At 57.6% G+C, this 48,192-nt stretch carries 39 protein-coding genes; 13 read left to right on the plus strand and 26 right to left on the minus strand.

The annotated features are described in order from the left end of the window. On the minus strand, nt 1-219 hold a 219-nt coding region (locus VG146_19290; protein ID HEV2394500.1), incomplete at its 3' end, for a transposase. Nucleotides 220-1,352: 1,133 nt separating this feature from the next. Between VG146_19290 and tig the strand changes: the two genes are divergently transcribed. Beyond that, a complete protein-coding gene (gene tig / locus VG146_19295; protein ID HEV2394501.1) occupies nt 1,353-2,663 on the plus strand; it encodes a trigger factor in 1,311 nt (436 codons plus the stop codon). A gap of 197 nt (nt 2,664-2,860) precedes the next feature. On the opposite strand, the gene VG146_19300 is transcribed toward tig, so the two are convergent. The 4 genes from VG146_19300 to VG146_19315 form a co-directional block, all read right to left on the minus strand. After that, entirely contained in the window at nt 2,861-4,744 is a 1,884-nt protein-coding gene (locus VG146_19300; protein ID HEV2394502.1) for a glycosyltransferase family 39 protein, read from the minus strand. 7 nt (nt 4,745-4,751) lie between these two features. Next, entirely contained in the window at nt 4,752-6,116 is a 1,365-nt protein-coding gene (locus tag VG146_19305) for a sigma-54 dependent transcriptional regulator (protein HEV2394503.1), read from the minus strand. Nucleotides 6,117-6,264: 148 nt separating this feature from the next. Continuing rightward, nucleotides 6,265-7,518 carry an ATP-binding protein gene (locus tag VG146_19310; GenBank protein HEV2394504.1) on the minus strand — a complete coding sequence of 418 codons (1,254 nt, stop codon included), beginning with the start codon at nt 7,516-7,518 and terminating at the stop codon, nt 6,265-6,267. Further along, on the minus strand, nt 7,519-8,688 hold the full coding sequence (locus VG146_19315; GenBank protein ID HEV2394505.1) for a hypothetical protein: 1,170 nt from the start codon (nt 8,686-8,688) through the stop codon (nt 7,519-7,521). A gap of 134 nt (nt 8,689-8,822) precedes the next feature. Between VG146_19315 and VG146_19320 the strand changes: the two genes are divergently transcribed. Beyond that, nucleotides 8,823-9,857, plus strand: coding sequence for an aldo/keto reductase (locus VG146_19320; protein HEV2394506.1), 1,035 nt, complete (start codon nt 8,823-8,825; stop codon nt 9,855-9,857). Between the two features lie 114 nt (nt 9,858-9,971). Here VG146_19320 and VG146_19325 read toward each other — a convergent pair whose 3' ends face one another. Further along, a complete protein-coding gene (locus tag VG146_19325) occupies nt 9,972-10,358 on the minus strand; it encodes a hypothetical protein (GenBank protein HEV2394507.1) in 387 nt (128 codons plus the stop codon). 160 nt (nt 10,359-10,518) lie between these two features. Between VG146_19325 and VG146_19330 the strand changes: the two genes are divergently transcribed. Then, on the plus strand, nt 10,519-10,791 hold the full coding sequence (locus VG146_19330) for a CopG family transcriptional regulator (GenBank protein ID HEV2394508.1): 273 nt from the start codon (nt 10,519-10,521) through the stop codon (nt 10,789-10,791). Continuing rightward, a complete protein-coding gene (locus tag VG146_19335) occupies nt 10,763-11,212 on the plus strand; it encodes a PIN domain-containing protein (GenBank protein ID HEV2394509.1) in 450 nt (149 codons plus the stop codon). Before VG146_19330 ends, VG146_19335 begins: the two co-directional genes overlap by 29 nt. Before the next feature lie 45 nt (nt 11,213-11,257). On the opposite strand, the gene VG146_19340 is transcribed toward VG146_19335, so the two are convergent. Genes VG146_19340 through VG146_19365 form a run of 6 tightly spaced genes read right to left on the minus strand, consistent with a single transcriptional unit; the run spans nt 11,258 to nt 17,342 of the window. Then, entirely contained in the window at nt 11,258-13,132 is a 1,875-nt protein-coding gene (locus VG146_19340) for a sodium:solute symporter family protein (GenBank protein HEV2394510.1), read from the minus strand. 3 nt (nt 13,133-13,135) lie between these two features. Then, nucleotides 13,136-14,557 carry a glycoside hydrolase family 125 protein gene (locus VG146_19345; protein ID HEV2394511.1) on the minus strand — a complete coding sequence of 474 codons (1,422 nt, stop codon included), beginning with the start codon at nt 14,555-14,557 and terminating at the stop codon, nt 13,136-13,138. Then, the gene (gene fmt / locus VG146_19350; protein ID HEV2394512.1) at nt 14,554-15,513 is read right to left on the minus strand and encodes a methionyl-tRNA formyltransferase; all 960 of its coding nucleotides are present in this window, start codon (nt 15,511-15,513) and stop codon (nt 14,554-14,556) included. Before fmt ends, VG146_19345 begins: the two co-directional genes overlap by 4 nt. Before the next feature lie 16 nt (nt 15,514-15,529). Next, nucleotides 15,530-15,766, minus strand: coding sequence for a hypothetical protein (locus VG146_19355; protein ID HEV2394513.1), 237 nt, complete (start codon nt 15,764-15,766; stop codon nt 15,530-15,532). A 5-nt stretch (nt 15,767-15,771) separates the two neighbouring features. Further along, nucleotides 15,772-16,353, minus strand: a complete 582-nt coding sequence (locus VG146_19360) for a nucleoside monophosphate kinase (GenBank protein HEV2394514.1) — start codon at nt 16,351-16,353, stop codon at nt 15,772-15,774. Beyond that, entirely contained in the window at nt 16,350-17,342 is a 993-nt protein-coding gene (locus tag VG146_19365) for a hypothetical protein (protein HEV2394515.1), read from the minus strand. The genes VG146_19360 and VG146_19365 overlap by 4 nt, the downstream gene beginning before the upstream one ends. Before the next feature lie 268 nt (nt 17,343-17,610). Between VG146_19365 and VG146_19370 the strand changes: the two genes are divergently transcribed. The 3 genes from VG146_19370 to VG146_19380 all read left to right on the plus strand — a co-directional run bounded on the left by VG146_19370 (nt 17,611) and on the right by VG146_19380 (nt 22,981). Next, on the plus strand, nt 17,611-18,159 hold the full coding sequence (locus tag VG146_19370) for a sigma-70 family RNA polymerase sigma factor (GenBank protein HEV2394516.1): 549 nt from the start codon (nt 17,611-17,613) through the stop codon (nt 18,157-18,159). 61 nt (nt 18,160-18,220) lie between these two features. Further along, nucleotides 18,221-18,502, plus strand: coding sequence for a hypothetical protein (locus tag VG146_19375; protein ID HEV2394517.1), 282 nt, complete (start codon nt 18,221-18,223; stop codon nt 18,500-18,502). Between the two features lie 159 nt (nt 18,503-18,661). Beyond that, a complete protein-coding gene (locus VG146_19380; protein ID HEV2394518.1) occupies nt 18,662-22,981 on the plus strand; it encodes a tetratricopeptide repeat protein in 4,320 nt (1,439 codons plus the stop codon). A gap of 19 nt (nt 22,982-23,000) precedes the next feature. On the opposite strand, the gene VG146_19385 is transcribed toward VG146_19380, so the two are convergent. The 5 genes from VG146_19385 to VG146_19405 all read right to left on the minus strand — a co-directional run bounded on the left by VG146_19385 (nt 23,001) and on the right by VG146_19405 (nt 31,291). Continuing rightward, a complete protein-coding gene (locus VG146_19385; GenBank protein ID HEV2394519.1) occupies nt 23,001-23,567 on the minus strand; it encodes an ATP-dependent Clp protease proteolytic subunit in 567 nt (188 codons plus the stop codon). Nucleotides 23,568-23,826: 259 nt separating this feature from the next. Next, nucleotides 23,827-24,483 carry a hypothetical protein gene (locus tag VG146_19390; protein HEV2394520.1) on the minus strand — a complete coding sequence of 219 codons (657 nt, stop codon included), beginning with the start codon at nt 24,481-24,483 and terminating at the stop codon, nt 23,827-23,829. 274 nt (nt 24,484-24,757) lie between these two features. Next, nucleotides 24,758-27,850, minus strand: a complete 3,093-nt coding sequence (locus VG146_19395) for a vitamin B12-dependent ribonucleotide reductase (protein ID HEV2394521.1) — start codon at nt 27,848-27,850, stop codon at nt 24,758-24,760. A gap of 332 nt (nt 27,851-28,182) precedes the next feature. After that, the gene (gene der / locus VG146_19400; protein ID HEV2394522.1) at nt 28,183-29,739 is read right to left on the minus strand and encodes a ribosome biogenesis GTPase Der; all 1,557 of its coding nucleotides are present in this window, start codon (nt 29,737-29,739) and stop codon (nt 28,183-28,185) included. Nucleotides 29,740-30,031: 292 nt separating this feature from the next. Beyond that, nucleotides 30,032-31,291 (minus strand): glucuronate isomerase, encoded by a 1,260-nt coding sequence (locus VG146_19405; protein HEV2394523.1) that lies wholly within the window; start codon nt 31,289-31,291, stop codon nt 30,032-30,034. Between the two features lie 274 nt (nt 31,292-31,565). Here VG146_19405 and VG146_19410 point away from each other — a divergent pair, with 274 nt between their 5' ends. The 3 genes from VG146_19410 (at nt 31,566) to VG146_19420 (ending at nt 35,823) form a co-directional block, all read left to right on the plus strand. Continuing rightward, entirely contained in the window at nt 31,566-34,169 is a 2,604-nt protein-coding gene (locus tag VG146_19410; GenBank protein HEV2394524.1) for a protease pro-enzyme activation domain-containing protein, read from the plus strand. Nucleotides 34,170-34,287: 118 nt separating this feature from the next. Continuing rightward, on the plus strand, nt 34,288-34,995 hold the full coding sequence (locus VG146_19415) for an endonuclease III domain-containing protein (protein HEV2394525.1): 708 nt from the start codon (nt 34,288-34,290) through the stop codon (nt 34,993-34,995). Between the two features lie 60 nt (nt 34,996-35,055). After that, entirely contained in the window at nt 35,056-35,823 is a 768-nt protein-coding gene (locus VG146_19420) for a polyprenol monophosphomannose synthase (GenBank protein ID HEV2394526.1), read from the plus strand. Nucleotides 35,824-35,859: 36 nt separating this feature from the next. On the opposite strand, the gene VG146_19425 is transcribed toward VG146_19420, so the two are convergent. The 3 genes from VG146_19425 to VG146_19435 form a co-directional block, all read right to left on the minus strand. After that, nucleotides 35,860-36,636 (minus strand): hypothetical protein, encoded by a 777-nt coding sequence (locus VG146_19425; GenBank protein ID HEV2394527.1) that lies wholly within the window; start codon nt 36,634-36,636, stop codon nt 35,860-35,862. 93 nt (nt 36,637-36,729) lie between these two features. Next, entirely contained in the window at nt 36,730-37,575 is an 846-nt protein-coding gene (locus VG146_19430) for a prepilin-type N-terminal cleavage/methylation domain-containing protein (GenBank protein HEV2394528.1), read from the minus strand. Nucleotides 37,576-37,699: 124 nt separating this feature from the next. Continuing rightward, a complete protein-coding gene (locus tag VG146_19435; GenBank protein ID HEV2394529.1) occupies nt 37,700-39,604 on the minus strand; it encodes a tetratricopeptide repeat protein in 1,905 nt (634 codons plus the stop codon). 49 nt (nt 39,605-39,653) lie between these two features. Here VG146_19435 and gcvP point away from each other — a divergent pair, with 49 nt between their 5' ends. Further along, nucleotides 39,654-42,596 (plus strand): aminomethyl-transferring glycine dehydrogenase, encoded by a 2,943-nt coding sequence (gcvP, locus tag VG146_19440; protein ID HEV2394530.1) that lies wholly within the window; start codon nt 39,654-39,656, stop codon nt 42,594-42,596. Then, nucleotides 42,593-43,057, plus strand: a complete 465-nt coding sequence (locus VG146_19445) for a hemerythrin domain-containing protein (GenBank protein HEV2394531.1) — start codon at nt 42,593-42,595, stop codon at nt 43,055-43,057. The genes gcvP and VG146_19445 overlap by 4 nt, the downstream gene beginning before the upstream one ends. Before the next feature lie 287 nt (nt 43,058-43,344). On the opposite strand, the gene VG146_19450 is transcribed toward VG146_19445, so the two are convergent. Beyond that, a complete protein-coding gene (locus VG146_19450) occupies nt 43,345-43,551 on the minus strand; it encodes a hypothetical protein (protein HEV2394532.1) in 207 nt (68 codons plus the stop codon). A 132-nt stretch (nt 43,552-43,683) separates the two neighbouring features. Between VG146_19450 and VG146_19455 the strand changes: the two genes are divergently transcribed. Next, a complete protein-coding gene (locus VG146_19455; protein HEV2394533.1) occupies nt 43,684-44,265 on the plus strand; it encodes a Uma2 family endonuclease in 582 nt (193 codons plus the stop codon). A gap of 181 nt (nt 44,266-44,446) precedes the next feature. Here VG146_19455 and VG146_19460 read toward each other — a convergent pair whose 3' ends face one another. From VG146_19460 to VG146_19480, 5 genes are all read right to left on the minus strand, one after another. Then, nucleotides 44,447-45,298, minus strand: a complete 852-nt coding sequence (locus VG146_19460; protein ID HEV2394534.1) for a M14 family metallocarboxypeptidase — start codon at nt 45,296-45,298, stop codon at nt 44,447-44,449. Between the two features lie 16 nt (nt 45,299-45,314). Then, nucleotides 45,315-46,382, minus strand: coding sequence for a biotin synthase BioB (bioB, locus tag VG146_19465; GenBank protein HEV2394535.1), 1,068 nt, complete (start codon nt 46,380-46,382; stop codon nt 45,315-45,317). Nucleotides 46,383-46,461: 79 nt separating this feature from the next. Beyond that, nucleotides 46,462-46,821 carry a hypothetical protein gene (locus VG146_19470; GenBank protein HEV2394536.1) on the minus strand — a complete coding sequence of 120 codons (360 nt, stop codon included), beginning with the start codon at nt 46,819-46,821 and terminating at the stop codon, nt 46,462-46,464. A 13-nt stretch (nt 46,822-46,834) separates the two neighbouring features. Then, a complete protein-coding gene (lepB, locus tag VG146_19475; GenBank protein HEV2394537.1) occupies nt 46,835-47,395 on the minus strand; it encodes a signal peptidase I in 561 nt (186 codons plus the stop codon). A gap of 102 nt (nt 47,396-47,497) precedes the next feature. After that, a complete protein-coding gene (locus tag VG146_19480; GenBank protein HEV2394538.1) occupies nt 47,498-47,929 on the minus strand; it encodes a response regulator in 432 nt (143 codons plus the stop codon). Nucleotides 47,930-48,192: the final 263 nt, after the last annotated feature.

Here is a 48,192-nt window from a genome sequence, read left to right on the forward strand (position 1 = left end):
GCGCACCACTGATGCGGTGGCGACCCCGCGGTGGCGGATGCCGCGCATCTTATTGCTGTACCAGCCGTAGTAGCGGACCATTTGCACGCCTTTGTCGGGGATATGCTGCGTAATGGCCGCCAGGAAGTCGGTGGCGCTGAAAACCTCGAAGTTGCGGTTGATCTTGGCGTTGACCCGGGAGCAGTAGATAACGGTGTCTGTGGGGGATTCCAGTGTCATCTTCTCGCTGCGGCGCATCATCGAGATGATCCGGGAAGGCGCTCTCTGTTATACCTTGGGGGGGAAAGTTACACTTCAAAGTGTAACAGAAAATCCGCTGAATATAAGCGCCTTTATCGATAATGTTACATGTTACACTTCATTTTCACTTTCCCGCGCGCACAAGCTTTTTCCCCCTTTTCCTCGCCGGCCGCCCACCGCCCACCGTCCAGCGGCAATCGCAAATTAAAAATCTAAAATCAAAATTCCCAACCTTTCGACTGTTGAGCGTTGGATGTTCGCTCCCTGGATTCTTTTGTCTCCATCAAATCCTCATCGCGCTTTGATTGGGACGGTTGGGACGCTCTGGGACGGCAGTGGGACGGTTGCAATAGTGAGAATCACCCGTGTTTACCGGCCTTGGGACGGTGGGACGGCTGTACAGCCCCAAAGCACCCCCCTCTCCCCCTCCCCAGCCCCCAGCTCCGCGCCTCCCGATCCCTTCGATGTTTGAATAGTTCGACGTTGAGCGTTCGATGTTCAGCCCGTGGAGTTTCTCCCTCCCTCATGACTTGCACTTAATTGCACCTGGTTGCACCTAATTTCACCAAATTTCAGTTCACTCTTCTTCAGGCAGCCCCCCTTCGATGTTGAATGTTCGACAGACCTGAGCCTTTCTTTGCGTTCTCTGCGTTCCTTCGCGGCAACTTCCTCGGATAGCCTAGGATAACCTCGCCTCCGGCCCTTAGTAGCCTCGGATAAGCCTGGATAATCTCGTTTTTGACTCCTCACGCTCCGCGCCTATCCGAAGTCATCCGAGCCCATCCGATTCTATCCGGGCAAAAATGGCACTTACGTAATCGTCCACCCGACCCTGCGCACTCCCACTCCTAACCCCGCTCCAACAGGCCATCTGACCAAATCTGAGTAAATCCGAGTAATTCTTTCACTCATGAGGTTCGTACAACCGGCGTCGCTCAACTGGCCATTGGGACTGTGAAAAAGGTTAAAACCGCGCAATACGGGCCACCGCGCGCAACCCGAAAGCCAATCTTGACGCGTGATAGGGCTTTTCCTACCGTCATCGACCCGCTGGACGGTGGCGGCCCCTTGGCCACTGGACTTTTTCAGCGTTTAACGGAAAGGTTTTGCTTGTGAATGTCACGGTAGAGAATCTTGCCCCATGTAAGAAACTTGTGCGGGTGGAAATTGAGACCGAGAAGGTGGACCAAACCTTCGACTCGGTCACCAAAGAGTTTCAGCGCGAGGCGCGATTGCCTGGGTTTCGCCCCGGCAAAGCCCCGCGCGAGATGGTCCTGCGCAAATTCAGCAAAGACATCGAGGACGAGGCCAAGCGCAAATTGATTTCCGAGGCATATAAAAAGGCCGTCGATGACAAAAATCTCGATGTGCTTGGGCACCCGGACATCGAAGAAATCCAGTTCAGCCGGGGCCAGCCGCTGCAGTTTGCCGCCACGATTGAGACCGCGCCGGAATTCGAGCTGCCGGAATACAAAGGCATCCCGGTCCAGTTGGAAACCAAGGCCGTGAGCGAGGAGGACATCGCCCGGGCGATCGAGGCCCTGCGCCAGCCGCGCGCCGCATATAAGAATGTCGAGCGCCCTTCGCAGACGGGGGACATTGTCGTGGTCAATTACACCGGCACAACGGAGGGCAAACCGCTTACCGAAATTGCACCGACAGCCAAGGGCCTCACACACCAGCAGAGTTTCTGGGTTGAGATTGGCGGCAGCTCGTTCATTCCCGGTTTTGCCGAGCAGTTGCTGGGCGCAAAAGCGGGTGAAAAGCGCACACTCAACATTGAGTTCCCTGCGGATTTCGTCACGCCACAATTGGCGGGCAAAAAGGCCGTCTATGAGGTCGATGTCAACGAAGTCAAAGAGAAAGGGTTGCCGGAGATTGATGATGCCTTTGCCAAAGCCTATGGGGCGGAAAATGTCGAGAAACTTCGGGAAGGGGTGCGGCGTGATCTGGAAAACGAGTTGAGTTACAAGAAGACCCGCAGCACCCGCAACCAGCTCGTCCGTTCGCTGCTCAACCGGGTGAATTTTGAACTGCCCGAAAGCGCCGTGGCAAACGAAACCCGCAACGTGGTCTATGACATCGTGCAGGAAAACACCAAGCGCGGCGTCTCGCGCGAGGCCATCGAGCAGCAGAAAGAGCAGATTTATTCAGCCGCAGCCCAGGGCGCAAAAGAGCGGGTGAAGGTGGCGTTTCTGCTGCGAAAGGTAGCCGAAAAGGAAGACATCAAGGTTTCGCAGGAGGAGATCGCCCAACGCATTAGCCATTTGGCGGCCATGTATCAGATTCCAGCCGATAAATTCCTCAAAGACCTTCAGAAACGCAATGGGCTCATCGAGATTTATGATCAGCTTATGAATGAGAAGGTGATCGATTTCCTGCAGCAACATGCGCAGATGCAGGAGATGGCCCCTGGCGCGTAGCCGGCAAAGGCCCGATAAGAGCCTGTTTGAAAAATAGAATCGCCGGCATCTGCCACGTCCTGGTCCGTAGCAGCCGACGCCAGGAGGCTCTGATCTCAGCCCTGAGTTTCACCGGGCCAAGCCAGCGGCCTGACCAACAGAAGAAGGATCAGGGCCTCCTGGCGTCGCCTGCTACCGATTGGACGAGGAGGAGAGGATCAATCCTGTTGCGGGTAATGCGGGCGGGCAGTCAGGAGCAATATGTCAGGAAATCCATACTGCCAGTATGGAAGAGGCAATGTCGTCATGGTCCCGTCGGCCAGGCGAATCGGGAAGGCGACCTTCTTGGGCCATGTCTTCCAACCCTGCTCGCGCGCGAGGGCCGGCATTTCCGCGAGGATTTCGAAGGGTAGGCTGTCCCAGGGCTGCTCACCGGTGATTCTCATCTGGTAGAGGGCCTCGGGCTGGAACTGGACTTTGGCCAGAAAGAGTTCCTGAACGGGTTTTTGATAATCATTGATGGCAAAGAAATCGGCGCGTGGATTGAGCGTGAGCCAAACGCATTGAGATTGGCCGTACCAGGCCATGGCCCAGGGCACGTCACTCATGCTCAACTCATCTTCTTTGGTGTAGCCGGCGGCGGTTTGAATGGCCGGAGGGTAATAAGGGGGATAAGCGATGGGACTGGCCTTGGGCGGCAGGAATATCAGCAACAACGGCAGACATGCGACGATGGTGAATAGGCCAATGACCAGGTATCGCAGTTCGCGGTAACGCAGCGACATCTGCTCGAACAGCAGGTAGAACAGGCTCACCCCATACACGATGAGCCAAGGCACCACCAGAATCAGAAGATTCTCCGAATTGATTTCAGGCGAGTCCTCCGAAAGCTGGGTGCGGCCCAGGGCTTGAACCACCAGCAGCACCGCCAGGCAGCCCAGCAAAAAATAGCGCACGCGCCGAACTGCCGGACTGCGGAAGCCGATCAGGATGCTGACCAGGAAGAAGGCCGAAAGCCACGTGCCGCCCAGGCGGGGGATGTCGTTCTGGACGAGCTGCCGCAGGTTGGGTATGAGTTTATACCAGAAGGCAACGACGGGCACCCCGGTGAGCGCCGGCTGCAGAGATCGCTCCAATTGATACGATGGAAAGGCAAAGGTGGTTTCAATCGGGGCGTAGGTCGCGGTTCCAAAAGGCGCGCCGCTCAGGACCACATTGCGCGCCACCCAAGGTGTCAGGACAATCAGAAACGCCACAACCGTTGCGACCCCAGCCTGCACCCGGTCTTTGCCCGAGCACAAAAGGACAAAGCCCAGGACCGGCAGAATCAACCAGGCAAACGAATAGCGAGTTAGGCCGCCCAAGCCGGTCAGCAGACCCGCAAAGACCGCGAGCAACAAAAGCCAGTTGCGCCCGCGCTTGGGTTCGCGGGCCTCCTGCTCGAGCAGCACCAGGCACCAGACCAACCCGGTGAAAACCAGCAGCAACAGCATCGTGGATAGCCCCGAAACACTGAAGCGCCACAGCACCTCCGTTCCCAGGAGAATCACCGCCGCCAGGCGCGCGACTCGCAAATCGAATAGGCGGCGGGCCAGCAAAAAGACGAGCGTAACCATCGCCAGAAGCAGTAACTGGTTGAACAAGGCGATGAGGAAATCCGGCTCATATCTATAGAATCTGCCGTTCTGGCTCCAAAACGGGCGAGACTTGCTCGAGATGGCGTAATTAAAGGGCAGGACCTTCATCAGCCCGGCGAGCACCACCGGATAGACCGGCGGGTTGGCCAGGTCCGGATGATTGCCTTTGATGCGGGCGAGGTCGGGTGCTTTGGTGAGATCGAGTTGTTTTTGCCTGGCCTGGTTGCGCCGAGTCAGCAGGAACATGCTGAAGGGGCGGATGAACGAAGTGGTGTAGCCTCGGCCTTGGGCCAGGTTGCGCGCCAGTTGCGCTGAATCCATCGCTTCTTGCGTCGCCATGTTCCGATACGCCCGCCAATCGTAACAAACCACCAACAGCAACAGCGCCAGCACCCCAAGGCCAGCCCGAATAAAACGGCTGCCCGTGCCGACTTCGAATCGATGAATAAGGCTTTGCAACTGCATAATCGCGCTAAAATCCTTCCAAATGAAATTCGTGGAGCTTGCGATGAAGTGTGCGGCGGCTCATTCCCAGCTTTTGGGCTGCCAGGGTGCGGTTTCCATCGGTCTCCTGCAGGGTGCGGCTGATAAGCTGTTTCTCGGCTTCCTTGAGGGTCAGGTCGCCGCCCCCAGCCAAAGGCCGCGCCGCCGTGGCCGTTTGCGGGTTGGCCCGCACGCCCGCCGGCAAATCCCGCGCGGTTATTTTGTCGCCGCGACACAAAACTACCGCGTGTTCGATGGCCGTGCGGAGTTCGCGCACATTGCCAGGCCATGGATAACGCAGCAGCAATTCCATCGTTTCGGGGCCAAGGCTGCTGAGAGATTTTCCATATTCCTTGGCGAACTCGCGTAAAAAGGCCTCCGCCAAAAGCGGGATGTCCTCAAGCCTCTCACGCAAGGGGGGCAATTCGATTTCCACAACGCGCAACCGGAAAAAAAGGTCTTCGCGGAATGAGCCGGCCTTGACGAGGTCCTCGAGGTGTTTGTTGGTGGCCGCTATGAGACGCACATCGGCCTTGAGTGTCTTATTCGAGCCGACCCGCTCGAAGGTGCGTTCACCCAGGAACCGCAGCAGCTTAACCTGAACGGAAGCATCGATCTCTCCGATTTCATCCAGGAACAGCGTGCCCCCCTGAGCTTGTTCAAAGCGGCCAATGCGCCGTTCATGCGCGCCGGTGAAGGCGCCCTTCTCATGGCCGAACATCTCGCTTTCGAGCAAGGTGGGGGCCAGGGCGGCGCAGTTGAGAATGACCAGGGGCTGTTTGGTCCGGGGGCTGAGCTGATGAATGACTTTGGCCACCAGTTCCTTGCCGGTGCCGCTCTCGCCTTCCAGCAATACCGTAGCCGAAGTCGGGGCTACCTGCTGGACGACCTCGAAGACCTCGCGCATGGGCGATGATTGGCCGATGATGCTTTCCATGCGGAACTTCGCATCGAGCTGTTGGTGGAGCGAAACATTCTCGCTCTCGAGAGTCTGCTGGCGCAAGGCTCGCGCGATGCGCATCTCCAGCTCGTCAATCTGCAGCCGGCCCTTGGCGATATAATCGTCTGCACCGCGTTTCATGGCATCCACGGCCAGCTCCTCGGAGCCGTAAGCGGTCATCAGGATGCACACGGGTGGCTTGGAGAGCGATTTAGCCCGCCCGATCAGTTTCAGACCGTCTTCATTTGGCAATCGGAAATCAGTGAGCAGAACATCGAAGCTCTCCGCTTCGAGCAGGTCCATGGCCGTTTTGGTGTCGTCAGCCAGGTACACGTCGTAGCGCTCCTCCAGCGCGGCCCGGAGGCCCTCGCGGGTGGTCTTCTCGTCATCGACTATCAGAACTGTGGATCGCATCCCGGAACATTGCAGGTTTGCAATTAGCAGGGTGGAGGGTAATCACCGCGAAAAAGTTAAACAATGGCAAAACAGGACGAATGGCTCCAATTCGATTTTTAAAACAGGCGCTCAGTCCAGACGCGGTTTCGAAGGGGCCGCCGCAGGCTCAATCGTGCATGGGGGCTTCGAGCAAGCGCGGCTTGCGTTCTTGCATCGGCAGCCAAATACGGAAGGAGGTGCCGCGCCCGACCTGGCTTTCCAACTCAATTCGGCCTCCATGCGCCTGCACGATGCGCTGGACGATCATTAATCCCAGGCCCGAGCCTTTCTTCTTCGTAGTATAAAACGGTTCAAAGATTCGATTGATCTGCTCTTGTTGGATTCCTCCGCCGGTGTCGGAAACGCTGACCCACACCCCCTCGGAGCCTTCGCCCGTTTGTAACGTGAGCGCGCCTTCCTTGGTCATCGCCTGCATGGCGTTACGGATAAGATTGACCAGGACCTGTTGTATCTGGGTGGGGTCGATGGGTGTGATGGGCAATTGGCGCGCCAGGCGGGTACGCACGCGCAGGCCGCGGCTTTCGAGTTCCGGCCTCAGCAGTTCAAGTGTCCGAAGCACCACTTCATTGAGGGGAGCCGGCTTGAGCTGTGGCGGGGTAGGGCGGATGGCCTGCAGAAACTGCGTCACGATATAGTCGAGCCGGTTGATCTCGCCTTTTGCCACCCCAAGGAACTGCTCGAGCTTTGCGACGATCTCTCCAGTTTCGTTCTCGGGGTCCGGTCTTGGCGCCGCGCGGCGGCCCTCCGTTCGCGCAGTGCCGCGCGCAACAGCAGCCGGCAGTTTTTTGAGCTCGCGCTCCATCAGTTGCAAGTGGATATGAAGCGCGTTGAGCGGATTACCGATTTCGTGGGCGACGCTGGCAGCCAGTAGTGTCAGGGCTTGAATCCTCTCGCTTTCAATGGCGGCGAAGGTCTCCTGCCGCGCCTCGGTTGAATCGTGGAGGATCAACGCGACGCCGGTGCTGCGGCCCGGGACGCTCTCCGGATCGAGCGGGGCGGCATAGAGTCGCAGGAAACGATGTCTGGGAAAATGGACCTCGAACTCGTGGCGCACGACGCGCGGCCCATCGCCTGGCGCGAAATGCGCGAGCTTCTCCCAATCCAGTTCCGGGATGAACTCCGCCACCGGCTGGCCCTCGACATTGTCCTGCAATCCCAGCAGCCGGGTGACTGCGTGGTTGAAATAGAGAATGCGACCGTTTTCGTCGACCACCAGCACGCCATCCTCAATGGTATTGAAGAGGGTCTCGAGGAATGATCGCTCCCGGGCCAGGCGTTGGACTACCGTTTGCAGTCCATGAGTATCCAGCCGGCTAATACGGCCCAGGACCTTGTCAAGGAAGCTCGATTTGGAGGCCATTCACCGGCGAATCCCGTAACGCGCATCCAGGGCGCTGTTGCCATAACGGGACATCGGCGCAGCAGCCGGTGCGGTGGGGGTTGCAACCGGGCCTGCCTGGACGACGCCTCCGGCCAGGCTGGTTGCGGCCTTAAATGTGCCCGCGACCACGGTCTGCTCTGAGTCCGGCAAAGCCAGGTAAATCTTTCCCGGAACGATATCATTGGTGAACTCACCCAGATCGAGTTTCATCGCGTAGCCGCTATAAAAGGGCTTTATTGAGGGCCCATAGAGCGGATTGGTCTTCCAACGTTTGGCCACCTCCGAGACCGCGCCGCTTTTGGTGTCTTGGGTTATGGAGAGGTTTTGCCCGCCGATTTTCTCTCCCGGCCTGAGATGGAGATAAATCAGGACCTCCCGGTCGGGCGACATGATTTGGCCCTGAGTCAAGCGTAACACCTGGGCAGCACCGACCTGGTCTATCCGCACCGTTTCGGCGACAAAATTTGAGCCGGAGATTGTCCCGCCGACGCGGTCCTGGGGGATTTTGGCGGCAGCCAAATCGAGGGTCCAAACTATGGGAGCGCTTGGAGCGGTGTTATCGGGGGCGGCAGGCGAGGCGGCTTCGCCCCCCTGGCCCGCAGAGGCGGCGTTCGCAGAGGCAACTGCTCCGCGGGCACGTCGATCGCCCGGAAAATGCCCGGGTTCAGTGGCATCCAGCGCATTGTAGAGATTGGCTATGTGGCCCACTTGGCCGCCATCCGAGTTCTTGGCTTCGGCATTGCTTTTGGCATTGGCTTTTTGTTGCAGGCCTCTGAGCCAAACGAAGCCGAAATAACCTCCTACACCCAGAACCGCCACGACGGCTGCGATCTTGAGGGACTTGATAATGCGATTTGACTTCGGCGGAGGAGGCGGGGCGAGGTTTCGGATGGGAATCACCCGTTGCTGCGCCGCTGCGGCGGCTTCGGCTTGGCGCCCCTGCGAGTGGCTGATGGAAAGCCTTGCGCCTCCAACCGGGGGTGCAGGCGCCAAAGAATCGGGTGGTGGCTCGGCCGCCGCCGTGGGGGCAATGCCAGGCACTGTAAGAGACCCCTGGCAGCTTGGGCATTGAAGTTCGTGGCCGGCCCAAAGTTCGTCACAAGTGATGTGCTGCCGGCAATGCGGACAGGTGATTCGTATATCAGCCATAACTCGGTCGCCTTTCAGTAGTGCCTGTTGCTTCACTATATTCAACTCTCAAAAGAACAGCCGTCAAGCAGGGAAGAAGGTTGCGCGTTGAGTGAAAATGGGGAAGAGTAAGTGCATTCAACCGAAAAAAGCTTATGAAACGACGAACGTTCCTGAAGACTGTGGGTGGCGCTGCCGGCGCGGCGGCATTGGTCGGCCCGAATATTTTTGCGGCCGAGGAAACCGAGGAGAGAGTTCAAGGCATGCCCCGGCGCGTGCTGGGGCGCACGGGGCGCAAAGTATCGGTAGTGTGCTTTCCGGGCCTGTCTCTGTTCCATTGCGACCAGGAGAAGGGGACCGCGGCGCTGCACAACGCGTTCGAGCGCGGCGTAAACTACTTTGATGTGGCCCCGAATTACGGCAACGGCGACGCCGAAATCAAGATGGGGATTGGCCTCCAGGGCATCGAGCGCAGCGACTATTTCCTGGCATGCAAGACCCATAAGCGCGACAAGGCCGGGGCTCAAATGGAGCTGGACAGATCGTTGCAACGCCTCAAGGCAGACCATTTCGACCTCTACCAGTTGCACCACCTGGTCCGCCCTTCGGAGGTCAAGCAGGTGTTTGGACCCGATGGAGCCATGGAGCCCATCCTCAAAGCCCGCGAACAGGGCAAGGTCCGGCACATCGGCTTCTCCGCCCATACGACCAAGGCCGCCCTCGAGGCCATGAAAACCTTCCAGTTCGACACCGTCATGTTTCCGATCAATTTCGTCGAGTACTACAATCGAGATTTCGGAAAGGAAATCCTGGCGCTGGCCAATGAACAAGGGGCTGGGGTCATCGCGATAAAGCCGCTTTCCTGGGGCACTTGGCCTAAAGGGGCCAAGAGAAACCGTGAATGGTGGTACAGCTCCGTGGAAGAGCCGCCCCAGGTGGAATTGGCCGTGCGCTTCAGCCTCTCTCAAAAGGGGGTCGCGGCCGCTGTTCCAACCTCATTCGTCGAGCTTTTGGACAAAACCATCGAAGCAGCCAAGGCCTACACGCCGCTGGATGCGGCAGGCACGGCCCAATTGCAGCAAATGGCCCAAAACCGCGAATCCATTTTCCTCGCCGAAGAAAAGCAGGTCGCGCTCAATCTGCCGCACTGGACGCCGGTTTATCCCGGCAGCCCGCACGAGTGTTGCTGAAGGCGTTACGCCTTTGCCAGCGCCTTGAGCGCCTCATGGCTGCGCGTAACCGCGGTCACGGGGTCTTTGCTGCTCTCGTGCTCCAGCACGTACCATTGCGTTCCGCCCTGGCTCTCACACCACGCAAAAACCGCCGGCCAATTCACACTCGATCGTTTCGCCCAGCTTATCGGCCAGCACCGATTCATACGGCGTATGGGTGCCGCAGGCGACCAGGCCGTTATCATCCAGCAGCGTGCGCAGTTCTTTGGCCGAGCGCCCATGATAGCCTGCAAACTCGACACCTTTGTAACCGATCTTCGAGACGGTCACCAGCATCCCCGGCAGGTCGGTTTTGCATTGTTCGCGTATCGAGTAGAGCTGCAGGCCAAACGGGATTTTTTTGGATGCCGCTGTGGCAGACTGGCCCAGGCCGGAGCCGATGCTCAACGCGGTGGCGCTCAGGGCGCTCCGCCGCAGGAACTCACGGCGATTTATTTCAGATTTGGAGGAATGGTTCATAGGATTCTAATGGTTAAAATGACAAGCAACATGGCGTAACGAGCCTAAGCAGACGCGCACAACTGTCAAGAGATTCGGAGGGCTGAGTCCCCAGCGTCGAAACAGTAATTTCCATTTTTTCGGTATTGCGCGCTGTTGCAGAAGGTATTACTTTTTCTTTGTGACGACAATGACTTTCAAGTTGCCTGAAGCCCTTCGACGCGGGATCGAAGACGAAGCCCGGCGCCGGGGAGTGGCTAAATCCGCGCTGGTCCGCGGGTGTGTCGAAACCATGCTGCGCCAGAAGCGGCGTCGAAAAGCAATGACTTGTCTGGATTTAATTTCGGACCTCGTGGGTTCGCAGCCTGGCCCCCCGGACGCATCAGCCAACGAGGAGTATCTGAAAGGCGCTGTTCTGGCGGATTATGCCGGAGGCGGAAAGAACACTCGTTGATACAGGCCCGATCGTCGCCCTCCTGATAGCCAGGGACAGGCACCACCTCTGGGCGCGTCGTGTTTGGGGAAGATTCGAACCCCCTTTGTTTACGTGCGAAGCGGTTCTTTCGGAGGCGCAATTTCTGGTATGTCGTTTTGGCGGCAATCCGTCCGGCGTGCTGGAATTCGTATCGCGAGGCGTCCTGCGCATTGAATTCGAGGTGCAGGAAAAGGTGAACCGTTTGTTGCAGCTCCAGCAGACCTATCGCACCTTGCCGATGTCACTGGCCGACGCCTGCCTGGTCTGTATGGCAGAGATAGAAAAGAGGTGCCGGGTCATGACTACCGATTCGCATTTTTGCGTGTACCGCCGCAACGGCCGACAACTCATTCCGGTGCTGATGCCGGAATCACAAGCCGCATGGCCCAGGTGCAAATAGCCCGTTGGCGAAGGCGCCAGGCGGCCACGATAGATCATCGCTTTATTACGTTGGGATGGATTCGCCGGGCGCAGCCTGCACCAGGGTTGTTGAGTCAGGTTCATCGACCGATATGCCGCTCCAAAGCTGGTTGATGACATAGAGCAGGGCTAGCCCGCCGACAACAAAGATTCCCGAAAGCAGCAGGGCCAACGCGGTTCGGCCATAAAGGATGCTGCCAACGGCGAACAAACCCGACCAAATCACGGAGCAGCCTGCGGCCCAGCCCAGAAGGGCGAGGGGAATGTTTTCGTGGCGCGCTTTAGCCTCCTGCTCGGTGATGCCGGCATCGAGACGAATCCGGCGCCAACCGGGTCCGAATGGGCGCACCTTTCGGTAGAAACTAATGAGTGTTTGGCGGTCTGTTTCAGGACCAAGAAAAGCGGTCAGGACCCAGCAAGCGGTAGTGACAGCAATCGTGATGGGCAGGTCCAGGCTCAGGACCCCGCCATAGAGGGATGTGCTCACGGCATTTTTGTGGAGCACCAGAAGCACCAACGAAGTTGCAAACGAGCTGATCATGGCAGCGACTTCGCACCAGGCATTGATACGCCACCAAAACCAGCGCAGCAGGTACAGCAGCCCTGTTCCAGCGCCAATTTGCAGAATGATGTCGAAGGCATCCTTTGCCGTATCCAGCAGGTAGGTGGTCAAGCCGGCGCAGATGAACAACCCGACAGTAGCCAGGCGGCCCATCCAAACGTAATGCTTTTCGGTGCCGGTTGGGTTGATGAACCGGCGGTAGAAATCATGCACCAGGTAGGAGGCGCCCCAATTCAAATGCGTCAGAATGGTCGATGAGTTGGCGGCGATCAGGCCGCCGACCATCAGGCCGATAAACCCGGTTGGCAGGAATTTGAGCATTGCGGGATAGGCGATGTCGTGGCCCAGGAGTTTTGGGTCGAGATGGGGAAAGGCCTTCTGGATATCGGAAAGCTGGGGGTAAACCAGGAGCGAGGCCAGGCCGACGAGTATCCAAGGCCAGGGGCGCATGACGTAATGGGCGATATTGAAAAAGAGGACAGCGCCGAGGGAGTCCTTTTCGGACTTGGACGCCAGCATGCGTTGGGCGATGTAACTGCCGCCTCCTGGTTCGGCGCCCGGGTACCACACCGCCCACCATTGCACCGCGATGGGCATGATGAACACCGTTACGGCCACATCCCAGTTGCTCGAGAAGCTGGGCAGAAAATTCAGGTAGTTAATTCCGTTGGGGCCTGCCTTATGCGACAGGGCCGTCAGGAGCGTATGCATGCCGCCGACATGTTTAACGGCGAACCAGGCGGCGGCAATGACGGCGGTCATTTTGACGAAAAACTGGATCATGTCGATGACCAGCACTCCCCAGAGCCCGGAATGGGCGGCAAAGATGACGTTGAGCACGCCGCAGATAAGCAGGGTTTGCCACCGCGACAACCCAAAGAGGATGGCGGCAATTTTGCAGGCCGCCAGGGTGACGGTCGCCATGATAAAGCAGTTGAAGAAAAAGCCGAGATAGACTGACCGAAAGCCGCGCACGACTCCGGCCGCTTTGCCGGAGTATCGGATTTCATAGAATTCGAGGTCGGTCAGGACGCGTGAGCGGCGCCAAAGGCGGGCATAGAAGAAGACGGTTGCCACCCCGGTCAGAGTGAAAGCCCACCAGCACCAGTTGCCGGCGACGCCTTGGCGGCGGACGATGTCGGTGACGAGGTTTGGGGTGTCGCTGCTGAAGGTGGTGGCCACCATCGAGAGGCCGGCTAGCCACCAGGGGACCGAGCGGCCCGAGGCGAAGAATTCGGCGGTGTTTTTGCCAGCGCGTTTTGCCAGGAAGAGGGCTGGACCAAAGCAGATGATCAATGTGACCAAGACGATGATCCAATCGAGAAGCTCCAGATGCATGGTTCAGGAAAGCAATTTGGGCCGTTCCTTTGCTGTTTTGAGAACAAATTCGCCGAAAATGGTGTTGGCCCAGGCGAACCACGAACGCGTGAATTTATTCGGGTCGTCCTTATTGAAGGCTTCGTGTATAAAGCCGGTTCCGGCGTGGGTGCGGCGCAGGGTGTCCAGGCAGTGGCGAATCTCGCGGTCATCGGTGCTGGTCAAACCTTCAACGATGAGGCCCAGCGGCCAGATCATGTTCAGGCCGACATGAGGTCCGCCCGGGCCGTTGGCGGCTTTGCCGTGGCAATAATAGGGGTTGGCATCCGAAAGGATGAATCGCCGCGTGTTGAGATAGAGTTTATCGCGCGGTTTGACGGCATCAATATAGGGCAGGGAAAGCAGGCTGGGCACGTTACCGTCGTCGATGCAATAGAAGTTGCCGAAGGCATCCACCTCGTAGGCATAGATCGGGCCGAGCTTTGGATGATGGACCGTGGCGTACTGCCGGAGGGCGCCCTCCACTTCACTAGCCAGGTCGCGGCAATGCGCGGCAGCTTGTGGATCGCGGGAAACCTGGTCCAACAGCTCGGCGGCCTGGCGCAGGCTCACAACGGCAAAGAAATTAGAGGGCACCAGAAATGGGAAGATGGTTGCATCATCACTGGGCCGGAAGATAGAACAGATGAGGCCGACCGGGTTGACTGGATTTCCGTAACCACTGAGCGGCACGGTGTCGGTCTGAACTTCGGTGCGGCGCTGGAAATGGTATGGGCCGTGGTCGTGCTTGCGCTGCTGTTCCCTGAAGGTCCGCAAGGTGGCGAGGATGGCATCGTGCCAGGCGCCGTCCAGTGGGGCGGAGTCCTGGGTGTGTTTCCAATAATGATAGGCCAGGCGAATGGGGTAGCAGAGGGAATCGACCTCCCATTTGCGTTCGTGGACGCCTGGTTTCATTTCGGTGAGATCGCTTTTCCACTGGCTAACCTTGTTTTCGTCTTTGTAAAAGGCGTTGGCGTAGGGGTCCTTGAGGATGCAGCGGGTTTGGCGGTTAATGACCCCGGCGATGAGCTGCTGCAAATTGTCGTCTTGCTTTATCAGCGGGAGGTAAGGCCAGACCTGCGCGGTGCTGTCGCGCAGCCACATCGCGTCGATGTCGCCGGTGATGACGTAGGTATCAGGGCGGCCATCAATCACCTCGAAATCGACGGTGGTGTCCAGGGTGTTGGGAAAACAATTCCCGAACATCCAGGCGATTTCTTTATTGGGACACGAGGATTGGATTTGCTCGATAGCGCCTTCGACGGCAGGGCTTTTAAACTTTCGCTTTGCTTCCGGAGTCCGCACAACCGGGAATTCTGAGGCGGACCTTTCCGCCCAACTGTGCGATGCGAGCATAATGCCTGAAGTGACCAGTGAGCTGCTGCGGATGAATTCTCTTCGATTCATAATCTGTCTCTGACCAGATGCTGCCCGTGTTCCAGGCTGTGTCCAGCCAGGAATTGACCGGCGCTGAGGCGGCGGCCCCCTTCGAGTTGAAGGATTAAGACGCGCAGGGCGCGCTGGCCGCAGCCGATTACAATCCCCGAATGTTCTGCGCGAAGGACCTCGCCCGGTGTTCCCTGCACATCGACGACATCGGCCTGCCAGATTTTCAGCAGGTGCGGAGTCGGTGCGGCAGGGATAAACGTGAATGTGCCGGGCCAAGGAGTCAGCCCGCGGACTCGATTCCAAATCACGCGCGCGGGCTGGTTCCAATCGATGCAGCCGTCTTCCTTTTTGATCTTCGGCGCGAAGGTGGCCCCCTCAGCGGATTGAGGGTGCGGCTGGCATTTGCCAGCCACGTAATCGGGAATGGTTCGGACCAACAGGTCCGCTCCAAGTTGTGCCAGCCTATCATGGAGAGTCTCGGCGGTATCGTGAGGGTAAATGGGAGTGGCGGCCTGGGCAAGGATAGCCCCAGTGTCCAGTCCGGCATCCATCTTCATAATGGTGGCGCCGGTTTGGGGTTCGTCGTTGAGAATGGCCCATTGAATCGGGGCGGCGCCTCTGTATTTCGGCAATAACGAGGTGTGTACGTTCACGCAGCCGTGCGGAGGCAAGTCCAGAATTGTTTGTGGGAGTATCTGGCCATACGCAGCAACCGCAATCAGATCGGGCCGAAGCTGGGAAAGCTCAACACCGAACCTCGGGTCGCGCGCGCGTTGGGGTTGCAGGACAGGAAGGCCAGCGGAGGCGGCAAGTTCTTTGACAGGGGAGGCATGGAGTTTGAGATCGCGGCCCTTAGGTCGATCAGGTTGGGTAATTGCAGCGACCACTTGGACACCCGGCGCGCTGAGCAGGGCTTGTAGGCTGGCGCAGGATAGTGAGGCCGAGCCCATAAAGATGATGCGCAGCGCGGGCACAGTTTGGTCTCCCAGACTAGCGCAGGAGCTTGCGAACGGGAGGCGGGGGCCGCCGGCGCGCCTGTTGGGGCGGGCTAACGGCAGGACCGGTCACGGTGCGTTTGCCAAGCGAAGTCGCGCATTGAGAACAAAGGAATTCGTGCAATTCGCCTGTAGGCAAAACCAGGAGCAGCCGTTCACGGACCGGTTGGGCGCGGCCACATTTAGGACAATAAAGCTCGCTTGCGGTAAACTCGCCGAATTGCTGCGCCATATCGGCTAAACTTTCACGACGTGCCGCAAAATATCAAACAGGACTTTAACCGGGGCCTGGCCGGCATCAATGCGGTGAACGAGTTTTTTATCGTAGAAATCGAGGACCGGCTTGCTCTCCCGGTCGTAGGTGGCGAGGCGGTTGCGGATGACATCGAGGTTAGCGTCATCGAGCCGGTTTTCCTTCAAGGCGCGGCGTTGGAGCCGGTGGACCAGCACATCGGGCTTGGCACAACGAAGGTTAAACAGTGCCACAACGTCGAGCTTGTCCTGGAGCATTTCAGCCTGCGAGACATTGCGCGGGATGCCGTCCAGCACCAGGGCATCTTCCTGCGGGTGAAAGCGCCCGGCCTGGATGCTCGCCTCGATGAAATGATGCCAAAGCTGCACCGTCGTGGCGTCCGGGACCAACTCGCCGCGGCTGGAGAATTCGAGGAATATCTGGCCCACCGGGCTGTCGGTTTTGAGGCTGCGAAACACATCGCCGCAAGCGCAATGGAAGAAAGTCGGCACAGAACCCAGGATTTTTCCCTGGGTGCCCTTTCCAGCGCCGGGCGCGCCGAATAACAGAATAGTGCGGTACTTCACGCGTCCTTATGTTTCAAACGTATTTCCTGGATTTCCTGGAAAGGGATCAGAACCTCCTCAGTCGCATGCCCGCGTGGGACCTGCAGGTGGATGTCATTGGCCGCGATGCGGCTGATGCGGTCCCCGGCATATTCGCCCCGGGACGATTTGATAACGAGCAGCAGGTCCTTTTCCGCGTCGCGCCGCACGACGCTAAAAAAGCCGGGGAACTTCGTCTCAAAAAAGCGGCGGTTGAAGGTGAACTGGCCGCGCTGATAGGTGATGGTCTCGGGCAGCTTGGGTTTGTGGGTGGTTTCGGTATCCGAATGCGCCAACTTGAGGCCCGAAGGATGCGCGGCGCCGTCGGCGTGCATCGGATTGACCTCATCCTCGCCGGCGGCCACAGCGGTCGCGTCGTTAGCGGCGGTTTCGCCAGAGGCAGGTTCGGGCACTTCCATCGCAGGGGCCGTTTTGGTAATCCGAGTGGGGAGCGAAAGGAAGACGATAGGCGCTAAAAAGCCGAGCACCGGGACGGCGGCGAGGCCACAGACCAACATCGGCGGTTTCGCTCGGAAGATGGCTATTTCAAAGGCGGCATAGATATTGGTGGCATAGAGAACGAGCAGGACGAACACGCCCACACTCGAAGAAAGCAGGGCGCTGAAAAGGGCTTGCTTGGGGGGCCGCTCGAGCCGCGGCGGGGGCTTAAGGTTGACCTCGGTCTTTTGAATTTTCTCCGCTGGATTGACTTCGATGAACGGCTCGACAAAGGGGTCCATTCTCTGGTTTTTGGCGAACGTCTTGAGGTCATCCTGAGAAAAGTTCGACCAGGGGACCCGTTGATATTGGCCCTCGGCTATTTTGACCTCGACCCCTTGATCATTAGCCGATGTGGGCAATACCTCGCCGGTGAGGGTCTGGCCGTTCGTCAGTTTGAATTCGTCCGCCCAGGCCAGAGGGCCCAGCAGGCAGCAGAGACTCAAACCGATAACTAAAGATAATGCGCGCACGCAGACATGGGATAACAAATGAAACTGTGAATGGGAAACAAAAAAGGAGCAATCTCCCAAAAGGCCGCAGGAAATCATCTGAAACGATATTACCTTGTCTCCGGTAAGTCATGCGGTAAGGTTTCGATTATGGCAACACCTGCCACACCAACCGTTCAACCAGGGCATTCTGGGCCAAGCGCGGGCCAAAGCCTAAATTCGTGCAAATGGAATCTGGAATCTTTATACAAATCCAGCGACTCTTGGTGTCTATCAGGTAAAGCTTTGAATGGCCGACGAGCCTAAACAATGTAATTGGTGCGAGGCGCTCTACGAAGCGAAGGCGTCGGAGTTAATCCTTTATGGGCGGGCTCTTGGGCTCAGTCATGGCGAGGCCGAAGACGTTGTGCAGGAGACTTTTATGTCCCTGATCCAGCGGACCGAGCCGCCGCTTAGGCCCGAGCATTACTGCATCCGCAGCTTTCGCAACAGGGCTTTGAACTATCGCCGCAGTTTATGGCGGCGGCTGGCGCGGGAATGGGAGTCGCAACGCTGGTTCGAGCAATCCCCTTCCGAAAGCCCTGCCGAGCGCGAGGCGATGAAAGCCCTTCGCGAGCTGCCGCCCGAGCAGCGCGAGGTGATTGTCCTCAAAATATGGCATGAATATACCTTCGAAGAGATAGGAGAGTTGCTGGGTCTCTCGCCCAATACCGCTGCTGGTCGCTACCGCTATGGCCTGCAAAAGCTGAGGGCCTCACTGAAAGGACCATCGTATGAACGAACTGAACGAACAACACTTGCGCTCCTGGGCGCCACGCCGCCCTTCCGCGGGGCTTAAGGCGCGCATTTTTGGCCGACAAAATCGAACGGCAACAGGCCAGGATTCACCAGAGCCGGTTGTGGTCGAGCCCACATTCCGCTTTGCCTGGCTGGTGCCGGTGACGGCGGCATTGCTGCTGGTTTGCGTCTTCTTTGGCCAGCGCAACAGCGCCACGATCTCCAGCACGCATGCTTCGCCCGAGATGATCGCCGTGGCCCTGAGCAACCAAAGCGCCGCCGCCTGGCTGCCTCGCAGCTTTGCCTGTGCCCAGAACAGTTTGCCGAAAGAGACTTTTGAGTGGACGAACGGGAACGGTTCGACTCCCGGTTACGGGCCTTCGGCTTCTGCGGGGACAAATTAAAACCGCTGCTCTTCGCTAATCGAACGCTAAAAATGGCTCCCGCTAGCGTCCGGGGCATAGCGAGATCACGTTCAGTGAACTGCCTGGGTGTTCGATAGCTGCTGTCATATTTCACCTTTCTCATTAGCGATCATCAGCGCAGATTAGCGGTACAATTGAATGGCCACGGCTAAATCCAACCCGCTCACACCTGGCCGGACCGGTAACGTCCCGCCGGGCCGGGGTTTCGCCCCTCCCATCCCGAGGACTCCCCCGTTGTTTCGCCGGATAGATTGGCTGGCATTTCTCATCACCTTCGCCGCCGTTTGGATTGGCTATTATCTGACGCTAGCCCCGGAGTTGACCCTGGAAGATTCCGGGGAATTGGCGACCGGTTCGTTCTACGCAGGCATTCCCCATCCGCCCGGTTACCCGGTTTGGACGATATACACGTGGTTATGGACCGTGCTGGTTCCGATCAAGAACGCGGCCTGGCGCGTGGCCCTGGGGGAAGCAACGGGCGGGGCTTTGGCGGCCGGCCTGCTGGCCTTCATTGTATCACGCGGCAGCAGCCTGCTCATGGAAGGCATCGATGAACTCAAAGCCATGGCTGGCCGATGGGAAAGCGCCATTTGCGTGGTCTCCGGGTTTGTGGCGGGGATGTTGATCGGTTTCAACGGATTCATGTGGAGCCAATCGGTTATCGTCGAGGTTTACTCGTTCAGCATTGCCTCGTTGATGATCGTGCTGCTCTGCATTTTGCGGTGGGTTTATGCTCCGCATCAAAAGCGCTATTTGTATCTTGCCCTGTTCTTCCATGGCATCTGCTTCACAAACCACCAAACGCTGATTGTCGCCGCCATGGGCATCGAGGTCGCTATCGCGGCCGCCCACCTCCGCATGGGCCGCTATCTTTGGCTGGGCAACATCATTATCTATTTCGGCGCCTGGATTCTCGCGGGAGAAAACATCCTCACCGCCCTCGAATCCAATCATGCTGTTTTCATCATTTTCCACGTCGTCGGGGCGGCCTCCATCGCCCTGTACCTCTGGTTTGCAGTTCTGACAAAAATCACGGCCAAAGAGATTGGTTTTGACGCATCATTGGCCCTCTTTTTCCTCGCCCTTCCCGCGGCGCCGGCTCTCGGTTTTTTCGGCTGGGCTCTCGCGGTGGCGGGCGTGGCCGGCGGCATCAAATTCGGGGCGGATACCTGGCGGCTAGGGCATGAATGGCTGGCGGTGATGGTGTGCGGCTTTTGCTGGATCGCCGGCGCGTCCTTTTATTTCTACATGCCCCTGGCCGGCATGACCAATCCGCCCATGGAATGGGGCTACCCAAGGACCGTCGAGGGGTTTTTTCACGCCTTTACCAGGGGTCAGTACGAGAAAACCAATCCGACCGATATCATCCATGATCCGCTGCGATTTCTCACTCAACTCACCATGCTCGGTACGGGGATCATCGAAGAATTCAACTGGGTCTATGCCTTTCTGGCTCTGGTCCCGTTTGTTTTCTTTTTTAAGCTGCATCGACGCGAGCGGGCGTGGTTAATCGGTATCACGGCCATTTACCTCTGCCTGGGTGTCCTGCTGCTGATTCTTCTCAATCCGCCTCCGGACCGCGCGGCGCAGGAATTGGTGCGCGTGTTTTTCACCGCTTCACACACGTTGATCGCTCTCCTGATCGGCTATGGCCTCACTCTGATTGCGGCATTTATGGCGACCCAATACCAACGCTTTCGCGCCTGGGGGCTGACCTGCGGAGCGGTGGCCTTGGCCTTGGCCCTTTACTCTTTTACAGACCTGACCGGGCGCACCTTTTTTGGAGAAACGGCTAATGTGCCGCTTTCACAACTTTTATCATTTGTTGGCCAAACCTTTACGAACAAGGATCAATACGGGCTGCCGGTTTATGCCGGGTTAATCCTCGTCGCAATGGCGCTGACATTCCTTTGCGCTCTGGTCATTTACCGCAAACGCGCTCCGCTGGCCGTTACCCTGGGCTTGTTCGCCTTGATGCCGCTGTATTCCATCCTGACTCACTGGTCCGACAATGAAGAGCGCAACCACTGGTTCGGATATTACTTTGGCCATGACATGTTCCATCCGCCATTCAAGGCAGCCGGCGGCAAAGGGCTTTACCCGGAGATGGCAAAAAACGCCGTCTTGTTCGGTGGAACCGATCCTGGCCGGTTCTGTCCGACCTACATGATTTTCTGTGACAGCTTTATTCCCCACAACTGCCAACCCGCGGCCGATCAGTCCTTCGATCGACGGGATGTTTATATCATCACTCAAAACGCCCTGGCTGATGGGACCTACCTCGATTACATCAGGGCCCAGTACAATCGGAGCGCTCAAATCGATCCACCGTTTTTCCAAGAGCTGTTTCGCTCGGAGAAAGAGCGGACTTATAAGTACACAAACTTCCTGGCACGCGCTGTGCGCCCGCTGGATGTGGCCTTTGAAGGCTTCGGCGCCCGTGTGGAAAAGCGGCGGCGCACCTATACCTCCTGGTTTTCTGAGAGTGATTTCATCGACCTGCCGCGTTTGGCGGGCCTTTTAAGGGCGCAGCAAGACCCGGTTTCAAGTTATATTTACCAGAACCTTCTCCCCGAGACTCGAGCGCTGCTCACCTCGAGTGTGGGAGGCGCTGCCCTGCGCCGGGGTCTGGCCACGGACTTGAATGCTTTGATCGACCGTGAACTGGAGGTGAAGAAGCAACTCCTGGAAAAGAAGGCGGCTTTGGGTTCTTTGCAACAGGCAGGGCCCGCGGGCCGTCTTTCGGAGACAGACCACCGCCGCGTTCAAACCCTGGAAACCCAGATCGAGGCGCTGCAGAAGCTCGGCCCCTTATACGCGCCAGCGCGTTTCCAGCAAGTCCATCTTTCCGAGTATCTGCAGGATTTTATCAGGCAAAACCCGCAGAGCGACACGCGGGTCCGCCTCAACCGGCTGCTCATCGAGGCGGCATATCCGCAGGAAATCGCCAAGAGCCTGGGTGGGGTTTATCCCGATCGGGAGATTTACTGTCCGACCGCCGAAGACTCGGCGCGCTGTTTTAGTGAGTACATGGCAGATGCCCAGCACCGCCTTCAATTGAACGAAATTAAACCGGGCGAAGATGTCCATTACGACCCTCGAAGCGGCAGGATACAAATCTCGGGGCATGTCGCCGTTATGGAAATCAATGGCCTGCTGACCAAAGTCATTTTCGATCACAATCCGAAGAACGAATTCTACGTCGAGGAGAGCTTTCCATTGGATTGGATGTATCCTTACCTGACACCCTTCGGGATCATCATGGAGCTCAATCGGCAGCCGCTGCCCGAGTTGACCGACGAGATAGTCAGAAGAGATCACGAATTCTGGACAAAATACTCCGATCGGCTTATCGGCAACTGGATCACGTACGATACCCCGATCAAAGACATCGCTGGCTGGGTCGAGAAGGTCTATCTGCGCCGCGATTTCGCCGGCTACACGGGCGACCGCAAATTCATTCGGGATGACCAGGCGCAAAAGTCCTTCTCGAAACTCCGCAGCGCCATTGCGGGGGTCTATGCATGGCGTTTGAGCAAATCCAAACCAGGGACGCCCGAGCATCAGCGGATGAGCAAGGAGGCCGATTTTGCCTTTCGCCAGGCCTTTGGGTTCTGCCCGTATAGCCCCGAGGTCCTGTTTCGTTATGTGAACCTTCTGTTAGGGGAGCAACGCCTCGATGAGGCGCTGATCATCGCCACGACGTGCCTCGAACTGGACCCTTACAATGGCGGCGTGATTGATCTGGTTAAGCGGCTCCGGGATTGGAAGGCCCAACACAGCGGGCTCAACTCCACCCAACTCGAAACCGAGGTCGCGCAGAACCCGGATAATTTTCAGCTCGCGTTCAATTTGGCCAGCGTCTATTTGCAGACCGGGCAGACCGGCCACGCGGTTCAAACTTTGGCTCGGGTCCTGAACAATCCTCATGCCGATGCGGATGTTCTGCGGGCTTTGGTTCCGGCATTTGCCAGTCTGGTCAGCCCCGCTGAACTCAAGGCGGCTGTCAACCGGTTAGCGGGTCAGTTTCAGACCTATCCGACCAACCTCCAAGCCGGAATCGGCCTGGCCGAGGGCTATCGCGACCTCCAAGAGACGGGGCTCGCCGCGCAAACTTTACAACACATCCTCGACAGCACCAATCTCGACCCCAACACGGCTTTATTACTTGCCCAGCAATACGCCGCCTCTGGAAATTACTCGAAGCTGAAACAAACGCTGCAAAAACTCGCAAAGCTTACCCCCGGCACACCGGAAGTATGGTATGACCTGGCGGCGTTGAAGGCGACTTTGGGAAAAATGGCCCAAGCTTTGCCTGCCTTGCGCCAGGCCATCACTCTGAGCAACCAGCGACTAAAGCAGGACCCCAAAGCCCGCGATCTTCGCGCCGAAGCCGCCAAAGACCCGCGCTTTGCCGCACTTCGGGATAATCCACAGTTTAAGGAATTGACCAAGTAACGAAGTAACGGGAATCCGTTCATCCCTTTTCAGTAGTCGTTTGCCCGCTCTCAGGCAACAGCGGTTGAGTTCCAATCGCATCAATGAGTCCCTGTTCGAGCGCCTCCTGGGCGCTAAACTCTGTCCCTGCTCGAAACCATTCCAACACATCGGCTGGTTGCTTTTGCGCATCCTCAGCAAGCGTATCGGCCAAGAGCCGCAGAGTGGACTCGATGCCGCCCGCTTTCCGCCCTCTGCTCGTCTCGGCCAGAAGCTTGAAGGAAAACCGGGCGCCCGGCGCCGCAACGCGGAAGCCCTTCAGGCCGTGAGCGGCGATAACCAGGGCAGGACCCGCGGCTTGCCCGTTGCAAAACGTAATGACAGGACAACGGATGCCATTCATGGTAGAAAGGATCCCGAGGGTTTCTGATGCCAAACCTCCGCCAGAATCGATATAAGCGATAATAGGTTGGCGATGGTCCTCGGTTGCCAGAACCAGCAGGCGCGCGATACAGCAGGCCGCAATGGGTTTGGTGAGCCGCCCGCGCAATGTCAGCCGCCGCTCCAGGGCGGTGGACGTTAGCAACCCGGTCGATATTCGTGCCATATCCAGATTCCCGGGACCGGCCTGGTTGAACTCTCAGTGGGTTCAACGACCTCGATTGGGGAATTACCGCCAATTCACAGCAGGCCGATCCGTCAAAGCCCGGATTTTACAATGACTTTGGGCGGGAGTTGCAAGCGTTTTAATCAACAAAACGCGAAATGGGCAAAATGGGCAGCATCTTGCCTCTGGCCCTCCGATGCTGGCGAACGGTTCGCGAGGCGCGCCGAATAGCGCTTAAGGCGGGCGCGCTTCCCGCTGGCTACCGTCCTGTTGGGGTGTAGGATCGATTAAAAAGGTTGGTTGGTGTGGACGAGATGACTTGGGAGGGTGCCGCAGAAAAGTTGCTGCCGATATTCAAATCCTGCAACAGTGCCGGGACGGGCTGCAAATCGCGTTGGAGCGTCTGAAGGTCCGTTATCATGTTAGCGGTCACCGGTGTGGCGCCATTATTATTCTTTGAAAGCAGATTTCGCAACGCGTCCTCCACTTTAGTTAACTCCGAAGCGTTCTGTCCATTGGCAGGGGTCGGCGAAGAACCCGATACGATACTTGAAAGACGGCTGGCCAGAGATTGGCTTCCAGCGGCGGACGACCCGTACTGCTTGTTAAAGGCGGTCAGCGCCGGCATGGTCTGGTCAATCGCCGCTCGCAGGTTCTGCAGTTGCGACGCCAATTGCCCTACGGAGAAGACCTGGCCGGTTTGGTTGGTAAAGTTTAAATTGCTGGCCCCCAATGCTGTCGTATTATTCGTGTAGCCCTGGGCCTGATAATTGTAATCTGGTCTGGGAGCGCCGTAGCCCTGGGCAGGCGCCGTATAGCCTGGAGCTGTTTGCTGATTTTGGCCTGAGTAGGGTTGTTGCGTCTGGGCTTGTGCGCAGGAAATCCCCAGAACTCCGATAAAGAGGACAACTTTCATTTTCATAAGATGGCTGCATCCTTGGATACGTTCTAATCCTTAACAATATTGAGCCGAGGCTTGCTCCGGCACTATGGGGTCTTCCCCGATTAAGCCGTGGAACTGCTTTCAGGCCATTGGGTCCAATATCTGCACGCCTGCCGGCTCGAAATGGCGTGTATTGTGGGTGGCAATAATGTGTCCCCGCTATTTGAAATGCGCAGGCATATGAACTTTTACAAAACGGGCCGGGAAGCCGTAGTACCTTCCCGGCCCGCAGGAGTCTTCCGTATGGTCAGGAACAACCGAGGCTTTCGCCGCAGTTGAGACACTTATAGCAGGCGCCATTGCGCACGGCGACGTGGCCGCAATTGGGGCAGGTTGGGGCATCCTGCTGGAAATGGGCAACGGCATCGCTCAGGGATTTTACCGAATAAGCGCCCAAAGAGGCATGTGTTGCGCCATTGCCCGCAGTCCCGTTCTTAAGGTCTGCTTCGCTATCTTCCGCCAGCGCCAGTTCGGGCACTGGACGATTCACTTTTTTTTTGAGTTCCTCCGCCAGGCCCGGGATGGCCAACTCGGGCTGGTGCCGGTTAGGCGAATATTCCTCGCGGTAACCCGGAATGAACTGGAAGCCCATCCAGCGGAAGACATAATCGGTTATGGAGGCTGCGTTGCGGATTTCCGGGTTCTTGGTGAAGCCGGATGGCTCGAAACGGACGTGGGCGAACTTGCGCACCAGGGCCTCCAGCGGGACGCCATATTGCAGGGCCAGGCTTGTGAGTGTGCCAATGCCATCCATCAACCCGCCGATGGTCGAGCCTTCCTTGGCCATCGTGATGAACAGCTCGCCCGGCTCGTTGTTATCGAACAAACCCACGGTGAGGTAACCCTCGTGGCCGGCGATATCGAATTTGTGTGTGATGGCGGTTCGGGTGTCCGGCAGGCGCCGCCGCAACGGTTTGCCGTTTTGCTCACGCAAATGCGTGACTTCCGTCTCGAGATCTTTGAGCCGGCCTTCCAGGGGAACACCCTCAGCGCCTTTCTCCCCTTCATTGGTTCGTTTCGTATTGAGCGGCTGTGAGCGCTTCGAGCCGTCGCGGTAGATGGCGACACATTTGAGTCCCATCTTCCAGGCCTGCACATAGGCATCGCGGACATCTTCGGCCGTGCTTTCCCTGGGCATGTTCACCGTCTTGGAGATTGCTCCGCTGATGAACGGCTGGGCCGCAGCCATCATCTTCAAATGCGCCAGGTACTGAATGCTCCTGCGGCCCCGATAAGGCTTGAAAGCGCAATCAAACACCGGCAGATGCTCGGGCCTTAACCCGCTGCAGAGTGGGTGGCTGTTCTCCTCAACGTCTTCAATCGTGTCGTGTTTCTCGATATGCCCAACGATCTCTTCGACCTGTTTCGGGTTGTAGCCAAGCCGATGCAACCCTTCGGGAACAGTGCGGTTCACAATCTTCAGCAAGCCGCCCCCGGCGAGCAGCTTGTATTTCACCAATGCAATATCCGGCTCGATGCCGGTCGTATCACAATCCATCAGGAAGGCGATGGTGCCGGTCGGGGCCAGCACCGTAACTTGCGCGTTGCGGTAGCCCACGGCGCGCCCGCGCTCGATAGCCCCGTCCCAGGTCCGGCGCGCTTCATCTTTGAGGTAATTGAAGTCCTCACTGGGCTGGATGGCTTCAACGGCGTCGCGGTGCTGTTGGATCACCTCCAGCATTGAATGGACGTTGTCGGGCGCGGCCGGCTTGGTCACGTGCGCGCAACGGGCGTCGCGGTAGCCTTTGAAGGGCCCCATGACTTGAGCCAGTTCAGCCGATTGTTCATAAGCATGGCCGGTCATGATAGCCGTCAGCGCGCCGGCCAAGGCCCGCCCTTCATCTGAGTCGTACGGCAGGCCGTAACTCATGATCAACGAACCAAGATTGGCATAGCCCAGCCCCAGGGTGCGGAAGATGTGCGAATTTTCTGCGATTTCGGCGGTTGGATAGCTGGCATTATCGACAAGAATCTCCTGGGCGGTGATGAAAACACGCACAGCGGCTTTGAACCGCTCCACCGCGAATGTGCCATCCTCGCGTTTGAACTTCATCAGGTTCAGCGAGGCCAGGTTGCACGCCGTGTTGTTCAGAAACACATATTCGGAGCACGGATTGGTGGAATGGATGGGTTCGGTGCCTTTGCACGTGTGCCATTTTTGAATCGCCCCGTCATATTGCAGGCCCGGGTCGCCACAGATCCAAGTGCCTTCGGCTATCTTGGCCAGCAATGCCGCCGCGTCTTTCTTATGGAGGGGTTTGCCGCTGGTGATCGAGCGGGTCCACCATTCTCTGCCTTCCAGGGCAGCCTGCATGAACTCATCGCTCACGCGCACGGAAAGGTTTTCGTTCTGGTACATCACGCTCCCATAGGCCTCGCCATTGTAAGAGCCGTCGTAGCCCTGCTCGATAAGCGCCCAGGCCTTTTTTTCTTCCTTTTGCTTGGCATCGATGAACTCTTCGATATCACCATGCCAATCGCGCAGGGTGTTCATCTTGGCCGCGCGCCGGGTTTTGCCTCCCGACTTGACCACATTGGCGACTTGGTCATAGACCTTGAGAAACGACAAGGGTCCGCTCGGGCGTCCGCCACCGCTGAGCTTTTCCTTGCTCGAACGGATAGGAGTCAGGTCCGTGCCGGTGCCAGACCCGAATTTAAAGAGCATTGCCTCGCTGTGGGCCAGGCGCATGATGGATTCCATGTTGTCCTCGACCGACTGAATAAAGCACGCGCTGCACTGTGGGAATTCGTATTGCGTGCTGGCCCGCTCAGCCTGGCTGGTCTTGCGGTTATAGCACCAATTGCCGCGGCTGGATTTGTTGCCGACATTGTATTCATGATACAATCCCACATTGAACCAGACCGGCGAATTAAAAGCCCCATACTGGTTGAGGCAGAGCCAGGTCAGTTCATCATAAAAGACCTCGCCGGTCTCCTTGGTGAAGTACCCATCGCGCACGCCCCAATCCGCTATCGTTCGGCAAATCCGCTGGATAAGCTGGCGCACCGAAGTCTCCCGTTCGGAAGTCCCTTGCTCGCCGTAAAAGTACTTTGAAACAACAACCTTGGTCGCAAGCAATGACCAGGATTTGGGGACATCGACATCTTCCTGTTTGAAAATGACCTTGCCGGCGTCATCCGCGATTTCTGCTGTGCGCCGCTCCCATTCAACCTGATCGAAGGGGGCTATTTTAGGATCGCTGAAGACGCGCTCGATTTTGATGTTGTTTTTCGCTGCCACTCCATTTCGCCTGGGGGCACGTCCCGCGCTCACGCCATTGGCACGCCGCCCCGCGGCGTGGGGAGCCGACGCTAAGGTCTCCGAACTTGTATCCATCATGGTATTCCTTTGTTATTGTTGCTGCTGGAGGGCCCGCTGACCAGCCTTCAACGGAAGCCGCACTGGATTGAAGTTAAGTTGCCGATTTTCGACGACATTTGAGCCCCGGTTCGAGGCTGAACCCCATTAGTGGGGGAACGATTGAAGCTTACACCCCATATATTGGGGGGCAAGGAAAATTTCTAAGAATTTACGCAAACGTTATTCCCAACCTCTTTTATCAGGAACTCGCTCCCCGAAAGTCACTTTCGGACAATTTCCCGGCCTGGGAATAACACCCTGTGAATAAGGTGTTAATCAGTCGTAAAGTTAAAAGGAATCATAAACGCTTCTTATCTCTCTGCCTCCATCTTTCTGCCTTTCACCCTTGCGCCTGATTTGTTGTGTCGTTTCCGCACAGGCTCGATGGTCTTCGGACGGGCTTTGGGGACCAACAGAATGGGGCAACCTTCGTACCCAAAAGCCCTGCGGAGTTGGTCCGCCAAGTACTTTTTGTATTGAGCGGAAAACAACTCCTCGCGATTGATAAAAAGAAGAAAGGTCGGTGGCGCTTCTTTCACCTGGGTAGCGTAAAAGAATTTAAGGCGGTGTCCATGTGCGCTGACGGGTTGGCGGCGTTCCACTGCGTCCTGGAGCGTTCTATTGAGAATCGCAGTGGGGATCTTCTGCTGGAGTTGGGCGGCGATGTACCGCACTGCCTCGAGCAAGCGGTCGAGATTGAACCCTGATTTTGCAGAGGTGAAAATCACCGGGGCGTAGTCGAGGAAGAACAGGTGTTGCTGGACCCATCCGCCGAACTCAGCCAACGTGGTCATCAATTTTTGGCTGTCGCGGTCCTTCCGGCGCCGGCGTTCCATTTCCTCCTCGCGCGCCTGGCGGACGCCGGACTCCATGAGGTCCCATTTGTTCACCACGACGATACAGCCCTTGCGTTCCTCGACAATTCGATCCGCTACTTTCTTATCCTGCTCGGTAATTCCGGCCTCGGCGTCCAGCACCAGGATGGCAATATCACAGCGAGCGATGGATTCCTCCGCGCGTTTGACGCTAAAAAACTCCACCGAATCGTTGACGCGCCGTGTTTTGCGCATCCCTGCGGTATCGATCAGCAGGTAAGACTCGCACGCGCCATTGGTCTCGACGACGAATGGCACATCCACCGCGTCGCGCGTGGTGCCCGGGGTCGGGCTTACGATGACGCGCTCGGAGCGTGTCAGGGCGTTAATGATCGAAGATTTTCCAACATTTGGCCTGCCGACAATCGCGAGTTTTAGCGGCAACGGTGCGCCGCTGCCGGCATGTTCGATGAGTGGCGTCCCCTCGCCGGGCTGTTCGTTTTGCATCGACGGTGGCTGCGCGAGCAAAGACACCTGCGGGGCTGCCGGCAAAAAAGCGAGGGCCGCCTTCATGAGCGCTTCAATGCCTTCCCCATGAATGGCACTGACGGGGAACAGTTGTTCAAAGCCGAGTTGGGCGAATTCGGGGAGGCCTGCCTCGCGTTGGAGCGTATCGACTTTGTTCACAGCCACCAGGACCGGTTTGCCGCTGCGGCGCAATCGCGCGACGGCTTCGCGGTCCAAGGGCACAACGCCCTCCTGGACATTGGTCACCAGAATGATGAGAGTGGCCGATTCAATCGCCAACTCCACCTGTTCGAGGGCGGCCCGGCTGATGGCGTCTGAGGCCTTCTCGCCGCGCAGCAGGCCAATGCCCCCGGTGTCAATAAGCGTAAAGGCCCGCCCATCCCACTCCGCTTCGGCACTTATCCGGTCGCGCGTCACGCCTGGTTGATCGTGCACAATAGCGATACGCCGTCCGGCGATACGGTTGAACAAGGCGGACTTTCCCACGTTGGGCCGCCCGACAATGGCAATAAGACCCGGCATCATTAGAGCATGCAGCTTTTAGACTGCGCCCGCAAGTAAACCAAAAGAGGCTACCCCCTCAGACCTAGACACGAATTTCACGAATTAGTACGAATTTGGAGCTGGCGCGCTCTCTTGTACAAATCCTCGCGAAGCGTCGTGGACTGCGCCAGCCCTTATAGCCTTTTGGGGTATGGAAATGCTCAACTGCGTGGCATGACTGGAGGCGTTCTTGGGAAAAGCGGTAGAGGACTACCGCAGTCCAAGACCCTGGCGCGCTCTCTTGTACCGGTCTGCGCGAAGGGTTGGATTCTTCCTAACTTGTGCAAAATTCCTCGAAAGCCCCCCCAAACAAGCCGGCTACATCGCGTTCGATCTCTTTCTGGCTCACCTGCCAGCCGGTATTTGCCAGTTCCGAATACTTATCCACCAACGCGTCAGCGATGATACGGCGCGAGTGGCGCCATTTATAGACAATTTGGTCCAGAACGCGCGCATCCGAATGCTGCGGGGTGAAGCTCAGGCCCAGCAACTCGATGCGCATCCGGGTCAACTCGTTTACGAGATAAGGAATATTATTAAACCACCAGCAGCCAAAAAGATGGAGGTTGCGGAATTTGCGAGCTAGCACGCAGGCTTCATGCTGATTCTCGCGCGCGAGAATCGTTGCCATGAACTTATTATCGGGGTACTGGGCGCATAAGGTTTGCAGCACCTCCATGTTGCTTAATCCGACCCCATCGCCCGCGAGTCTCAATTGTGGATTTGCAGCCCGCCTGACGCCGGGCATCAGGGCAAAGGGCAGTCCGAATTCGCGGCAATGGGGCAGCACGGCTTTCTCGATGAGCTGGGTCGTCATGGCTTTTGCCGGCAATTGGAAATCCGCCTGTAAAGAAACCATGACGTAGCGCGCTTCCATCCGTTTTGTCCAGTTGGCAAGAAAGCGCCGCACCTGGTCGAAGGTCTTTTGAGAGGACGCGCTGGAGGTCACTTTATAGCCCCAAGCCGCCAGGCGCCGGGCGGTTTCGGTCCAGTTCAGCAGCAACGGGTCGATGCGCAATCCTGCGATAAAACGCGCATCACGCCGGAAACCCTTTTCCCAAATTGGCCGTTCCAGCTCATCAAAAGGAGAATTAGTCATATAAATCCGGCTGACGCCCGCCAACTCCATGCAGCGCGTCAAATGAGCCCCGACCCGCTGTTGCGCAAACCAGTGGCGCAAGGCCGGCAAGTCGCGCTTCTTCACATCCAATCCCAGCAAATGCAGGGTGGTTAGAACGCCGCGGCAGGCCTCTGAAATCGGTGAATGCTTTAGAAAAAGCTCCTGCCAGATCAGGTCTGCCTGGGCCGTCTTGGACATCTCCCAGAATTGGGTGAACGGGATGGTGATATAGCGGAAGACCTCCGCCACCAGGTAATGATAAACGAGCAGATCATCCAGGCCCCAGAGCAGCAACTCCTTAAACGCAGGGTCGTACAGGTGCGTGTGGATATCGACCACAGGGGTGGACATGACCACCTCTTCAATCTGCTGAGCGAGTGGGACGCGATTTGCCTCTGCCAGAAGGGTTTTCATAATGTTTTTGCAATTCGGTTTGCGCTTGCGCGCAATGTTCGTTAGTCTGGTAAACTCTTGGAATAGAAAAAGCGAGAATTCTGTGGATACAATCTCCCCATGCAGACCCCTGAGGCCGCGATCCCTATTGCGGAGAGGTAAAAGTTTTGAACTAAGCAAAAGAGCGAATAGGCCAATAGCAGTTCTCTGGAGCGCTTGGCGCTTGTGCTGGGTCACTTGCCTGGTGCTGAGCGGGCGGGGCTACGGAAATTCCTTGCATGCCTCAACCTCGGGCATGAAAACGTTGCATGGTTATGTCCCTCGAGCGATTGCGCGCCTGGCCCCCCTCGGCACCCTGCCACCCGAAAGCCGATTGAATCTGGCTATTGGCCTTCAATTGTCCGACTCCAAAGGCTTGGACGGCTTTCTGCAGCAGCTCTATGATCCAAATGACCCGAATTATCGCCAATACCTGACTCCCGAACAGTTTGCCCAAAAGTTTGGGCCCACCCAGGCGCAATATGAGCAGGTGGTTGCTTTTGCACAGCGGTTTGGCCTTGCCGTTACAGCCAGACACGGCAACCGGCTGTTGCTGGATGTGAATGGCTCAGTGGCGGAAATCCAGCGCGCCTTTCATATTACTTTGCGCACTTACCGGCACCCGACTGAGCCGCGCGATTTTTTTGCTCCTGATTCTGAGCCGACTGTGGAGGCGCAGTTGCCGATCCTGGACGTGAGCGGCTTGAACAATTTCGTGTTGCCGCATCCCAATGTTCACATTCAATCCCCCACCGGCACTACCGGGGCCACGCCCAAGACCGGTTCGGGTTCAGGCGGCACTTACATGGGCAATGACTTTCGTGCCGCCTATGCTCCCGGCCTGTCCCTGACCGGCGCCGGCCAGCAGGTCGGTTTGCTCCAATTCGATGGCTATTATCAGGCAGATATTTCTGCATATGAAGTGGCCGCAGGATTGCCGGCCATTCCGCTGCAAACGGTGCTGCTGGACGGCTATAACGGGGTGCCGACCACTGGCCCGCAGAGCGGTAATACGGAGGTGTCTCTCGACATCGAAATGGCCGTGTCGATGGCGCCCGGGCTTGCGAAGATTATCGTATTTGAGGGCGGCCCAAATGGACTGCCCAATGATGTGTTGAGCGCGATGGCCTCCAGCAACCAGGTAAAGCAGTTGAGTTGCTCCTGGGGTTGGGGTGGGGGACCGAGCGCGACTACCGATAATATTTTCAAGCAAATGGCTGCCCAAGGCCAATCCTTTTTTGCCGCATCAGGGGACAGCGACGCCTTCACCCCAGGGCAGGTGGATGATCCCTCGCAAACGGATGCCCCAGCCAGTTGCCCTTTCATTACCGTGGTGGGAGGAACAACGCTCACGACGAGTGGCTCGGGGGGGGCGTGGGCATCAGAAAAGGTGTGGAATGCAGGCGGAGGCGCCGGCAGCAGCGGGGGCATCAGTTCCTATTACTCAATTCCAAGTTGGCAGACAGGAATTGATATGAGCTCCAACTCCGGTTCGACGACTCACCGCAACATCCCGGATGTGGCCCTAACGGCCGATAACATCTATGTACGCTATGGCAACGGGACCAGCACAACGGTGGAGGGCACAAGCTGCGCCACGCCGTTGTGGGCCGCATTTACCGCCTTGATCAACCAGCAAGCCGCTCTGGGTGGCCAGGCTGCTGTGGGTTTTGTGAACCCCGCGGTTTACGCGCTTGCCAAGAGCGCTAGCTACACCTCTGCCTTTCACGATGTAACGGCGGGCAACAATGCCTGGTCCAGCAGCCCCACCAATTTTTATGCTGTATCCGGGTACGACCTGTGCACCGGCTGGGGCACACCTGCTGGCAAAAACCTGATCGATGCCCTCGCAGGTCCGCCAGATTCATTGGCAGTGGCGCCTTCGAGCGGTTTTATCGCCAGCGGACCTGCAGGTGGCCCCTTCATCCCCGTTTCGGCCGTTTTAACGCTGACCAATCGCAGTGCAGCCTCATTCGGTTGGTCTCTGAGTGTCCCAACCTGGCTTAGTGCCGCTCCAACTAATGGCGGCTTGGCGCCCGGAACGGCAGCCCAAATCACTGTTGAATTGGCGCCAGCCGCCGCCGCCCTCGTCGCGGGAAACTACAATGGCAATGTAGCCTTCACGAATCAGACCTCGCATGCCGTCCAAACCGTTCCCTTCACTCTCCAGGTCGGCCAATCCATCGTGCAGAATGGCGGCTTCGAAAGCGGTGATTTCAGCGGCTGGACACTAATCGGCAATATCGTCACCGGAACGACCGTTTACAATGCAGTCGAGACCAGTTCCTTCAGTTCCATCGTCCATTCCGGCAATTACGGCGCGTTCCTCGGCGATACCTTATTGGCAACTCTGTCCCAGAACCTGGCCACTATCCCGGGCCAGGATTATCTGGTGTCCTTCTGGGTCAATAATCAAACCACCGGCGCCGGCCAGCAATTCCTGTTCAATTGGAACACCAACAAACTTTCAACCTCCAATACGATCTACAGCCTGCTCAATCCACCCGTTCTCCCATGGACGAATCCCCAGTTTATCCTAACCGCGGCCAGCACCAACACCGTCCTGCAATTCGCCGCTGAGAATCCCCCGGGCGGCTTTGGCCTGGATGATGTCAGCGTCACGCCAATTCCCTCTTTGGCGATCCAAACCGCCACCGTACTGCCATCGGGTTTCCGCCTGGGTTGGCGTACAACCACTGGCTTGGTTTATCAGGTCCAATACACGACCAACCTGCTCAAGGCCTCCTGGAGCAATCTCGGTCCGCCCATCTCCGCCACAAGCAATAGCCTCACCGTGGTAGATAGCGCGGCGGTTGGGTCCCCTGGACCGAGATTCTATCGGCTCATGAGCGCTCCATAAAGTCACAAACGGCAGTGAATCGGATCGAACTTAACGAGCGTGCTACTGGTTTTCAGGAGCAGGAGGAACGGAGCAATTCCAAGGCTGGCCTGTCCACTGTTTAACCAGGGTTGGAGCGATGAAGAAAACTCCCCTCCAACGCGATCGAGTCCGCGCCTTGCGCACTGCCTACCGCCTGCTGCGGCGCCATTTTGGGCATCAACATTGGTGGCCCGGCGAAACGCCCTTCGAGGTGTGTGTGGGTGCGATTCTGGCTCAAAACACCAGTTGGACCAACGTGGAACGCGCCATCGCCAATCTCAAGTCAGCCGGCCTGCTGACGCCACAGAAGCTCTTTCAAACCAGCGAAGCGCACCTGGCGCAACTCATCCGACCTGCCGGTTATTTCAACGTGAAGGCGCGCCGGTTGCGCAGTTTCCTGCGGATTCTGGTGGAACAATTTGGCGGCGACCTCGAACGGTTCTTTGCCGGGGAAACTTCCGTGATACGTGAGCGGCTGCTCGATACGCATGGTATCGGACCCGAGACAGCGGACAGCATGTTGCTTTACGCAGGCGGACACCACCGGTTTGTCATAGACGCCTACACCAAACGTATCTTCCAGCGGCACGGGTGGAGCACTGCGCTTGCGGATTACCACGATTTGCAACAGCTCTGCGAAGGCGCCCTCAACCAGAAGCGCCGATGCAATCGGCTGGATTATTGGCAGGACTTCCACGCCCAGTTGGTCATGGTCGGAAAACACTTTTGTCGCACAAAGAACCCTGCATGCGGTTCCTGCCCGTTGCGTCCGCTGCTGCCCCCGGCCCTGAGAGACGTTAGTTAGGAATCTTGGCTTGTTTTCGGAAAGGATGTCGCCTATCTAATCATTGGGCCTGCGCATCCCATGAACAAGACCCTCGTCGTCGTACCGACTTTCAACGAACGGGAGAACCTCCCGCCGCTGACCCAGCGGCTGCTGGCGTTGCCGGTCGCGGTGGACATTCTCGTAGTCGATGACAATTCGCCCGACGACACCGGCAAGCTGGCTGCCCAGTTGGCCTCGCGGCATCCCTCCATTCACGTCCTGCACCGGACGGAAAAGAATGGTCTGGGTCGCGCCTACATTGCAGGCTTTAAGTGGGCGCTCGAACAGGGATATGAATTTGTCTTCGAACTGGATGGGGACCTCTCTCATAATCCAGACGACATTCCCATGTTTTTGGAAGCGGCTCGTGAAGCCGATCTCGTACTGGGCTCTCGCTACCTCAACGGCATCCGAATTATCAACTGGCCCCTCAGCCGCCTGATGTTGAGCAAATGCGCGGCCAAATACGTCCAGATTGTGACGGGGATGCCTTTTACCGACCCGACCGGCGGGTATAAATGCTTTCGCCGCCGCGCCCTGCAAGCCATCGATCTGGCGGCGATTAATTCAAATGGCTACAGCTTCCAAATCGAGATGACCCATCGGCTCTGGCGCCAGCGAATGCGCGTGGTCGAAGTGCCCATCATCTTCACAGACCGTTACCAGGGCCATTCCAAAATGACCGGCCACATCATTCGCGAAGCGTTTCTGATGGTGTGGCGGCTCTGGATTCAAAACCGCCTGCGCCGCCGCCCGCTCGGTCCACCAGACAAAGCCGACATGCCTGCGCCTTCAAGGGCTGGTTAATCGCGGCTGTTTTGGAGGGTTCCCTTCAACACCATTTTACCGGTGTCCACCGCCGTGGCCCCCTGAAAACCCGCCGCCGCGGCCACCGAAGTGACCGCCGCCGAAATGACCGCCCCCAAAATGGCCGAAATCGCCGTAATGATGGAACCCACCGTAGAACCCGCCAAAGCCGAATGTAACGACCGGCCCTCCATAATACCCTCCCCAATAGGGGTACGAATAGCCGTAATCATAATACGGATAATAAGGGTTTACTGGTGTGTAAGGAATCACGTACGTGGTCGAAGGGGCCGGGGCAGGCTCAACTGGCTGAGGGGCAGTTTGATCATAGCCGGGAGGCGGGCCTGAGTAGTAAGGGGCTGGTGGGACCGTATTGGCATCCGGGACAGGGGGCGCGTTGGGGACACCTGGCGCGACACCAGGCGGCATGGGTTGGGGCGTGACGCTCTCCACAGCTCTTCGACGCTGATCGAGCATAGCACTCACGACACGGTCAGAAACACCTTGGTCGCGAAGATAAACAATATCGCCTGGGCTCAGATTATAAATAGTGCCTGTGCTTCGAATGTAGTTGATGATGACATCATCACTGACCTGTGCGCGGGCCAGTTTTACGACATCAGCAAGACCATAGGGCAGGGTCTGGGTTTGGGGCGCGCTCACTGCCGGAAGCCCCGCAGACGGTGCGGCGGTTGTAGCCCCGGCCATATCGGCAACTGGGGCGTTGGTGTCGGCTGCCATGGCGGTGGATAGAATGCAGATGGCGCTTATCACAGGGAGGCAGCGGCGAGGAAAGAGCATCGAGGTTTTCATAACTGCGGAAAACTATTTTCGTTCTGAAAGTACAGTGGACCGAGCCATCGCTGGTGTCAAGCACAGGAACTCCTATCGAAGGCACTACCGGCACTACTGAACCGGGGCTGAGCTGCGCTGCTGCAGCCAAAGAATATCAGGATTGTCAGGATTGCTCTGTATGCTGTTGGCCCCGGAAGCATCGAGACGGCGACTGCGTGGGTCGAGCCATCGATGCAGTTCATCGTGACCGTCGGCAAAGGCCAGCATGGTGCTCAGACCGTGATCGGTGCCGGGCCAATCCAACCAGCGGGTGGGGTTGGTCGTCATGTTGAGCCGGAACGTCAGGCTATAAAGGTCAAATTTGTCTTTGTGCATGATGACCCAAAGACCGGGCGGCCCCGGCTGGGTAATGTCGGTCAACCGGCCATAGGTGCGCCAGGGGCCGGCGACAGCGCGGTTGCGATTATTGCCATCCATCCAGGGGGCATCGACGGCTCCCACCGATAAGGGCTGGCTGCCTACGGCGCCATTCACGTCGTAGCTGCGCATCCGAGGATAACTATAGCCGCCCGAGTCGGTCCAAAGTGTCTTGTCCGCCGGGCATTTCCATGTGCCGGCTGAGTGGATATAGGCACCCAATTTGGCGCGTTGCGGATCGATGAGCCACAGGATATTGGTTGCTTCCGGGAACTTGATGCCGCCCATGACAAAGCCGCGTGGATTGTCGATACTATTGGGAGGGAACCAGTCGTTGCAGTCGTTGGCATACAAGTGGACCGCCACCATGATCTGCCGGCCATTGCCCAGGCAGTAGGCGCTATAGGACTTTTCCCTTGCTTTGGACAGTACCGGAAGGAGCAAGGCGGCCAGAATGGCAATGATAGCAATCACCACCAGCAACTCTATAAGAGTAAAGCCGGGTGGCACTCTAACTGTGATTTTGCGCGGCTGGCCCATATGCCTGGATTAAAAACGGCTGCGCCGCACTTTGCATCAAAACATCAAAACAAGCGGTCGATTCTCAATGATCCGTGTTTTTCGGATTTTTGTCAAATCACACGAACCATGAAGCTATTGTTGGCTATGGGTTTGTGCTGTTAAAGCGCGCCGAGCAGAAATCAACTTGCTGTTCGAGAGCGCGCGCCAAGCCGGGGTTGCCTTGCTCCCGGGCCAGCGACAGACCGCGCCGCGCGGCGGCCAAGGCCTCGGGGTAGCGCCCCTCGTCGGCGTAAGCCCTGGAAAGGGTTCGGAGGACCATCGGATTGGTCCCTCCGCAAAGCTGGTTGACCTGCTCTGCCAAATGAATTGCCTGGAAAACGTTGCGCACTGAGGGGTCTTTGCTGGTCGCCAGCACCCAGGCCGCCAAGCCCAGGTTGTTCTGGGCATCCGCAAAATCGGGACGGACGGCCAGAGCTTGTTGGAACTCGGAGATGGCCTCCTGGATACGGCCCTTCTGGAAGAGGGCATTGCCCAAATTGCAGTGGCTCTCAGGGTCGCGGGGCTTGAGTTGGAGCGCGGCCTGATACTGCGTGATGGCTTCATCGACGCGTCCTGCGCGAAGCAAGGCATTGGCCAGGTTATAGTGCACATCCTCGTCTGCGGGATCAATCTGGAGGACACGCCGATAGAGCGTGACCGCCTCCTCCAGATGCCCCTGATGGAGAAGCGCATTGCCAAGCTGGTAGAGGGCGAGGACGCTGCTCGGGTTGCGTTCAAGGGTCGTGCGCCAGAGGGTTTCGGCGTCCTTGTACATCCCGCTCTGCTGCCAGGTGAGCGTTCCCAAAACCAGCAACAACCCGCCGTAGCAGCCTGGTTTCAGGAAGGCGCTGCTGGGCCTGATTCGATCCAGCAGGAGAGTGATGCCCGCTCCTGCCAGGGCCAGCGGGCCAATGCTGGCGATGTATTGGTAATGGTCAGCCACAAAACTGTATCGAAAGGTGTAAAGCATGATGAACCCCAGCAGCGGGCTTAAGGTTGCTACGTAAAACAAGGCAGTCACTTCGAGACAGCGCCCAATCCATCGCCGTAGAGCCAGGAGCACCCCCGCCGCCCCCGCGCAGGCCACCAGCCAGCCATAGGCCAGCGGGTCAGCAGGATTGATTGTCCATCGCGGATAGCTGAACGTGAGGTGACTTGGCCAGATCAATTTGGCCGCGTAAAACCAAATCGCCCGGCTCGCAATCAATACCCGCTCCAAGAAACTAATATCAAAGGTCTTGCCCTGTGTGCCCTGGTGGTGGCGTTCCCACCACATCGCCACAAGCCCCATCCCAAGCCCCAAAACGATGAAAGGGAGGATGCTCACCCACTGTCGTCTTTCCATCGGCTTGCCCCGTAACCACAGGATGAGCATCATTGCCGCCGGTAAAGTGCAGGCCGTTGTCTTGCTGGAGAGGGCCAGGGCAAAAAGCGCTAACGCCAAGGCACACCAGGGCCAGATTACTTTTGTGGCTGCTTGCCCGATAAATTCGAGCCAACACAGCAGACTCAGTAATTGGAAAAACAAGCACAGGACGTTTTTGCGTTCCGTAATCCACGCCACGGATTCTACCTGCACGGGGTGCAGGACAAATAGCGCCGCGGCGAGCCATGCTCCGGGGACATCCAGCCGCCGCAGCAAACGCCACAAAAGCAGCGCGTTGGCCGCATGCAGAAGAATATTAACCAGATGATAGCCGGTCGGGTTCAACCCCCAAATTCGCCGCTCAACCCAAAAAGTCGTGTAGGTGAGTGGAAAGTACTGTGACGGTGATTCCAGCGAGAACCAAGTCCGCCACAAACCTCCAGGTTCGGTCAGCAGCTTGTTCTGGGTGATATAGGCGTCATCGTCCCAAACAAAGCCGCCATTCCAGGCCCGATGGTAAACGAGCAGCGTAGCGGCCACCAGAATGAGGCCCATCAACCAACCGCGCCTGCCTTGCCACATGAGGAACGAATACCGCAATTGGGCGCCAGCGACAATTGATTTTGATGCGGGCCCGTTCATGCAGGCAGTTCATGCTTGATTTGAAGCGAGCGCTCCTTACTTTCCACAGATGCTAGTTACGGAAGCTCCAGATAAAGTTTCGACCAACGGCTCAGAGCCTGGCGCGGCGCGGGCCAGTGCCCGGGCCCCCGATGTTTGGTTGTCACATCCTGATTCATTTGCGCGGCGGCATATCGGCCCCAGCGCGGAGGAAACCTGCCAGATGCTCGAGTTGCTCGGCTACAGCAGCCTTGGGGCAATGATGGACGAGGCAATTCCAGCGGGCATTCGTCTCAACAGGCCGCTCCAATTACCCGCCGGGCGGAGCGAGCACGAAGTCCTGGACGAATTAAAGGCCATTGCCGGGCAGAACCAGGTGTTCCGATCCTACATCGGAATGGGTTATTCGGATTGCATCACTCCGGCCGTTATCCAGCGCAACCTGCTGGAAAACCCCGGCTGGTACACCCAATACACCCCTTACCAGGCCGAGATATCTCAAGGGCGCCTGGAAGGGCTTCTGGCCTTTCAAACAATGATCATTGATTTGACAGGGCTCGATGTAGCCAATGCCTCGTTGCTGGATGAGGGGACGGCAGCCGCTGAGGCGATGTCAATGTGCCATGGGCTAAAGGCGGAGCGGAACATTTTTTTTGTCTCGGCAGAATGCCATCCCCAGACGATCGATGTGGTTAACACGCGCGCTAAGGCATTGGGAATCGAAGTGCTGGTTGGTGATCATCGCCTGTTCCAATTTGACCAGCGCGTCTTTGGCGCTTTAGTCCAGTACCCGGACACCTACGGGGAGGTGCACGATTATGCGGGTTTTGTGGAGCAGGCGCACGCGGCGGGCGCGTTGGTGGCCGTGGCAGCAGACCTATTAAGCCTCACTTTGCTGCGCGCCCCCGGCGAGTTTGGAGCAGACATCGCCTTGGGCAGCGCGCAACGTTTTGGAGTGCCCCTGGGATACGGCGGGCCGCATGCGGCGTTTTTCGCGACACGCGAAGTTTTCAAACGGCATATGCCCGGGCGCATTGTCGGGGCATCCAAGGATGCAACCGGGCGGCCCGGGCTGCGGTTGGCGCTCCAGACGCGCGAGCAGCATATCCGCCGCGAGAAGGCCACCAGCAATATCTGCACCGCCCAAGCACTGCTGGCCAACATCGCCGCCATGTACGCTTGTTATCATGGGCCAGTCGGATTGAAACGGATTGCGTCGCGCACACGATTGCTGGCGCAGATACTGGCCAAGGGCCTCGAGCGCCTGGGTTACAAGACCGGGCCCGCAATCTTTTTCGACACCGTCCGCGTGGACATCGGAAACCAAAGCAGCGAACGCATCATCAAGCTGGCTGAAGGCCACAAAATGAATTTCCGCAACCTGGATGAACGGGCGTTTGGGCTCTCGCTGGATGAGACAACCAACGAGACGGACCTAGCGGAGATATGGCGCGTGTTCAATGCGGATCGCGCTCCGGGTTTTACGCCGGAGGAGCTGGCTGCCGATGTGGAGTTCGAGTATCCCGCCAAGCTGGCTCGCACGAGCCCCTATCTGGCGCATCCATTGTTCAACCGCCACCATTCGGAGACCGAGATGATGCGCTACCTGAAACGGTTGGAGGCGCGCGATTTATCTCTGACAACCTCGATGATTCCACTCGGTTCCTGCACGATGAAGCTCAATGCGGCTTTCGAAATGCTCCCCGTCACATGGCCCGAACTGAACCGGTTGCATCCTTTTTCCCCGCTGCGGCAGGCCCGAGGTTACCAGGTGTTGTTTCAGCAATTGGAGGAGTGGCTGGCTGAGGTGACCGGGTTTGAAGGCATCTCGCTGCAGCCCAATGCGGGGTCGCAGGGTGAGTATTCGGGGTTGCTGGTCATCCGTGCCTGGCACCAGAGCCGGGGCGAGGGTCATCGCAACGTCTGCTTGATCCCTGCCTCCGCCCATGGGACCAACCCGGCCAGCGCCGTGATGGCGGGCTTGCGGGTCGTGCCGGTCGCTTGCGATGCCCAGGGCAACATCGACCTTGCCGACCTCAAGGCCAAAGCCGAGGCGCACCGGGCCTCTCTGGCGGCTCTCATGGTCACCTATCCATCGACTCATGGTGTCTTTGAGGAAGGAATCCGGGAGCTTTGTGAGATCGTTCACGCCAGTGGAGGGCAGGTGTACATGGATGGAGCCAACCTCAATGCCCAAGTCGGCCTGTGCCGTCCCGGCGATATCGGGGCTGATGTTTGCCATCTCAACCTGCACAAGACCTTTTGCATCCCGCACGGCGGTGGCGGGCCGGGCATGGGCCCCATTGGAGTGGCGGGGCACCTGGTCGATTTTCTGCCAGGCCATTCCGTTGTGAACCTGGGCGGCGAGAATCCGGTTGGCGCGGTCGCCTCCGCCCCGTGGGGGAGCGCGAGCATCCTGCCCATCTCCTGGGCCTATATCGCCGCCATGGGAGCAAAGGGCCTGACCGAGGCCAGCCAATATGCAATTCTCAATGCCAACTATATCGCGCGCCGTTTGCAAAGTTTTTACCCGGTGCTTTATCGCGGAGCAGCCGGTTTGGTGGCGCACGAGTGCATCCTGGATATGCGCCAATTCCGAAACGTGACGGTCGAGGATGTGGCAAAGCGGCTGATGGATTATGGCTTTCATGCGCCAACGATTTCCTGGCCCGTGCCCGGCACCATGATGGTCGAGCCAACCGAAAGCGAGTCGAAGGAAGAGTTGGACCGCTTTTGCGATGCCTTAATCAGCATTCACGCCGAAATCCAGGCCATCGAGTTGGGCCAGGTGGACCGTCAGAATAACCTGCTCAAGAACGCGCCGCACACGGCAGAGGTTTTGGCGGCAGAAACCTGGGAGCGGCCCTATACCCGCCAGCAGGCCTGTTTCCCGGCGCCCTGGCTGCGAGAGTCCAAGTTCTGGCCGCCGGTCGGGCGAATCGATAACGTATACGGCGACAGAAATCTCGTCTGCACTTGCGGGGGCATGGAAGATTACAAAGAACAACGATGAAAATCACCGAAGCCCTCTTTGCAGAACACCTGGTGTTTCACAATATGTTCGACCATATCGAAGACGCGACGCCGGGTTTCAAGACCTTGGGCGAAGTCAAAGCCATTGCGGCAGTTATGGAATCGATGTTGAAGTCCCACTCGGATTCGGAAGACGATCTCTTTCTCGGGCCATTGGAACATTGTTTCGAGCAAATCGGGCAGCGAGATGCGTTTCTGGAAGAGCACCTGGAGATGGACGGCAACCTCCAACGCGTCTTGCACGCCACCCGCCTTAAAGACGCGCAGCAACTGCTGCTCCGAGCCGTCAGGCACTCCCGGCAGCATTTCGATCGGGAGGAGCGCATCGTTTTTCCCATGGCCGAACAGGTCCTCAAGCAAAAGACGCTCACCGAGTTGGGCCGGAGCTGGATGGACCAACGGGCACAAAGCCCGCTCCTGGTCGCCGCAGCATTGGAATAGTGGGTCGAAGTGAAATTAGGTTAACTGCAAGCATTCTTGAATCCCGAACCGTCTGTATTTACGGTGAAGATTCCAGCGAACCACCCGCGCGTCGTGCCGTAAAGCGTATCACCCGAAATAATTAACGAGTTCCGGTGGCGCTGAAGACCTCGAAGTTGCGGTTGATCTTGGCGTTAAGGGCCGTCAGCCCATGGGTCAGAACAACTTATTTTCCGCCGGGAGAAAACCCCTCGCCTGAAAATAAATAAGTTGTTCTGACCCAAAGGATCCAAGGATCCTTGGAAGGATCAGAGGGGCGTCTCCGAAGACAGATTCATCGTATCCAGGTCCTGGGCTCGGATTATCGCCTGGCAGATTTGAGGCTTTTCGCCAGGAATGACATAAGGGCTGCCGTGGGGCTCGTAACCTTGCTGGATAGAGGAGTCAACCTGCTTGTCCAAGGCCTTTATGTCTGTGTCAACGGCTGTGAAATATTCCAGTATTCTTCTGCTCATAGATGGCTCCGTCAATCAGACCGCACCAGCATGCCGTGAAGGCGCAAAATTCACAAGTTTCGATTGGCTCGTGAGGACTGCTGCATCCTCTGCGGACTCGACACGCCCCTGCCGTCATCGTAGGATAAACCCATGAGTATTGCGGCCGAAACGCAGGCGAGAGTCTGGACCGAGGCGGAGCTGCAGGCCCTGCCGGAGGACGGTTTCGTACATGAAGTGATCAACGGCGAGTTGGTTATGAGTCCCAAGAATGATTTCTTCCACGGCGACATCTGTTCGGAGTTGCTGACGGTTCTGCGGACGTTTGTGCGCGCGAATCGCTTGGGGGCGGTGCTGGACTCCAGCACCGGTCTTTGGTTGAAAAACCGAAATTGCCGAGCGCCGGACATCTCCTTCGTCAGCCGCGCGCGTCTGACTGCACTGGGCTTCAAGCGCTCCACCCGGAGCTTCTTCCCCGGCGCGCCCGACCTGGCGGTCGAGGTCCTTTCACCCAATAACACCCGCTCTGAACTCGATCAACGCCGGCGGGACTTTTTCGAAAGCGGCACGCTGGTGGCATGGGTGATCGATCCCGAGGCGCAACGGGTCGAAATCTGTCACTCCCTGATCCGGCGGAAACTAATGGGCAGCGGAGGTTTGCTCGAAGGCGAGGACCTGTTGCCGGGCTTTGCATATCCCATTGCCGACCTGTTTCGGGAGTGGGATTGGGAATAGCGGGTTCAATGGCCAAATGGTGCGAGTTCGCCCGCGGCGGTATACCAATGATCCTGAGAATGGCCAAGACCGGTAAGCATGTGGGCCAACAGTTCTGGGATTGCTCCACCTATCCCGAATCCAAAGGGGCCATCACGGTATGACTCACCAGATTAGGCGGTTCGGAAATCGCCCTCCGAGACTACGGCTTCAGGAACTCACCCAATGCGGCGTTCACAGCGGTAACCAGGGCCGCCACACGGGCCGAAAGAGGAAAATCTGACGGCGCTTCCAACGTCTGGGAGAGGGGCGTTTTGTAGGTGAGCAGGAAGAATGATTCCGGCCAGTCTGGCCGAGACCTGGGGTCAACGCTGGGGCGAATGATGCCATTTGACGCCGGCCGTCCTTCGATTGTTTCCGAGTGGTCAACCGGACAGACCCCGGCCACGCGCGCCACAATGGTTTCGGCGAGCGAGGGGCGGTTTTGCGGGTTCAATTCATAAACGTAGAAGCCGGAGGATTCCCAATCCTCGTGCAAGCAGAGGCACAGATCGAACGAGGGCTGACGGCGCAGCCAGTCGATATGGGCCAAGGTCTCGGCAGCCTGCGGATTGAGGTACTGCCGATTCAGGTCCAGGCCCTGGGCGTTCTCGCGCCGATTGAGAAGGAATCCGCCGGGGTTCAAGCAGGGGCACAACCACAGGCTGGCGCCGCCGGGCCATTGGTTTTCGTGCAGTAATTGCCGCACGGCCAATGGGCCGGCGGGTTCGTCTCCATGTATCCCCGTGCTGATGTAGATTCTGCGGGCGGAGTCGCTGGTCTGTAACCCTCGGTTTGCGACAGCCGGCCGCGTCAAGGTCAGCAGAGACAATTGGGAGCCGGCGGGGAGCTCTTCAGCCGACCATCCATGGGCGCGGGCGGCTGCGGCGCAATCGGTCAGGACGGCTGCAATGTCGATGGTCTCGCCAAAGTAGCCGTTGATGTTCTTGCCCAACCGCCGGAGTTCCCGCAGACCGGGCAAAGGCTCGGGGCCGGGTTGTTGCCGGTTTGACACAGCCCTAATTTACTCACTATTGCTCCTGGTCGGCAAAGTCGTGTTTATCCCAAGCGGGATCGAGGCCAAGGTCCTTGAGCATCTGGAGGTCTTTCTCGACGGGTTGATTGAGCGTGGTGAGATAGTTGCCCACCATCAGGGCGCTGGCGCCGGCCATGAATATCAAGCTCTGCAGGTCTCGCAGGTTCACTGTGCGCCCGCCGGCCACTTTGATCTCCTTTTTGGGCAGGATAAAGCGGAAACAAGCGATTGATTTCAAAATTTCAAGCGGGGCCAACGGCTCATTGTGCTCAAACGGGGTTCCAGGAATAGGGTTGAGAATATTTATGGGCACGACGTGTGCGCCCAGTTCCTTGAGGGCGAAGGCCAATTCGCACCGGTCTTCCCGCGTCTCGCCCATGCCAAGAATTCCGCCCGAGCAGATTTTAATGCCGGCTTGCTTCAAATGCCGGATGGTTTCGAGGCGCTCTTCGTAAGTATGGGTGATGCAAACCTGCGGAAAAAACCGGCGCGAACTCTCGAGATTATGATTATAGCATTTCAGGCCGGCCTGCTTGAGGCGGTCCGCCACTTTTTGGCTTTTAATAATTCCAAGCGAAGCGTCCGGGCGCGCCTGCCCGCTCTGTTTGAGTTCTTCTAACTGGCTGCAGATTTGGTCCAGCACTGGTCCCTCTTGAAGGCCGCGCCAGGCCGCCACGAGCCCCAGGGCGGTGACTCCATTGCCCTGGGCCTCCGCAGCGGCCATTTGTATCGGTGGCAAATCCACAAGGCCGTAACGTGGAGCGTCGGTTTGGTAGGCAGCGGATTGCGCGCAAAAGCTGCAATTCTCCGAGCAACTCCCGGCCTTGATATTAACAATCGAACAGAGATGGATTTTATTTCCCTTAAAGTGTTCGCGGATCCGGTTGGCCCAGGACAGCAGGTCGAAGATGTCCGCCCGCTCTTCCAGATGAAAAAGCCGGAGGGCTTCCTCGCGGGAGATTTCACCTCCCGCCAGCACACGCGCGCCCAAACGGGCGATTGTTTGGCGAACGGGTACATCGAGGGTTGCGTCAACGGTTGCGGCGATCATGATTGACAGCATAATGCGCGCGGAGGGCAGCGCAAGAAGAAGCGTTGCTGAAACAAAGGTCAACGCCATCGGACAGAAAGCTGGGAAGGAATCAGGCGCGCCCGCCGGATTGATGGGCGGGTTGATCCTTCATCGGCAAGACCGGCATCACGATATCGTATTTCTGCTCGTCAAATTTGAGAACCAATTGCACCCCGTTCAGTTTGTTCAAAACGCAAAAATCAATGGCAGCAGTGGAGCTGACGAAATCCATCGCGTCCGAACCGCTGCGCACCCAGGCATCGATGTCTTTGAAGTAAAGACCGGTATCTTTTTGCTGCAGCAGTATTCGCATAGGCTCGGTGACGGTCAGTTGAACTACCCATTGCCCCCACTCGCGGTAATTTACCACGCGCTCCGGCAAATAGCCCAGGTGACATGTGTAGTCTATCGGCTTGGCGCCTGGGATCAATGCAAAAATGAGGTTAGCGGATGATCAGGCCCAGCACGTTCCCCCTGGGGACAGGCCCATAGGCACGGCTATCGACGGAGTTGTTCCGGTTGTCCCCCAATACAAAAAATGCATCTTTGGGGCATTTGTACACGCCATCAATCGAGGCAGAAGCGAACGTGCGTATTCCAGGAGGAAGATAGGGCTCGCTCAGAAGGCGTCCATTGATATAAACCCGCCCATCCTTAAGCGCGATGGAATCTCCTCCCACAGCAATGATGCGTTTGACTGACAGACCGTGGTCGGCTGGGTCGCGCAGGACGATCACATCCTCCGGTTTGGGCGCGCGGACATAATAAACCCAGCGATTCAGAAGGTAGTGCTCCGAATTGTGCAGGGTGGGCACCATGCTAACACCGACGACGGTGACCGATTCGACCAGAAAATGGCTGACCAGGAAATAACTGCCCGTCGCCAACAAGAGTATGAGAAAGGTCTGGCCAATCGTCTGAAAAACCGCGCGCGCGCGCCCGCCGGTTGCTGCGGAGTTGGCAATCACAGGGTCGGCGGTGGAAAACATCTCAGAATCAGCCATAAGCAAATCCGGGCTCATTAATGATTAAAAAGTATCTCCTGTAACAAATTCGTCAACAAGCCAGAAAAATACCTAAACTGTGACCGGCAAAGTACGGGCGAATTAATCGCAAGGCCGGCGGGAATCGGGCGGGTTGGTTTTGGGTTTGCCCGCCGGAGCAGGGCTCACCTTGGCGATGGCGGCGCGAAGGTTCTCCAGTAGAAAAGGTTTACCGATGACCAAATCGACTCCTGAGAGGGGATTGCCTGAGGCCCTCAGCATTTCTGCATAGGCGGTGACCATGACAACGGGTTGCTCTGGCCGGCGCGCCTTGATCGCAGCCGCCAGTTTGTCTCCTTTCATCAGCGGCATCTCGAAATCCGTGAACACAACATCGAATGTTCCCCGCTCAAATTGTCTAAGGGCCTCTTCTCCGTTGCCAGCCGTTTCGACGGTGTGGCCGTCGAAGGCGAGCATCATCCTGAGGGCGTCGCAAACCAGGGGCTCATCATCGACGACCAGGATGTGCCGAAAAGGCGAACGGGATTTGCTCATCGCTGGAACTGGGCCGGAGAGTAACGGCCAGGGGCCAAAACGGCCAGCTTTATTGACGAAAACACCCCGATCCTTAGCCAGGTGAGGAAAAATGCACAGGTAGGTGAAAAATCTGTTGACATAACATCACCATTATGGTGATGTATAGCCATGCCCGCATTCACCAAGCGAAAAACCAAACTCCACCTCCAACTGACCAACTCCGACCAGGCCACTGCCCATGGCGGCCAAGTGCTGGTTGATGCCCTCTGCCGTCGTGCCGG

The sequence above is a fragment of the Verrucomicrobiia bacterium genome (genome assembly GCA_035946615.1).
GTDB lineage: Bacteria > Verrucomicrobiota > Verrucomicrobiia > Limisphaerales > UBA8199 > DASYZB01.

What these genes read in the sequence shown, in the direction of transcription:
- VG146_19355 (HEV2394513.1), bottom strand. Translation starts at nt 15,766, where the DNA reads ATGGCGCAGCAATTCGGCGAGTTTACCGCAAGCGAGCTTTATTGTCCT.
- bioB (HEV2394535.1), bottom strand. Translation starts at nt 46,382, where the DNA reads ATGCTGTCAATCATGATCGCCGCAACCGTTGACGCAACCCTCGATGTA.
- VG146_19405 (HEV2394523.1), bottom strand. Translation starts at nt 31,291, where the DNA reads ATGAAAACCCTTCTGGCAGAGGCAAATCGCGTCCCACTCGCTCAGCAG.
- VG146_19300 (HEV2394502.1), bottom strand. Translation starts at nt 4,744, where the DNA reads ATGCAGTTGCAAAGCCTTATTCATCGATTCGAAGTCGGCACGGGCAGC.
- VG146_19420 (HEV2394526.1), top strand. Translation starts at nt 35,056, where the DNA reads ATGAACAAGACCCTCGTCGTCGTACCGACTTTCAACGAACGGGAGAAC.
- VG146_19450 (HEV2394532.1), bottom strand. Translation starts at nt 43,551, where the DNA reads ATGAGCAGAAGAATACTGGAATATTTCACAGCCGTTGACACAGACATA.
- VG146_19345 (HEV2394511.1), bottom strand. Translation starts at nt 14,557, where the DNA reads ATGAATCGAAGAGAATTCATCCGCAGCAGCTCACTGGTCACTTCAGGC.
- VG146_19325 (HEV2394507.1), bottom strand. Translation starts at nt 10,358, where the DNA reads ATGAACCATTCCTCCAAATCTGAAATAAATCGCCGTGAGTTCCTGCGG.
- VG146_19335 (HEV2394509.1), top strand. Translation starts at nt 10,763, where the DNA reads ATGCCGGAGGCGGAAAGAACACTCGTTGATACAGGCCCGATCGTCGCC.
- lepB (HEV2394537.1), bottom strand. Translation starts at nt 47,395, where the DNA reads ATGGCTGATTCTGAGATGTTTTCCACCGCCGACCCTGTGATTGCCAAC.
- VG146_19455 (HEV2394533.1), top strand. Translation starts at nt 43,684, where the DNA reads ATGAGTATTGCGGCCGAAACGCAGGCGAGAGTCTGGACCGAGGCGGAG.
- VG146_19430 (HEV2394528.1), bottom strand. Translation starts at nt 37,575, where the DNA reads ATGGGCCAGCCGCGCAAAATCACAGTTAGAGTGCCACCCGGCTTTACT.
- VG146_19380 (HEV2394518.1), top strand. Translation starts at nt 18,662, where the DNA reads ATGGCCACGGCTAAATCCAACCCGCTCACACCTGGCCGGACCGGTAAC.
- VG146_19415 (HEV2394525.1), top strand. Translation starts at nt 34,288, where the DNA reads ATGAAGAAAACTCCCCTCCAACGCGATCGAGTCCGCGCCTTGCGCACT.
- VG146_19390 (HEV2394520.1), bottom strand. Translation starts at nt 24,483, where the DNA reads ATGAAAGTTGTCCTCTTTATCGGAGTTCTGGGGATTTCCTGCGCACAA.
- VG146_19315 (HEV2394505.1), bottom strand. Translation starts at nt 8,688, where the DNA reads ATGGCTGATATACGAATCACCTGTCCGCATTGCCGGCAGCACATCACT.
- gcvP (HEV2394530.1), top strand. Translation starts at nt 39,654, where the DNA reads ATGCTAGTTACGGAAGCTCCAGATAAAGTTTCGACCAACGGCTCAGAG.
- der (HEV2394522.1), bottom strand. Translation starts at nt 29,739, where the DNA reads ATGATGCCGGGTCTTATTGCCATTGTCGGGCGGCCCAACGTGGGAAAG.
- VG146_19305 (HEV2394503.1), bottom strand. Translation starts at nt 6,116, where the DNA reads ATGCGATCCACAGTTCTGATAGTCGATGACGAGAAGACCACCCGCGAG.
- VG146_19385 (HEV2394519.1), bottom strand. Translation starts at nt 23,567, where the DNA reads ATGGCACGAATATCGACCGGGTTGCTAACGTCCACCGCCCTGGAGCGG.
- VG146_19435 (HEV2394529.1), bottom strand. Translation starts at nt 39,604, where the DNA reads ATGAACGGGCCCGCATCAAAATCAATTGTCGCTGGCGCCCAATTGCGG.
- VG146_19410 (HEV2394524.1), top strand. Translation starts at nt 31,566, where the DNA reads ATGAAAACGTTGCATGGTTATGTCCCTCGAGCGATTGCGCGCCTGGCC.
- VG146_19425 (HEV2394527.1), bottom strand. Translation starts at nt 36,636, where the DNA reads ATGAAAACCTCGATGCTCTTTCCTCGCCGCTGCCTCCCTGTGATAAGC.
- VG146_19445 (HEV2394531.1), top strand. Translation starts at nt 42,593, where the DNA reads ATGAAAATCACCGAAGCCCTCTTTGCAGAACACCTGGTGTTTCACAAT.
- VG146_19310 (HEV2394504.1), bottom strand. Translation starts at nt 7,518, where the DNA reads ATGGCCTCCAAATCGAGCTTCCTTGACAAGGTCCTGGGCCGTATTAGC.
- VG146_19320 (HEV2394506.1), top strand. Translation starts at nt 8,823, where the DNA reads ATGAAACGACGAACGTTCCTGAAGACTGTGGGTGGCGCTGCCGGCGCG.
- VG146_19340 (HEV2394510.1), bottom strand. Translation starts at nt 13,132, where the DNA reads ATGCATCTGGAGCTTCTCGATTGGATCATCGTCTTGGTCACATTGATC.
- VG146_19480 (HEV2394538.1), bottom strand. Translation starts at nt 47,929, where the DNA reads ATGAGCAAATCCCGTTCGCCTTTTCGGCACATCCTGGTCGTCGATGAT.
- VG146_19395 (HEV2394521.1), bottom strand. Translation starts at nt 27,850, where the DNA reads ATGATGGATACAAGTTCGGAGACCTTAGCGTCGGCTCCCCACGCCGCG.
- VG146_19370 (HEV2394516.1), top strand. Translation starts at nt 17,611, where the DNA reads ATGGCCGACGAGCCTAAACAATGTAATTGGTGCGAGGCGCTCTACGAA.